The sequence below is a fragment of the Promicromonospora kroppenstedtii genome, assembly GCF_044389675.1.
Lineage (GTDB): Bacteria > Actinomycetota > Actinomycetes > Actinomycetales > Cellulomonadaceae > Promicromonospora > Promicromonospora kroppenstedtii.
The window spans coordinates 171387-226441 of sequence record NZ_JBIRYI010000007.1 but is presented as its reverse complement, the minus strand read 5'-3'; the positions used below and the strand labels follow the sequence as shown (position 1 = coordinate 226441).

Here is a 55055-nt window from a genome sequence, read left to right as displayed (position 1 = left end):
GACGGCCTTGATCACCAGGGGCTTGCCGCCCAGGTACTCGGGCCGGTCGGGCTTGATGTTGTGCAGCACCTCGACGTCGTACCCCGCTGCGCGCGCCTGGTCCTCGGTCAGCCCGGTCTGGGCCACGCCGAGGTCGAACACGCGCACGATCGAGGTGCCGAGGATGCCGCGATGCTCCAGCGTGCCGCCCGTGATCGCGTCACCGGTGATGCGGCCCATCTTGTTCGCCGTGGAACCAAGCGGCACCCAGGCGGGTTCGCCCGTGATCAGGTTGAACGACTCGGCGACGTCCCCGACCGCCCACACGTGCGGCACGTCCGTGCGTCCCTGCCGGTCGACGGCGATCGCGTGCGTCGGGCCGATCGTCACCCCGGCCTGCGTCGCGAGCTCCAGGTTGGGCCGCACACCCACGGACATGATCACCAGATCGGCCGCGACGGTCTCGCCGTCCTCGGGCGAGCCCACACGCACACCCGTGACGCCGTCGTGGTCGCCCTCGATCGCGGACACGCGCGTGGCCAGGCGCAGGTCGACGTCGTTGCGGCGCAGCTCGGCGTCCACGCGCGCGGACATGTCCGCGTCCATGCGGGGCATGGCGTGCTCCAGCGCCTCGACCACCGTCACCGCGATGCCGCGCTCGGTGAGCTGCTCGGTCATCTCGAGTCCGATGTACCCGGCGCCGACCACGACGGCACGGCGTGCCTTGCGCTGCTCGATCCAGCCTCGGATCGCGCGGGCGTCGGACGGGCTGCGGACGGTGAACACCCCCGGCAGGTCCACCCCGGCCAACGGTGGGACGACGCTGCGCACACCGGTCGCCAGGACCAGCTCGTCGTAGGGGTCCTCGAACGTGCTGCCGGTCGCCAGGTCCCGCACGGTCACGGTGCGGGTGGTGACATCCACGTCGGTGACCTCGTGGCCGGTGCGGACCTCGACGTCGTACCGGGCCTTGAACCACGCGGCGTCGCGCGGCGTCAGCTCGTCGATGGTCTCGACCTCCCCGCCCACGAAGTACGGCAGTCCGCAGCCGGAGTAGGAGATGTCGTGGTCGCGTTCGTACACCGTGATGCGGGCGGACTCGTCGTTGCGGCGAGCCTTCGCGGCGGCCGAGGTGCCCGCCGCGACGGATCCGACGACGACGATCTTCAGGGACGGCGAGGTGCTCATGGTGCTTCCTTCGGTCGGTACAGAGCCGCAGTGATCAGCACGCCCAGCACGCCGCCGACCACCTGGGCGGCGACGAACGGCAGGACGGAGCCGGGTGAGATCCCGGCGAACGTGTCGGTGAACATGCGCCCGACGGTCACGGCCGGGTTGGCGAACGACGTCGAGGAGGTGAACCAGTAGGCCGCGCCGATGTAGGCACCCACGGCGGCCGGGACCCAGCCGGACCGCCCGGACCGCAGCAGTCCCAGGATCACCAGGACGAGCCCGGCGGTCGCGACGACCTCGGCCAGCAGGTGCGGGCCGGTCGCACGCTGGGTGCCGGACAGGCCGGCCGGGACACCGAACATCGCGTTGGCCAGCACGGCCCCACCGATGGCGCCGCCGACCTGTGCCCCCAGGTAGGCGCCGCCCTCGCCGGCGCGTATCCCGGAACCATCGCGTCGGCCCGTGAACCAGTCGACGGCCGTGACCACCGGGTTGAGGTGCGCGCCACTGACCGGACCCAGCACCGCGATCAGGACCGCGAGCCCCAGCGTCGTGGCCAGGCTGTTCTCCAGGAGCTGCAGCCCGAGGTCGTCCGGTGAGAGCCTCTGCGCGGCCACACCGGAACCGACGACGACCGCCACCAGCAGCCCGGTGCCCAGGGCTTCGGCGAAGGCCCGCCGCCACAGGGCCGGCCGTGACGCTCGGTCCGTCGCCGGACGTTCTGGTTCGGTCCGCTGCACGTCGAGCGTCGGGGCGTCCCGGGTCACGCGACCGGTTCCACGCCGAGCTCGGTCAGCAGACCACGCACGCGCCGCTCGATCTCGTCGCGGATGGGACGCACCGCCTCGATGCCCTGGCCGGCCGGGTCCTCCAGCTCCCAGTCCTGGTAGTTCTTGCCCGGGTAGTACGGGCACGCGTCGCCGCACCCCATCGTGATCACGGCATCCGACGCCTCGACGGCCTCGACGGTCAGGATCTTCGGCTGCTCGGCGCGGATGTCGATGCCCTTCTCCAGCATGGCCTCGACGGCGGTGGGGTTGATCATCTCGGCGGGCATCGACCCGGCCGAGCGGACGTCGACGGCCCCGCCGGACAGCTCCCGCAGGAACCCGGCGGCCATCTGGGAGCGGCCCGCGTTGTGCACGCAGACGAACAAGGCGGACGGCTTGGGCTCGGTAGTGGTCATGGTGCGCTCCAGTTCTTCGTGCGGTGCGTGGTCGGGTCGACCGGATCAGGCTGCTTCGGGGAGGAGCTCGGCCAGCAGGGTGCGGACGCGCTCGTCCAGCTCGTCGCGGATCGCGGCCACGCCCGCCGGAGAGGCGAGGGCGGGATCGCCCACCAGCCAGTCCTCGTACCGTGTGCCGGGCAGCACCGGGCAGACGTCGCCGCAGCCCATCGTCACCACGACGTCGGCCGCGCGGACCGCGTCGTCGGTCAGGGGCTTGGGGTAGAACCGCGTCATGTCGTCCACCTCGTCGGCCGCGGCGGCATCACCCATCTCCTCCAGGAGCAGACGGATGTTCGCGTGCACGTCGGACGCCGGTGCCGAACCCGCCGAGCGGACCACCACGCGGTCTCCCGCGTAGTGCCGCATCAGAGCGGCGGCGAGCTGTGACCGCCCGGCGTTGGCCACGCACACGAACAGCACCTGCGGTCGAGGACGTTCCGCCTCGAGCGCTCGGGCGCGCTCGGCGTCCATGATCCGCTGACGCGCGAAGTGCTCGGTGAGCGGGACCAGGTGGGTGGGCTCGCCACCGCGACGGGCCAGGGCCGTGTACGACTCGCGGACCACCCGCACGCACTCGCTGGGAGGCGTGGCCGGGAACCGTTCGGCCAGGGATGCGGCCAGGTGGTCCAGGGCGGGCTCGACGTTCGTCAGCCCGGTCAGGTGCGGCGCCGCCACCGCGCCGATCGCGGCCGGGGCGAACCGGTCCAGCAACGTGTTCAGCGCGCCGCGACAGCTCGGCTCGATGTGGTACCAGACCGAGGTCCCGCGCCGATCGGCAGCCAGCAGGCCGCTCTCGCGCAGCACCCGGAGGTGATGGGACACCGTGGGCTGGGACACCTCGGTCAGCGTCGCCAGCTCACCGACGGTCACCTCCGCCGCCGGGCTGGTCGCGATGGCGGACAGCATCCGCAGCCGCAGCGGGTCGGCGAGAGCCTTGAGCGTTGCTGCCACGGCGGTCGCCGCGTCCATGCCGATGGCGTGCGACTCCAGCCCGCGCGTGCTCGACGGCGTGAGAGCGGTCATCCCGACCTCCGACTGTATCGACATCCGTCTATGTTGATATCCATCAATATAGCCCAGCGGGACTCGGCAGGTCACCAGCGATGGTGCGAGGCCGCCGGGCCGCGCGGATGCCGTTGAGGATGACCACGACCTCGGCGACCTCGTGCACCAGCACGACGCCGGCCAGGCCGAGCACGCCGAACAGTGCGAGCGGCAGCAGCACCACGATGATCGCGAGCGACAGCCCGATGTTTCCGGTCATGATCGCCCGGCCCCGGCGGGCGTGGAGCATGGCCCGGGGGATGAGGCGCAGGTCCGTGCCGGTGAACGCGACCGACGCGGACTCGATGGCGGCGTCGGACCCGGTCACGCCCATCGCGATGCCGACGTCGGCCGCGGCCAGGGCGGGGGCGTCGTTGATGCCGTCGCCGATCATCGCGGTGGGGCGGCGTGTGCCGTAGGCCTCGATCGCGCTCGCCTTGTCGGCGGGCAGGAGCTCGGCGCGCACGTCCGTGATGCCGGCCTGGGCGGCCAGGGCTCGTGCCGTGCGCTTGTTGTCGCCGGTGAGCATGACAATCTCGAAGCCCGCGGCGGCGAGGTCGCGGACGGCCTCGGCCGCCTCGGGCCTGAGCTCGTCCCGGATGCCGATGACGCCGGCGGGCGCACCGTCGAACTCGACGACCGCGACGGTCATGCCCTGGGTCTCCAGGTCACGTGCCGCCTCGTCCAGGGGGCCGGGCGGGACCCAGCGGGGTGAGCCGACCCGGACCGGGCGGGCGCGGGACGTCCCGGCGCTCGCGGGCGTGCCCGCGTCGTCGCCCAGGAACCCGGTGATGCCCTGGCCGGGGTGCTCGGTGACCTCGGTGAGCCGGGCGGCCTCGGGCGCGGCGGCGACGATCGCGGCGGCCAGAGGGTGGGTGCTGTGCGCCTCCAGGCCGGCGGCCACGGCGAGCACCTGATCCCGGTCGTGCTCCCCGGTCGTCTCGACCGCGACGACCTCGGGCTTGCCGCGCGTCAAGGTTCCGGTCTTGTCGAAGGCGACGGTCCGGACCGTGCCGAGCTGCTCGAAGGCCTGCCCGGACCTGATGACCACGCCGAACCGGCTGGCCGACCCGATCGCCGAGATCACGGTGACCGGTACCGCGATGGCCAGCGCGCACGGCGAGGCGGCCACGAGCACGACGAGCGCACGTTCGGTCCACAGTGCGGGGTCGCCCACGATGAACCCGAAGATGACGACCAGTGCCGCGAGCACGAGGACGGCCGGGACGAGCGGCCTGGCGATCCGGTCGGCCAGGCGGGCGCGCTCGCCCTTGCGGGCGTGGGCCTGCTCGACCAGGTGGACGATGGTGGTCAGCGAGTTGTCCCGGCCGGCCGCCGTGGCCTCGATCTGCAGTGCGCCGCGCCCGTTGATCGAACCGGCGGGGACGACGTCCCCCGGACCGACCTCGACCGGGATGGACTCGCCGGTGATCGCGGAGGTGTCGATGCTGCTCGTTCCGGTCACGACCACGCCGTCGGTCGCGACCCGCTCGCCGGGCCGCACCACCAGGATGTCCAGCTCCTGCAGGTCGGCGGCGGGGATGGTCTTCTCCCCGGACAGCCGGGAGATGGTCGCCGTCTGCGGGATCAGGGACAGCAGCGCCCGCAGCCCGTCGCGGGCGCGGTCCATCGCCCGGTCCTCCAAGGCCTCGGCGATGGAGAACAGGAAGGCCAGTGCGGCGGCCTCACCGACATGCCCGAGCAGCACCGCGCCGACGGCGGCGATCGTCATCAGCAGGCTCACGCCGAGGCGCCCGCGCACCAGCCGCAGGATCGCCCCGGGGACGAAGGTCCAGGCCCCGGCCAGCAGGGACAGGGCGAGCACGACGACGGAGGCGGTCGTGACGCCGGCCCGCTCCAGGGTGTAGCCCACCGCAAGGAACACGCCGGAGGCGATCGGGAGCAGCATGCCCGGGTCACGCCACCAGGGGCCTGCGTCCTCGTCGCCGTGCCCGTGGTCGTCGTGCTCGTCATGGTGCTCGTCGTCGCCCGGGCCGGGCCGGCCGGAGACGTCGCGGACGGGGAGCGCGGGCCCGTGCTGCCGAGGAGTCTCCTGGGGATCGGGGCCACAGCAGATGTCGTTCACCGCAGCACCTCCCGGGCCTCGCGCCCGAGCTCGGCCGCAGCCTCGGCAGCAGCGTCAGGCACGGTCTCCGCCCCCGGCCCGCAGCACAGCGGGACGTCGCAGTTCTCGTCCGCGCACGGGGCGCCGTCGTCGACCGCGAGGACGGTCTTGACCAGCTCGCCGATCGCGCGGGTCAGGTGCGGGTCGGCGATCTCGTACCGGGTCTGGCGACCCTCCGGCGTGGCGACGACGATGCCGCACCCGCGCAGGCACGCCAGGTGGTTCGACACGTTCGAGCGGGTCAGACCCAGGTCGCGGGAGAGCTGCGCCGGGTACCCGGGTGCGTCCAGGAGGGAGAGCAGGATGCGGGAACGGGTCGGGTCGGCCATCGCGCGGCCCAGTCGGTTCAGCACGTCCAGGCGCGAGGCTATGGTCAGCATGGGCTGACCATACAGTGTGTGCTGACCATTCGGGAGCCTCTGGGGCTGGGTCGGCACCCTGCCAGACTGCCCGGATGTCGTACAGCAGGATCTCCCTCGACGGTCGCCTCACGGTGATCGCCGGCCCGCAGCCGCCGTCGGACGACGGCTTCCGCTCCGATCGGATCCAGGTCCTGCACTGGCGCGTCGACGAGCCCTTCAGTGACGACGGGACCCACCTTCACCGGACGAGTGACGAGGTCTACGTCGTGATCGAGGGCGCCATCGAGCTGGAGGTCGCCGGATCGCGGGTCACGGTGGCGGCCGGTGAGGCGGTCACCGTCGGCGCGGGCGTTTCCCATGCCCTCGTCGCCGTTCAGTACCCGGCCCGGGGCCTGACCATCCGTGGTCCCGCGGTCGACGACAAGGTGGTCACCGACCGCTAGTGCGTCGCCAGCCGCTCCAGCAGAGCCGCGCTCCGGGCCAGTACCGCCTGCTCCTCGTCCGTGAGCTCGGCCTCGATGGCCTGCGCCAGCCAGCCCGCCCTGCGGCCGCGCTCCGCCTCGAGTGCGGCGCGGCCGGCGTCGGTCAGCTCGGCCAGTGACTTGCGGCCGTCCGTCGGGTGCGCCCGGCGGGTGATCAGGCCTTGCTCCATCAGCAGTCCGACGACGCGGGCCATCGACTGCGGGCGTACACGCTGGTCGGCGGCGAGGTCGCTGGTGGTCATGGCGCCGTCGCGATCGAGCGCGCCGAGCACCGCGATCTGGCCGAGCGGGATGCGGTCCTCGTGCTTGACGCGCCGGGTGAGCTTGCCCATCGCGGTACGCAGCTCGGCGGCGGTGGCGGCTGACTCCGGGGTGGGCACAGGTCAGTTTACCTTTTCGGTCCCCAGGAGAACTGTGCACCTAACCTGTACACCTAAACTGCACAGTCTTGCTGTATGGTTTGGCGCTGTCGGGCTCAGCGCCAGCGTCGTCGCAGCCGTGCCCGGCACACGACAACGGGAAGGACTCCCATGTCCGCAACAACAGCCGGAACCGTCAGCGCCGCGATCGAGACGGTGCGAGCCCGTCGGGTCCTCGACAGCCGGGGCAACCCGACGGTCGAGGTCGACGTCGTGCTGACGGATGGATCCCTGGGGCGCGCGATGGTTCCCTCGGGCGCCTCGACCGGTGCCCGGGAGGCCCTGGAGCTGCGCGACGGCGACCCCGCGCGCTGGCACGGGAAGGGCGTGGACCGCGCCGTCGGCCACGTCAACGGCGAGATCGCGGCAGCGGTGCGCGGCCGGGACGCGGCGGACCAGGCCGGCCTCGACGCCGCCCTGATCGAGCTCGACGGCACGGCCACGAAGTCGCGGCTCGGTGCCAACGCCATCCTCGGCGTCTCGCTGGCCACCGCCAAGGCCGCCGCCGTGGCCCACGGCCAGCCCCTCTACCGCTACCTCGGCGGGGACGCCGCACACCTGCTGCCGCTGCCGATGATGAACATCGTCAACGGCGGCGCCCACGCCGACAACCCGCTGGACTTCCAGGAGTTCATGATCGCGCCGCTGGGCGCGGACACCTTCGCCGAGGCGGTCCGCATGGGCAGCGAGGTCTTCCACACCCTGCGCCGCGACCTGCTGGCGGCCGGCCACTCCACGGGCGTCGGCGACGAGGGCGGGTTCGCCCCCGCGCTGCGGACCGCCGAGGAGGCCCTCGACTTCGTGGTGGCCGCGATCGAGCGCACCGGCTACCGGCCCGGCGTGGACGTCGGGCTGGTCATGGACCCGGCGTCGTCGGAGTTCTTCCGCGACGGGGTGTACGACTACGCGGGCGAGGGCGTGCACCGTACGCCCGCCGAGCACGCCGACTACCTGGCTGGGCTCATCGACGCCTACCCGGTGGTGTCCGTCGAGGACCCCATGGCCGAGAACGACCTGGACGGCTGGCGCGCGCTCACGGCCCGCGTCGGGGACCGCTGCCAGCTCACCGGCGACGACGTCTTCTGCACGAACGAGGCGCTGGTCCGCGAGGGCATCCGGACCGGCGTCGCCAACTCGGTCCTGGTCAAGGTGAACCAGATCGGCACGCTGACCGAGGCGCTCGCGACGGTGACCACCACGCACGAGGCCGGCTGGACGGTCGTCATGTCGCACCGGTCGGGCGAGACCGAGGACACGACCATCGCGGACCTGGCGGTGGCAACCGGCTGCGGTCAGATCAAGACCGGCTCGCTGTCACGGTCGGACCGGACGGCGAAGTACAACCAGCTGATCCGGATCGAGGAGGAGCTGGGGGAGTCGGGCCGTTTCGCGGGTCGTTCGGCGCTGGCGCGGGCGTAACCACGCCCGGGGCGCTCGATCGAGACGGTGTACCTCATCGCGAGTCGTCCGTCACCGCAGCCTTCCGACGCCGCCGCGCCCCCGCCGACCGCGGCGGCGTCTTCCGCATGTGGTCGCGCGCGCGCCCGAGGATGTCGGCGAGCGTCTCGACGTCGGCGCGGGACAGCGGGGCGAACAGCAGGTCGTCGAGCAGGCCGACGTGGCCTGGGAAGACCTCCGCGAGCACGGCGCGCCCGTCGTCGGTGATGGTGACGGTGACGCCGCGCTCGTCGTCCGCGGACTGCGAGCGGGTCACGAGGCCCCGCTTCTCGAGCGCCTGGGCCTGGTAGGTCAGCCCGCTGCGGCTGTAGACGACGCCGTCGGCGAGGTCGGTCATCCGCCGGCTGCCCGTCGGGGCGTCCCCGAGGGTCGCCAGGAGCTGGAACTGGACGTAGCTGAGGTCCCCGGCCTCGCGCAGCTGCTGCTCGACGGAGTGCTTCAGCAGGCTGCTCGCCTCGATCAGCGCGAAGTACGCGCCCAGCTGCGTCGCATCGAGGGGCGGTGGTGTCGAGGTCACGTCGCCAGCCTAGCCAGCGCGTCCGATGCTTCCAACTCGAAGTACTTGCTTCCAATTTGAAGCAGTGCTAGCGTGCTCGACAGTTGCTTCGAATCCGAAGCACATGACCGAAGGGAACGGCATCATGAAGGCAGTTCGGTTCCACGAGACGGGCGGCTCCGAGGTTCTGCGCTACGAGGACGTCGACCGGCCGGTTCCCGGCGCCGGCGAGGTGCTCGTCCGCGTCGCCGGTTCGGCGTTCAACCCGGCCGACGGCGGCATGCGCGGCGGATTCCTGCCGATCCCGATCGCGCTGCCGCATGTCCCGGGCTACGACGTCTCCGGCACGGTCGACGCGCTCGGTGACGGGGTGGACGGCCTCGCCGTGGGGCAGGATGTCGTCGGGTTCCTCCCGATGACGGCCGACGGCTCGGCGGCCCAGTACGTCGTCGCGCCGGCCGACGCCCTGGTCGCGGCCCCGACGCGGATCCCGCTGGCCGACGCCGCCGGGCTGCCGTCGGTGGGGCTCACCGCCTGGCAGGCACTGTTCGAGGCCGGCGAGCTCCGGGCCGGTCAGCGCCTGCTGGTCAACGGCGCCGGTGGCCCGGTGGGCGGCTACGCCGTGCAGCTCGCAAAGCATGCCGGCGCGTACGTCATCGCGACGGCCAGCCCGCGCAGTGCCGAGATCGTCCAGGCGGCCGGGGCGGACGAGATCGTCGACCACACGGCGGGCCCGGTGCTCGACGCGGTGACCGAGCCCGTCGACGTGCTGCTCAACCTGGCCCCGATCACCCCCGAGGGGTTCACGGCCCTGGCTGCCCGGGTCCGCGACGGCGGCGTCGTCGTCTCCACGACGCCGAGGGTGCAGACTCCTGGCGACGAGGGGCGGGGCGTGCGCGCGGCGACAGTATTCGTCCACCCCGACGCCGAGGTGCTCTTGGGCCTGGTCGCCCTGGTCGACAGCGGCGACCTGCGCGTCGAGATCGCCCGGCGCGTGCCGCTGGACGAGCTGCCCGCGATCCACGATCAGGCCGACGCGGGGCAGGTCCACGGCAAGGTCGTGGTGGTCCCGCCCGCCGTCTGACGGGACAGCCCACATCCGGCCTTCGTTACTATTTCGTGACATCTTTGCCAGAGCGGGGTACATTCGTTGCGGCCCGCAGCACCGCGGGACGTCCCGGCGGGCGCCGAGCCCTGTCACCGCCGGGGGTACCGACGAACCACATGACAGGGACGGGGGACCCACTTTTGGACACCTAGGTGTCCTCGGGGTGGAGTCGTGCGGTTTCGGCCGCCGGCCGGGTCAGTCTCCGACCCGAACCCGACAGCTAACCTCGCAGGCGCCGGGAGATGCTCCATGCCATCGACTTTCCCCGGGCGCGCACGCGTCCCCGGTCAGCCAGTCCTGCCGTGCCGCGCCCGATCCCGGGGAACCCGATGAGGCACGGGCGCGAGCGGTCCCTGCCGGAGCCCACGGGGCGTGCGGCGCGACGGGCCGGCGGGCGCCACAGCAAGGGCCGGCACGCCGCCGCCCCGGTGCGGCACCCGCGCCCGTCGGTCCGGGGCCGGCTGCCGCTGAAGATCGGTGTCGGCCTCGCGCTGGCCTCGACGACGTCGTTCACCGCCGTCTCCTTCGGGGCGCCGACCACGGGCGAGATCGCCCTCGGGGGCGACGCCGCCGCGGCGGCCGACGGGCAGGGCACGCAGAGCGCGGCAGCGGCCGCGCTGGCCGACCGGCAGAGCGGCGCCTCACGGAGCCAGGAGCGCTCGTCGCTCGGGGCGTCCGCCGGCGTGACCGTTCCCCGGGACGCGGTGCTCCCGGCCGAGGAGGCTTCCGCGGTGGAGGTCGACGCCCCGCCGGTGCTGCCCGGCTGCGACGGCGTGGCCACGGGCGCGGGCACGAACGGCCAGATCCCGGCCAGCGAGCTGTGCGACCTGTGGGACGGGTACCCCGCCATCCGCGCGGACGCGGCCGTGGCCCTGGCCCGCCTGAACCAGGCGTACACCGAGCAGTTCGGCGAGGCGATCTGCATCACCGACGGCTACCGCAGCTACGCGGCGCAGGTGACGGCCAAGGCCGCCAAGCCCACGCTGACGGCGACCCCGGGCACGTCCAACCACGGCTGGGGCCTCGCGATCGACATCTGCGCCGACGGCTACGCCGGCGACCGCTGGGACTGGCTCAAGGCCAACGCGCCGGAGTTCGGCTGGGACAACCCGGGCTGGGCGCAGGCGGGCGGCGTCGGCCCGTACGAGCCGTGGCACTGGGAGTTCACCGCCGCGGTCGCGCAGAAGGGTCAGTGAGGCGCGGCGCTCACCGCGCGCCCGCCTGAACAGTGTGGTCGGCAGGATGTCAGGTGGTCGGCAACCCGGGTTGCCGACCACCTGACATGCTGCCGACCAGCCGACCACCCCGCAGCCCACGCGCGCAGCGCCACCTCAGCCGAGCGCGTCCCGCAGCCGCGCGGCGTAGGCCCGGCGCCGCTCGACCGGGAGCCAGTCCGGCTCCGGGAGCGTGCCGTAGAGGTCGTCGCCGGGGTAGCGCGGGAAGAGGTGCTGATGGAAGTGCCAGACGTCCTGGTTGCCGGCGGGCTCGTTGTGCTGCCGGGTCGAGACGCCCGCGCAGTCGTAGGCGGTGCGCATCACCCGGGCGAGCAGCCGGGTCGCGTCGAAGACCGCGTGACCGTCCGCGGTCGGCAGGTCGTAGAGGTTCTCGTGGTGCGCCACCGGGATGATCAGCACGTGGCCGGGGTTTCGCGGCCACCATCGGGGCGCGATGATCGCGAAGACGCGGTCGTTCCGGTAGACCACCTCGGCCTCGCGCTCCGCGGTGAAGTCGCAGAACGGGCAGTCGTAGCCAGCGGGTTCGTGGTTGTGCAGGACGTGCCTCCCGGCAGTCGAGTGCGCGGCGGACGACGTCGGCGGACGCCTCCTGTCCGCGCTGGGCTCGCCAGCGTACTGCGGGCCGTTTCACCCGGGCGCGAGCCGGGCGCCGCACCCGTACCGTGGGCGGCATGACCGATGATGCGGCGCTGATCTGGTTCCGGCGCGACCTGCGCGTCGCCGACCAGCCGACCTTCCTCGCCGCGGGCCAGGGCACCCCCGCGCTCGCCCTGTTCGTGCTCGACCCGCGCCTGCTCGGGCCGGCCGGGGACGCGCGCCTGTGGTTCCTGTACGGGTGCCTGCGCGACCTGGACGAGAGCCTGGGTGGCCGGCTCCTGGTCGTCAAGGGCGACCCCGTCGAGGTCGTGCCCCGCGTCGCGGAGCAGGTCGGCGCGGGGACGGTGCACGTCGCCGCCGATTTCGGCCCCTACGGCCAGGCCCGGGACAACGACGTCGAGCAGGCGCTCGCGAAGGCCGACCGCGAGCTGGTGCGCACCGGCTCGCCCTACGCCGTCGCGCCCGGGCGGGTGCTGTCCGGGGACGGCGGCCGTTACCGGGTGTTCACCCCGTTCAGCCGGGCCTGGGCCGACCACGGCTGGCGCGCCCCCGCGGACACCGACGCCGGCTACCTGGACTGGATCGACCCGGCGACGGTCCACGTCCGGTCCACGAAGATCCCCGACCAGCCCGCAGTCGACGCCGACCTGCCCGAACCGGGGGAGGCGGCGGCGCACCGGCGGTGGGACGAGTTCGTGCGTGACCACCTGCAGGAGTACGCGGACGGCCGGGACCGGCCCGACCAGCCCGGCACCTCCCGCATGTCGGTCTACCTCAAGTACGGCTGCGTGCACCCGCGCAGCCTGCTCGCCGACATCGCGGCCAAGCGGTCGAACGGTGCCCAGTCGTTCCGCAACGAGCTCGCCTGGCGCGACTTCTACGCCGACGTGCTCGACCAGCGCCCGGACTCCGCCCGGCACAACTACGACCGTGCGTTCGACGCCCTGGCCACCGACAGCGGTCCCGAGGCCGACCGGCTGTTCGACGCGTGGCGTGAGGGCCGCACCGGCTACCCCGTCGTCGACGCCGGCATGCGCCAGCTCCTGGCCGAGGGCTGGATGCACAACCGGGTGCGGATGATCACGGCGTCGTTCCTGGTCAAGGACCTGCACCTGCCGTGGTGGTGGGGGGCTCGGCACTTCATGGGCCGGCTGGTCGACGGCGATCTCGCGTCCAACCAGCACGGCTGGCAGTGGGTGGCGGGCAGCGGCACCGACGCCGCCCCGTACTTCCGGGTGTTCAACCCGGTGCTGCAGGGCGAGCGGTTCGACCCGGACGGCGCCTACGTGCGTAAGTACGTGCCCGAGCTCGCGGACGTGCCCGGCAAGGCCGCCCACCAGCCCTGGAAGCTGCCGGGTGGTGTGCCGGCCGGGTACCCCGACCGCGTCGTCGACCACAAGGACGAGCGGGCCGTGGCCCTGGACCGCTACGAGGCCGTCAAGGAGGCCAAGCGCGCGGGTTCGTGACGGCCCCGCGGGGCGTGGGGCGCGGCCCGGGGATATCCTCGCAAGAGGTCCATCCCGTGGAGCGGCGATGACGCACTCACCTGGTCCGGGCGTACCGCATGACCGTCAGCCCGCGCCCGGTACCCCACCTGGTCCCCTGGCGACGGTCTACCAGGCCAAGCTGCGGCCTGCGGTCAACCCCGAGCACATCGTGCGCCGGCCCCGGCTCATCGAGCTGCTCGACACCGCCGTCGAGTCGCCGCTCACGCTCGTGGTCGCGCCGGCCGGCTCGGGCAAGACCTCCCTCCTGCGGGACTGGGTGGGCTGGACCGACCTGCCGCACGCCTGGCTGTCCGTGGACGAGTCGGACCGCGACCCCGCCCAGCTCTGGCTGAGCATCCTCGCCGCGCTCGACGGGATCGCCCCGGGGTGCGCCGAAGCGGCCGCCGACCTGATCCGGCGCCGGCGCGCGCTGCTCGACGCCGTCGGAACCCTGCTCGACGACCTGGAGTCACGCAGCTACGACCCGCGCGTGCTGGTGATCGACGACCTGGAGGTGGTCGACGAGGCGGTGGCCTCCGGGGCACTGACGATGTTCGTGCAGCACCTGCCGCGGTGGCTGCGCGTGGTCCTGGTCAGCCGGCACGCCCCGCACCTGCCCGTGGACCGGCTGCGCGCCCGCGGCATGCTCGGCGAGGTGCGGTTCCCCGAGCTCCGGTTCTCGTTCGACGAGGCGACCGAGATGCTCGCCCGGCTCGCGCCCACGCTGCCGCCGAACCGCGTCGCCAAGGCCGCCCGGCACGCGGGCGGCTGGGCCGCCAGCATCCAGCTCGCCGCCCTGGCGGCCCGCGCCGCCGACGCCCGGGCCTCCGCCGGCGCGCCGGGGCAGGACGACGTCGGCCGCTACCTCGGCGACTACGTGTGGCACGAGGTGCTGAGCGGCGAGCCCGCCGACGTCGTCGACGTGCTGATCGCCGTGTCCGTCGTGGACCGGGCCGAGCCCGACCTCGCACGGGCGCTCGCGGGCCGGTTCGACGCACCCCGCCTGCTGGAGCGGGCCGAGGAGCGGGGACTGTTCGCGGCACGCATCGAGCCCTCGGGGGCCTACGAGACGCACGCCCTGGTCCGGGACGCGCTCCTGGTCGAGCTGCGCCGGCGCGACCCCGAGCGCCTGGCCGAGCTGCACCAGCGCGCCGCGCGCTGGTTCGAGGACACCGGGCAGCCGGTGGCCGCCCTCGAGCACCTGCTGCGCGCCGAGGAGGGGCGCGAAGCCCTGCGACTGCTCGCGTCGTGCGTGCCGCAGCTCTACGACAGCGGCCGCGAGGCCACGGTGCGGCGCATGCTCGCCGAGATCCCGGCCGGCGCCGCGGCGTCCGACACGACCGCGGCCATCGACCTCGCGTGGTGCCAGCTCTTCGCCGACCGGAGCGCGTTCGTGCAGACCGTGCACGCCGTCGTGGCCCAGGCGGACAAGGACGACGGGCTGGAGCCGAAGCTGGTCGCGCGGCTGGAGATGCTGCGCGCGGCGTCGGCGGCGGTCTCGGGCGACTGGACCGCCGGGGCGCGGTCGGCCCGGTGGTCCCTGGCCGCGATCGGGGACGGGTGGCAGGCCGACCCGCTGTGCCGGTTCGGCTGGAACCTGCTGGCCCGCGAGGTCGCCCTCACCGAACGCTGGGACGACGCCGCGCCCGAGGTGCGCCAGGTGGCCCGCACCATCAGCACCGCCCCCGAACGGCGGATCGCGTTCGAGGCCACCCGGGCCCTGGGTGTGGCCCTCGCGGGCCGCGCGGTCGAGGCGCTGCGCCTGGTCTACGGCACGCGGCAGGTCTCGGAGACGACCAGCCAGACGACGGCGCGCACGGAGCTGGCGCTCGCCGAGGCGCTGGCCAACCGCGAGATCGGCGAGCAGTCCGCGGCGCTGCCCGTGCTGACGCATCTGGTCGAGACGGCGTGCGACCCGGTACCGCACTGCCGGCTGCTCGCGAGCCTGGAGCTGACGCGGGCCGCCGTCGACTCGGGGGATGCGGCCGCGGCCGAGCGGGCGTTCGGCGAGGCCACCGAGATGGTGGACACCCAGCTCCCGGGGCCCGGCAGCCGCACTCTGCTCGCCCGCACGGGCGCACTGCTCGCCCTGGCAGAGGACCGGCCCGACGACGCCCGGCGCTGGGCCACCGAGGTGGACGACCCGTTCTGGGGCGGGGTCGAGACCGCGCGCGTGCTCATCGCCACCGGCGACGTCGGCGCGGCGGACACGGCGCTGCGCGGGACCGCGCCGCGCTGCGTGCGCCACCACGTGCTCCTGGACCTGCTGCTGAGCCGCACCACCCAGGACGCGGACGAGGCCGAGGCGGCCCTGACGCGGGCGGTGCGGCTCGGGGCCGCGCACGGCCTGGTGCAGACCCTCGCGTCGGAGGGGACCGGTGTCGTCGAGTCGATCGAGCGGCTGGCCTGGCGGGTGCCGCAGCCCTGGCTCGACCGGCTCCGCCGGGTGCCGCTGTCGGGCGCCTCCCCACCCGGGACCGCCGTCGTCGAGCTCGTCGAGGCACTGACCGACCGGCAGCTCGGCATCCTGCGGATGCTGCCGAGCCGGCTGAGCCTGCGCGAGATCGCCGACGAGCTGTTCATCTCCGTGAACACCCTCAAGTTCCATCTCAAGGTGATCTACCGGAAGCTGGGCTGCGGCTCCCGCGCCGAGGCGGCCGACCTCGCCCGGGCGCTGATGAACCGGCACCGGCGCGGTCAGCCAGAGGGTGCCTGGCGGCGCTGAGCCTGGCGGCGCCGCGCCCGGCTCACCCTGCGCCGGGCGCCGTCAGCGCGGCGAGCGCCGCCTTGGTCTTGGTCTCCTGCGGGGCGCTCAGGTCGAGGCCCTTGCCCGCGAGGATGGCCTTGGTCTCCACGGCGGCCTGGAAGGCGGCGACCGGCGGAGCCTTGGTGGACAGTTCCAGGATCCGCTTGCCGTCGGGCATGGCCCACAGCTCGGCGACCATGCGCCGCGGGTACCCCTTGGCGCGGAACCGGCACTTGATCAGGTTGACCGGGCCGAGTACGACGAGGTCGTCGGGCGCGACGCCCTCGGGCATGCGCTCGCGCAGCAGGGCCCGCTGGTCGTCGTCGAGCATGCCGTGGATGCCGCGGGCGCCGGTCATCATCCTGCGTACCTTGCGGTCGGGCGCCTGGACGGTGAGCGAGCACGAGCAGGTGTAGCCGGCAGGTGAGGCGTCCACCTCGACCTTGAAGCCGTCGTGGCCGCGGTAGCCCTCGGGCACGTCCTCCGGCATCGCAGGCCGGAGCTTGACCGTCAGGTCGCCGGGCTTGCGCTGGGTGCGCCGGGCGCGCAGCACCACACCGGCGTCCGAGAGCCGCAGGTCGGGGGTGTCGACGAACGCGACCTGGCGCACGACGGCGTCGAGCGGGTCGATGCCGAGGACCCGCACGACGGAGCGCTGGAAGTCGTCGGGGACGGTGAGCTTGAGCTCGACCGAGTCGACGTCGGGCAGGAGCGCGAGGATGCCGGCGAGCTGGTCGGCGTCGTACGTAGGGATGGCGGACATGGGGGCCTCCGGGGGTCTGTCCCGTGATCATGGCGCGCGCCCGGGTGGCGCAGGTCCACCCCGGTCCGGGTGGGCCGCGACCACCCGGGGTGGTGTCAGGGTCGTGCCGGAAGCGTTGTACCCGCCCGCCACCACAGGAGGCCCGGAGATGACCGAGCTGGACGTCGGACCCATCGACTACCTTGCGCTGGAGTTCCCGCAGAGCAGGCTGAACGGCCAGGGTCTGGCGGCCCTGCTGGACCTGGTCGAACGAGGGATCATCCGGATCCTCGACCTGCGGGTCGCGCGCCGGACCGAGGAGGGTGACGTCGTCGCCGTCGAGCTGCGCGACCTCGACCACGACGGCGAGCTGGACCTCACCGTGTTCGAGGGCGTGGGCTCGGGCCTGCTCGACGACGACGACCTGAACCAGGGCGTCGAGCTGATCGCCCCCGGGAACGCCGTCGGCCTGATCGTGTACGAGAACACGTGGGCCGGCCCGTTCGTGACGGCCATGCGCGCCGCCGGTGCGGAGGTGATCGCCAGCGGCCGGATCCCGGTCGAGGACGTGGCCGCGGCGCTGGACGCCCTGGAGGCGGAGCAGACCTCGCCGAGCACGACGCCGGCGCAGACCCAGGGAGGGGAAGACTGATGGGACTCATCGGAGGCATGGCGCGAACAGCGGTCGTGGCCGGCACGGCCACGGCGGTGTCCAACCGGGTCTCGCGGCGGCAGGCGAACCGCTGGGCGACGCAGGAGAGCTACGCGCAGCCGCAGCAGCAGGCCCCGCAGCAGGTCTACGTGGCGCCGCCGCCCCAGCCCGCGTCGTCCGGGTCGGAGGACGTGATCGCCCAGCTCGAACGGCTCGGCAAGCTGCGGGACGAGGGCGTCCTGACCGACGCCGAGTTCAGCGCGCAGAAGGCCAGGATCCTGGCCGGCTGAGGGGTTTCCGCCGGCGGCGCCGTCCGCCGGCTCACGCGTACCGCGAGGACCGGAGGCTGCTCACGAGCGCCATGGACTCACCGCCCTCGAGGAGGCCTACGGCCGGCCGATGGCGAGGCTCGGCCAGGGCTCGCCGCCATCCACGCTCCCAACGAGAGCGTGGACCCCCCGCGAGATCGAGTCGATGGCCCACGCCACGGCCCGCTTCCTCCAGCTCTACGCGGATTCTGCCGCCCGCTGACCGGCAGAAAGCCCGCACCGGAATGTGTGTGCGCATGCTTTCGATCTCGAAAGCATGCGCACACACATTCTTGGCGCGGACTCTTGCGCGCTCTCCACCGCCTTCGCTAGTGTCCCGTTCATCGACACAGCAGTCCCGATCAGTGGGACGGCACACAACGAGGTGAAGACGTGGAGATGAGTACGCTCACGCGCCGCACGGTCCTGCGGGCCATCGGCGTCGCCGGGTTCGCCGGCGTCGCGGCGGCCGTCGCCGGCTGCGCGCCGACGATCGGCACGGCGCGGATGCCGCGGGTACCCGCGGCCTACGACGGGCCGCCGGTCACGCTGAAGTTCTGGAACGGGCTGACGGGCGGCGACGGCCCGGTCATGCGGACGCTGATCGAGGAGTTCACGCGGGAGCACCCGAACATCGGCATCGACATGTACGCCCTGCCGTGGGGCGACTTCTACCAGAAGTTCCCGGCGGCGGTCACGAGCGGCCTGGCGCCCGACTTCGCGCTCATGCACAACTTTCAGGTGGCGACCAACGCCGCGCGCCGGGTGATCATGCCCGTCGACGAGATCCTCGACACCGTGGGGCTCGCCGAGGCCGACTACCTCCCCGTGGTCTGGGGCTCCGGCGTCTACCGGGACCAGCGCTGGTCGCTGCCCCTGGACATGTGGCCCGACTCCCTGTTCTACAACCGCCGGGTGCTGGAGCAGGCCGGGCTCGACCCGGACGCACCGCCGACGGGCCGGGCCGCGTACGAGCACGCGCTCGACGCGCTGGCCTCGGCCGGCATCAGCGGCCACTGGCTGCCCGCCGTCGACCCGCAGGGCGTGGGGCGCGGGTTCGACTCCCTGCTCTGGCAGTTCGGGGGCGAGCACTACGACGACGCCGGCACCGCCGCCACGTTCGGCAGCCGGGCCGGGATCGATGCGCTGACCTGGCAGCAGACCCTGATCCGCGAGGGCTGGAGCCCGCGGAACGTCAGCGGCTCGGACGCCTCGACGGCGTTCAAGAACGACCAGAACGCCTTCCTGTGGGGCGGGCCCGGGGCCCTGATCAACGACCTCGGCTCGGTCGACGGCCTCGACTGGGACGTCGCCCCGCTGCCGCAGATCGGCGAGCGGCGCGCGGCGTTCTCGGGCTCGCACCAGTTCGTCGTCGCCCGCCAGCCGCGGTTCGACGCCGACCGGCTGGCCGCCGTCGTGACGTTCCTGGGCTGGATCCTGGCCAACTCGATCGGCTGGGCCACCGCGGGGCCCGTCCCTGCCCGCCTGCCGATCCTCGACTCGCCCGAGCTGGCCGAGCTGACAGCGCAGTCACACGTGGCCGAGGGCGTGGAGCACATCCGTTTCTACCCGCTGGTGCCGGGCATCGCGGAGGTGCAGACCACGATCCTGTACCCCGCGATCGGGGACGCCCTGCTCTCGCTCGGCGACCCGGGCGCGGCGCTGGAGACCGCGACGACCCAGGCGTCCTTCCTGCTGCAGGAGAACGCCGAGAAGTACGGGAGGGCCTGAGATGACCGCCACCACCCTGCCGGGCCGCCCCGCCGACGACGTCGCGCGCCGCCCCACCGAGCCGGCCCGCCGCAGCGCGGGGCCGCCGCACCGGCCCCGGCCCTGGACGCCGTACCTGTTCCTCGCGCCGTTCCTGCTGATCTTCGGCACGTTCGTGCTGGTCCCCGCCGTGTCCGGGCTCTGGATGAGCCTGCACAACTGGGACTTCTTCCTGCCCGACCGGCCGTTCGTCGGCCTGCAGAACTACGTCGACCTGTTCACCCCGGACGCGCTGGTGGCGCAGCAGTTCTGGGAGAGCATGCGGGCCACGGGCCTGTTCGTGGTGCTCTCGGTGCCGCTGCTCATGGCGATCCCGCTGGGCCTGGCGCTCCTGCTCAACCAGCGGTTCCGCGGGCGCACCTTCTTCCGCGCCGTGTTCTTCGCGCCCTACGTGCTGGGCGTCAGCGTGATCGGTCTGCTGTGGCAGTACCTGCTCAACGGCAACACGGGCCTGATCAACGGGTACCTCGCCGAGCTCGGCGTCACCGAGGCCGTGCCCTGGCTGACGGCGACCCCCTGGGTCTGGGTCTCCCTGGTGGGCGTCACCGTCTGGTGGACCATGGGCTTCAACTCCGTGGTCTACCTCGCGGGTCTGCAGAACGTGGACGACGCGCTCTACGACGCCGCCAAGGTGGACGGCGCGAGCCGCTGGCAGCAGTTCGTGCACGTGACGATCCCGCAGCTGCGCCCCGTGCTCCTCTTCGTGCTGACCATGACCGTGCTGGCCTCGGCCAACATGTTCGGCCAGTCCTACCTGCTCACGGCGGGCAACCCGTCCAACGAGACGCGCACCGCCATCATGTTCATCGCCGAGGTGGGCCTGGAGCAGTTCCGCATGGGCCTGGCCGCAGCCATGAGCTACCTGCTCGCGCTGCTGCTGATCGTCGTGAGCGCCCTGAACTTCCTGTTCCTGCGACAGAAGGAGAGCTGACGTGGCGACCACCGTCGTTCCCCCCGGCAGCACCACCCCGCCCGCGGCCCCGCGGCGGCCCGTAGCCCGAGCCCGGCGCGACGAGGCGACCGGCCGCGGCGTCGTCGGCACCCTGCTGCTGTACGCGGCACTGCTGATCCTGTCGGTGATCATCATGGCCCCGCTGCTGTGGATGCTCTCGACGTCGTTCAAGACCACCGGCGACGCCACCGCGCTGCCGCCCGCGTGGGTCCCGCCCACCCCGACCATGGAGGGCTACACCAAGCTCTTCGCCGACGCGCAGGCCCCGCTGCTGCGCTGGCTCGGCAACTCGGTGCTCGTGGGCGTGCTGCACACGGTGCTGGTGCTGGCCACCGCCTCGGCGGCCGCCTACCCGCTGGCCCGCATGCGGTTCCCGGGCCGGCGCATCGTGTTCGCGCTGATCATCGGCACCCTGTTCGTGCCGGGGTTCGTCTTCCTCATGCCGAACTACCTGATCGCCGACGGGCTCGGCTGGCTCGACACCATGTGGGCGCTCGTCATCCCGGGCGCCGCGAGCGCGTTCGGCGTGTTCTTCCTGGTCCAGTTCTTCCAGAGCCTCCCGGCGGAGCTGGAGGAGGCGGCGCTGATCGACGGTGCCAACCGCTGGCAGATCTTCGTGCGCGTGGTGCTGCCACTGTCCCGGGCGCCGCTCGCGACGCTCGGTCTGCTGTCGTTCCTGGGGAGCTGGAACGACTTCCTCTGGCCGTTGTACGTGCTGTTCAACCCGGAGCAGCTCACGCTTCCCGCGGGCCTGGCGACCCTGCGCGGCGCCTATGCCACCGACTATCCGGCGGTCATGGCGGGCGCGGCGATCGCGAGCATCCCGGTGCTGATCCTGTTCGCGTTCGTGCAGCGCTTCGTGATCGCCGGCGTGGCCCGTTCGGGTCTCAAGGGATGAGCCGGCCCCGTGGAGAATGGCAGCGTGAATGACTCCACCGGCACCCTCGCACGCGGCCTGGACATCATCGAACGGCTCGCCGCGACGCCGGGCGCGACCGTTCAGCGCCTGGCCACCGACCTCGACCTCAGCCGCAGCGCCGCCTACCGCATCGTCGGCACGCTGCGGGAGCGCGGCTACGTCGTGGGCGAGACCGAGCTGCGCCTCGGTCCCGTCGTCATGCGGCTCGGCCTGCAGGCGCTGGACGGCCTCGACATCCACGCCGTCGGGCCCGAGCACCTGCGGGAGCTGGTCGCGGAGACGGAGGAGACGGCGTTCATCGCGATCTTCGACGACGACCAGATGTGCTACGTGATGCAGGAGGAGGGGCCGCAGGTGGTGAAGGTGGTGTCCAAGCTCGGCAGCCGGGCGCCGCTGCACGCGTCGGGCCTGGGCAAGGCCTACCTGTCGGCGCTGCCCGCCGCCGAGGCCGAGGCGGTCGTGGGCCGCATCCCGCTCACGGGCTACACGGACACCACCTTCACCACCCCGCCCGCGCTGCACGCCGAGCTCGCCCGCATCCGCGAGCTCGGCTGGGCCCTCGACGACGCCGAGCGCGAGCCCGGCGTGCGCTGCGTGGCCGCGCCGATCCGCGGCGCGGGCGACCTGCCCGTCGCGGCGATCAGCGTGGCCGGGCCGCGCGACCGCATCGTCGCGGCCCAGCCCGCCATCGTGACGGCGGTGCGCCGCACCGCCGCTCGCCTGTCCGTCGCGCTCGGCGCGGCACGCCCACCCGACCTGCCCTGATTGGATCCCATGGCCTCCGCAGACCCCCGTATCAGCTCCGTCCGGCTCGCCTCGCTGGAGACCCGCTACCCCCGGACCGTGGGCCGCAACGCCCGGCTCGGCAGCCACGGCTCCGGCCCCGACTCCCACGTCGCGGTGCTGGTCACCGAGGACGGCCGGACCGGCTGGGGACTGTTCGAGGGGTCGCCGGGCGACGTCGCCCGGGTCGAGGGGCGCCTGCTCTCGGAGCTGATCGACCCCGCCACCGGCATCCGCGACGACGCGGAGCACTGGCTGGACATCGCCCTGCACGACCTCCTCGGCGTGGTGCTCGACGTGCCTGTGCACGCGCTGCTCGGCGGGAGCGGCTCGCCCGACGTCGCCGTCTACGACGGAGCCGTCTACTTCGACGACCTCGACCCGGACGACGCGCCGCGCGGCGTCGGCGTGCTGGTCGAGGAGTGCCGGGCCGACGCCGCCCTGGGCTTCCGGGACTTCAAGCTCAAGATCGGCCGCGGCAACAAGTGGCTGCCGCGGGAGGCCGGCGACGCCCGCGACATCGAGGTGACCCGCGCCGTCCGCGACGCGTTCCCCGACGCCCGCATCCTGGTGGACGCCAACGACGGCTACGCCCGCGACGGGTTCATCACCTACCTGGAGGCCGTCGCCGACGTCGGCCTGTTCTGGGTCGAGGAGCCGTTCCTCGACGATGCCGACGATCTCAAGGCGCTCCGCTCCTGGCTCGACGCCCACTCGCCGGAGACGCGCATCGCGGAGGGCGAGACCTCGCCCGACGTCGCCGCGCTGCGGCCGGTCGCCGCCGCCGGGTCGATCGACGTGCTGCTCATGGACGTCATGTCGTACGGCCTCACCGCGTGGCGGCGCCTGATGCCCGAGCTCGTGGTGGACGGCGTGCACGGCTCCCCGCACGCCTGGGGCCGGCCGCTCAAGACGCGGTACGCCGCACACCTCGCCGCCGGGCTCGGCAACGTCGAGATCGTCGAGGGCGTGCCCGGCACCGTGGCCGGCGTCGACCCGCGGCTGCTCGGCCCGGTCGACGGCGTGCTGCGGCTGGGCGACGCCCCGGGCTTCGGCATCCCGGTGCCCGAGGACGCGCACCTGCGGCCGATCGGCTGACCCGGCATCAACGTCGGCTGCCGGCGTCGGACACGGAACGAGGGCCGGGGCGTCGCTCGCGCGACGCCCCGGCCCTCGTCCTCCCGTGCCGCCTACCTCTGCGCGGTGCCCAGGTCCGCGACCTCTCGGATCGCGTCACCGATCGCGTGGTAGTCCTTGCTGAGGATCGCCCCGTGGTTGCTGGCGACCTTCGCGCTGATCCTGATGTTCGGGTTGTCGGCGGTCGCCGCCTCCAGCCCGGCCCGGATCTGCTCCTGCTCGTCGCCCTTGCTGCCCAGGGACGTGCCCGAGGCCACGACGTACCGGACCGGGACGCGGATGTCGTTCAGCACCGGCGCCAGGGCCGCCTCCCGGGACAGCTTGCCGAGCTCGATGTTGCTCTCGGCCTGCTGCGCCGCCGACATCCGGGGGGTGATGCCGGTGATCCGCAGCGGGACCGTGAACCAGCTCATCCGGCGGAAGAGCTTGCGGATCCGCACCTCCATCGCGTCGTCGAGCCAGTCGTGCGGGAAGGCACCGTCGACCAGGACCGCACCCAGGGTGCGCTCCGGGTTGCGCTGCGCCCAGTGGGCGGCGACCACGGCCCCGTAGGACCAGCCCACCACCAGGGCCTTCTCCACGCCGCGCGCCGCGAGGACGGCGTCCACGTCGCGGACGGCGGCCTCGAAGGAGTAGTCGGACGAGGTGCCGGACTTCTTGCCGCGGGCCCGCTCGTCGAAGGTGATGTGCCGGTAGCCGCTGCCCAGGTCGGCGAGGGTCTTCCGCCAGTAGCCCTGCGTGGCGAACTGGCCGTTCAGGAAGACGACCGGGAGGCCCGGGCCGCCGGTGTCGGTCACGGCCAGCGCGGTGTCGTCGACCGGCACCAGGCCGGACCACGCGGTGCTGGTCGAGGAAGCGCTGTCGTTCGTCATGTTCTCCACCTGTCGGTTCGTGGTGCGGGAAGTGGTGCTGGTCGGTGCGCGGTGCGCGGGTGATGCCTGGTCCGGGCCCTGCGGCCCGGACCGGTCGGATCAGAGGCTGCTGGCGGTGATGTCGCCGTGGGCGGTCGTCGCGCGGATGTCGAGCACGGCGGCGCCGTCGTTCTTGAGGGTGTTGCTGATGCGGCCGAGGGTCGTACCGGCGTCGAGCGCGGCCGAGACGCCGGCGCTCGCGGCGACCGTGATGTCACCGGACTGGGTGCTGAGCACGACCGAACCGCGTGTCGCCTCGGCGATGCGGATGTCACCGCGGGCGGTGCTGATCTCGGCGGCGCCGGTGAGCCGGCCCACCTCGACGTCGCCGTCGATCGCGGTGAGGCGGAGCGTCGCCGCCTCGTCGACCTTGATCTGCTGGTACGCGCCGTCGAAGACGACGTCGCCCAGGCGGCCGACGGCGCGCAGCTCGGCGGCGTCGGACCTGCCCTCGAGACCCGACCCGGCGGGGAGCTGGACGGTGACCTCCACGGAACCCGCGTGGCCGACGAGCTTGTTGCGCGGCTCGGCGGTGCGGATCTCCAGCACGCCGTCGGTGAAGGTGACGGTGGTCTGCTCAGCGGTCTGGACGTCGCGGTTCTTGGCGGGGTTGGTGGGCCGGACCTCGACGGTGGTGTCGGTGCGGTCGGCGGCGATGAGCTGGACCCGTCCGGCGGGGATCTCGACGACGGCGGAGATCGCGGCGGGGGTGGCGAAGTTCTGCATGGTGATCGACTCCTGTGCTGGTGGCTGCCCTGTGTTTCTGACATCGCAAACGCTACGTTGCTTTCCAGAACCAGGCAACATACTTGTTGCGTTGTTCTTCTGTTTACGCAGGTCAGGAGCACAAAACTGTTGCAACAGATCAGAAAGTAACGCAACGCAACGCTCGACCGCATTGCAATGGAGTGGAAGTGAACGCTATGGTGGGCAGGCAGGGACCACCCCGAGAGTTCACCGGAGGAGACCGTCATGCCGGGAGGCCGACTCACCAGGCAGGAGCGCCAGCAGATCGCGCTGGGGCTGGCCGACGACCTGTCCTACGCCGAGATCGCCCGGCGCCTGGACCGCCCGACCTCCACGGTCACGCGCGAGGTGCTGCGCAACGGCGGCCCCACCGGCTACCGCGCCGAGGTGGCGCACCGCGCCACGGAGCGCCGGGCCCACCGCAGCCGGCAGGCCACGCCCCGGGACGCTCAGCCGGCCCCGCAGGCCCACGGGCGCGACGCGGCGGCGGTGGCCGACTTCGAGGAGTCGCTCACCGGCGTGCTGATGGCCTCGGGTCTGCCCAGGATGACCGCGCGCGTGCTGACCTGCTTGTTCACGACCGACGCCGGGAGCGTCACGGCGGCCGAGCTGGTTCAGCGCCTCCAGGTGAGCCCGGCCTCCGTGTCGAAGGCGATCACCTTTCTCGAGAGCCAGGGCCTCGTGCGCCGGGAGCGCGACGAGGGCGGCCGGCGCGAGCGGTACGTGGCGGACAACGACGTCTGGTACCAGTCGACGATCGCCAGCGCCCGGGCCAACGACCAGCTCGCCGCCACCGCCCGCGAGGGCGTCGTCGTGCTCGGGGCGAGCACACCCGCCGCCGCGCGGCTGGAGAACATCGCCCGGTTCCTCGACTTCATCAGCGAGAGCATCGTCCGGGCCGCCGAGCAGGCGCGCGAGGTGCTGCACACGGGGCCCGCCACCGCGACCTCCGCTCCGCCCGACGACGGGAGCGACGTCGCCGGACCCGACGGCCGCACCGGCTAGTGCAGGGCCAGCTTGAGCCCGATCATCGCGACGCCCAGCAGACCCGCGACCAGGGTGGAGCCGAGGCGCCTGCGGCCCGTCAGCCCGCCGTCCGTGCTCATGCGCCAGCCCACGAGCAGCAGCAGCGCGAGGTTGACCAGGAGCGCGATGTCGACGGCGAGGTTCGGCGGCACCCGCAGCACCGCCTCGATCAGCAGCACGACGACGGGCGCGGTGCACGCCGCGACGAGCGGCAGGCCCTCGCCGAGCACGTGCCGGCGCTCATCGGGGTACAGGGGGCGGCGGGCCACGGAGCGCGCGGCGATCAGGTGGGCGTACGACTCGGCGCACCAGTAGACCAGCAGCGTGCCGCCCAGCAGGATGGCGACCCGGACGAGCCCGAGCTCCGAGGGGGCTGACGCGAGCACGGACCCGGTGATGACCAGCCCGTACAGGTACGCCGCCCGCTCCTTGAGCGACTCGCCCCGCTCGCCGGCGGCGGGGCCCGCGGCGGCGTGGCGTGGTCGCGGATCCTCGGCGCGCACGGCGGACCCGCCTACTGCCGGGCCATCGCGACCCGGAGCCGCTCTTCGGGGCTGATGTAGTGGTCGTGGTCGTCGGTGCCGACGTCGAGCTGCACCCAGCTGATCCGCCCGGCGAACCGGCTGGAGGCCGGGGTGTAGGCGCCGGAGACGCTGGTCCCGGACTCGTAGCCGATGTCGGTGGTCTCGTCGGCCGAGAAGACCAGCGGCTGGGTGGCGTCCACCCGGCCGCTGCCCACCGGCGACCCGTCGTGGAAGAGGGTGACCGTGCCGCCCTTGCCCAGCCCGCCGCCGTCATAGGCGAGCTCCGCGCGCAGCTGGTGCTTGCCGCCGGGCACCGGCTCGCCGGCCGTGACGTCGTACCGGCGGATGCCGAGCACGTTGTACGTGAAGTTCAGCCGTCCGTCCACGACGTGCACGCACCAGCCGCCGAACCGGCCGCCCTGCGCGATGAGCACGCCGGAGGCCGTGCCCGGCGGGACATCGACCTCGGCCGTCACGGAGAACGACCGGTTCTTCACGCTGACGATGCTGTTCTCGGACAGCCGCCCCATGCCGGGGAAGAAGAGCTGCGAGCCGCCGTGGATGAGGGTGGGCCGGCCGGCGAGCTCGGGCACGAGCCGTTCGGCGGTGCGGTCGTCCATGGGCAGCACGTTGTACTTCGTGGCCTCGATGAGCCACAGCCGCTGGAGCCGGGCCAGCATCTCGGGGCGCTCGGCGGCCAGGTCGTGCGCCTGGCTGAAGTCGGTCCGGCCGTCGTACAGCTCCCAGACGTCGTCGTCGAACGCGGGCGGCTCCGCGCCGGTGAGCGCCCACGGGGTGCGGTGCTTCGTGACCGCGCTCCACCCGCGGTCGTAGATCCCGCGGTTGGCGAACATCTCGAAGTACTGCAGGTCGTGCCGCTCCGGCATCGTGGCGTCGTCGAACGTGTAGAGCATTGAGGTGCCCTCGATGGGCGACTGCAGCACACCGTTCACGGTGGTCGGCTCGGGCAGCCCGGCTGCCTCCAGGATCGTGGGGGCCACGTCGATGACGTGCGTGAACTGCGAGCGGAGGCCGCCGTGCTCGGCGATGCGGTCCGGCCAGTGCACGATCGTGCCGGTGCGGGTGCCGCCCCAGTGCGAGGCGACCTGCTTGGTCCACTGGTACGGGGTGTCCATGGCCCATGCCCAGCCCACGGCGTAGTGGTTGTACGAGCTGGGGGAGCCGAGCTCGTCCATCTTGGAGCGCAGGAACTCGGGCGTCTCCAGTGCGGCCATGCCGTTGAAGTTCGCCATCTCGTTGAAGGCGCCGTTGACCGTGCCCTCGGCCGAGGCCCCGTTGTCGCCGATGATGTAGTAGACGATCGTCTCGTCGAGTACGTCCAGGTCCTCCAGGGTGTCGATCAGCCGCCCGACCTGCACGTCCGTGTGTTCCAGGAAGCCCGCGTAGGTCTCCATCTGGCGCGCGAGCACGGGCCTGAGCTCGTCCGGCATGTCGGCCCAGGCTGGGATCTCGTCGTGCCGCTCGGTCAGGTCGGCCTCGGGCGGCACCACGCCGAGCTCCTTCTGCCGGGCGAAGGTGCGCTCGCGCTGCACGTCCCACCCGTCGTCGAACGTGCCGCGGTACTTCTCGATCCACTCCCGCGGCACGTGGTGCGGGGCGTGCGTCGCGCCGGGGGCGAGGTAGACGAAGAACGGCTTGTCGGGCATCAGCGCCTTCTGCTGCCGTACCCAGGAGCACGCGTGGTCCACCAGGTCCTCGGTGAGGTGGTAGCCCTCCTCGGCCGTGGCCGGAGGCTCGACCGGAGTGGTCCCGCTGTACAGCGCGGGGGCCCACTGGTTGTTCTCGCCGCCGATGAACCCGTAGAACGTCTCGAAGCCCCCGCCGCCGGTCGGCCACGCGTCGAACGGGCCCATCGGCGACGACTGCCACACCGGCACCTCGTGGCACTTGCCGAACTGCGCCGTCGAGTACCCGTTCAGCCGCAGCGTCTCGGCCAGCGGAGCCTTGGTGTTCGGACGAAGCGAGCTGTTCCCAGGGGCCGACGTCGCCGTCTCGGTGATGCTTCCCATGCCCACGGAGTGGTGGTTGCGGCCCGTCAGGAGCGCCTGACGCGTCGGTGCGCACAGGGCGGTGGTGTGGAACCGGTTGAACCGCAGGCCGCCGGCGGCGAGCCGTTCCGCCGTCGGCGTCCGGCAGGGGCCGCCGAACGCGCTCGCCGCGCCGAAGCCGACGTCGTCGAGCAGCACGATCAGCACGTTGGGGGCGCCCGGCGGGGGCAGCAGCGGCTCGATCGGCGGGTACGAGGTGGCGGGATCCTTGGCGTCGTACGTCGTCAGGCCCGGTGTCGGCCGGTCCGGGATGGGAAGCATCGTGCGGGCGTGCGTGTCGGGACGCATGGGGGCTCCGCTTCGTCACGGGGGAGGACGGGCCCCTCTCACGCTAGGCCGGTGTCCCGGGGGCGCATCCCACAAAAGAGGTGAGTTGCCCTGTGGTCTCAGCCGGCGTCGAGCGCGTCCAGGACCGTCGTGGGCGGCACGAAGAACGTGGTGCCCGTCGCCGGGGTCGAGAAGTCGAGGAGCCGGTCGTGCAGGCCGGGCGGGTCGCCGACGAACATGCGCTCCAGCATCCGCTCGATGACCCACAGGCGGCGCGAGTAGCCGATGAAGTAGGTACCGAACTCGCCGTGCCCGGGCCGGCCGAACGGCATGTTGTCGCGCAGGATGTCGTGCTCGCCGTCCTCGTCGGTGATCGTGGCGAGCGTCTTGTGCGCCTTCTGCCCCTCGGCCGCGTCGTCGAGCTCGACGCCGTCGGCCTTGGTGCGGCCGATGATCTGCTCCTGCTGCTCGGTGGTGAGCGCCTGCCAGGCGGTCAGCGAGTGCAGGTACTTCTGCACGACGACGTAGCTGCCCCCGGCGAACCGGGGGTCCTCGTCGCCCACGAGGGTGGACTCCGGGAGGTCCCGGCCAACCGGGTTGGCTGTGCCGTCCACGAACCCGAGCAGGTCGCGGGTGTCGAAGTAGCGGAACCCCGAGACCTCGTCGGCGGTCGTGACGGCGGTGCCGAGCGCGTCGAGCAGCAGGCGCTCCAGCTCGAAGCACAGGTCCTGCCGATCCGACCAGATGTGGAACAGCAGGTCACCCGGGGTGGAGACGGCGGTGTGCGCGGCACCGGCGATCTCGCGGAACGGGTGCAGCTCGGCGGGCCGCTCCTGGCCGGTCAGGTCCGTCCAGATGCGGCTGCCGATGCCGACGGTGCACGAGACCGGGTTCGCCAGGTCGCGGAAGCCGACCGTCTTGACCAGCCCGCCCAGGTCGGCGAGCACCTCGCGGACGGTGGCCATCGCCTCGTCGCCGTCGGCCACGACCAGCGTGAGGAAGACGGCGGACCGGCGCAGCGGGGCGTCCACGCCCTGGGGCGAGACGGGTGCGCCGTAGGCCGCGGGGGCGGTCCGGCCGTTGTCTGGTCTGCTCACGCTCTCCGGCATGCCGGAAGATTACAGCGCGGCCCGCCAGGCCTCGGCCAGCGCCGCGACCGAGGGCCAGCGGGCGTCCCGTCCGGGGCGCACCGCACGCTCGGCGACGGCCAGCTGCGCCGCCGAGCCGGCCCAGTCCGCGGGCGACCGTGTCGCGTCGTCGCCCAGGAAGGTGTGGGCGAGCGTGCCGAGCGCGAAGACGTTCGTGACCTCGTCGAGCTGCGCGCCGAGCTCGTACTCCTCGGGCGACATGAAGCGGGACGACCCCCACATCCGGCCCATGCGGTTGACCAGGGGAGCGCGCTCGTAGAAGTCCAGGTCGCACAGCACGACGCGGCCGGACGCCGGCTCGATCATCACCGAGCCGTCGTACAGGTCGACGGCCACCCAGCCGAGCGCCGCCGCGTGCGCGTGGAAGTCGTAGACCTGCCGCACCGCGTCGACGCGCGCCGCCAGGCTCATCGACCGCACCACGTGCGTCCGCTCGTACTGGCGGCCCACCGGCGTCGCGTCGGTCCAGTCGAACACCAGGGCGTGCCCGGCCCCGACGTCCACGGCCTCGCGCAGGGTGACGAGCGTGGGGTGGGCGAGCGCCCGGTACACCTCGGCCGCGCGGCGCGCGCGGGCGACAGCGGTGTCGACGTCGCCGTCGTACCGCACCGTGGGCGCGCCCGCGTACTTGACGAACACGCGGCCCGCCGGTCCCTCGACGCCCAGGCAGAGGTTTCCGGAGTCCTGCTGGTCGAGCACGGCGAACACCGTGCCCCAGCGGGCCGTGAACGACAGGTCGTGGGGTGCGCGCAGACGTACGGGCAGGCCGTCGAGCTCGGTCACGATCACCCGACGGAGGCTAGCCGGTGGGGAGCGGCGCCCCGTCCGTGAGGTCGGCAGTTGGCTTCGAGATCGGCTCAGGCCTGTGCCGACCTCGATGCCAACTGCCGAAAGAAGCAGGTCAGGAGGCGGCGAGGAGCTGGGCGTGCAGGTCGTTCAGGTCCGTCGCGTAGAGGTCGAACGTGTCGTCGGGGCCGGGCGCGTCGCCGTCGGGTCGAGGTACGTACGCCGTACGCAGCCCGGCGGCCGCCGCGCCGCGCAGGTCCCAGGCGTGCGCGGCCACCATGAACGGTCTGCCCGACGTCGCCGGTACGCTCCGTAGCGCCAGCTCGTAGAGCTCGCGGGCGGGCTTGTACGTGCCGGCGTCCTCGGCCGACAGCACCTGGTGCCACCGCAGCCCGGCGCCTGCGGCGAGCCCGGCGAGCGAGCGGCGGCTCGCGTTGGAGAGGCCCAGCACCGCGACGTCGGCCGACAGCTTGTCGAGGCCCGCCACGGTGTCGGGCCAGGGGTCCAGCCGCTCGCCGGAGTCGGCCAGTGCGCCCACCGCATCGGCGGTGATCACACCTTGCCGAGCCAGCGCGTCCAGGGCCTCTCGGTCGAGCTCGTGGCTGGGGGCGAATGACCGGCGCCGCTCGACGACTGCACGCTCCTGCTCCGCGACGTGGCCGAGCCAGCGGGCGACGACGTCCGCCGCGGCGCCGTCGTCGGACCCCGTGACGGCGGCGACCTGCCGACGTAGGCTCCCGGCCTGGTCGACGAGGGTGCCGAGCACGTCGAAGACGACGGTCGGCCGGGCTGTCCGCATCTCCGCAGGCTGCATGCGCTCCACGTTAGCCGCCGCTGATTCGGCAGTCTGCCCTTGGCGTCGGCAGTTGGCATCGAGATCGGCTCAGGCCTGGACCGATCTCGATGCCAACTGCCGAAAGCTGGGTGCCAACTCACGCGTCCGCGTGCAGCCCCCGCAGGGTGTGCTCGAAGCTGCGGATGAAGCCCTCGCGGTGCTGCGGCTCGCAGGCGCGGGCGATGATGCCGCGCTCCCAGATCAGCACGTACACGTCGGCCGCGCTCAGGTCCGCCCGGATCGCGCCGGTGGCTTGGGCATCGGCGAGGAACCCGCCGGCGACCTCGTTGGCGCGCTCGCACAGCGCGGTCAGCGCCCCGGAACCGGGCTGGGTGCGCAGCAGCACGTCGTTGGCGGCGGGCTCGTCGAACGCGACCAGCCAGATGCGGCGCAGGTAGCCCTCGAACCGCTCGACGGGATCCTCGATGGCAGCGACCTCGCTGATGATCCCCGCGATCCGCTCGGCGAACAGCTCCTCGACCACCGCGTCGATCAGGCCCTGCCGGCCCCCGAAGCGGTGATAGATCGTGCCCTTGCTGACCCCCGCGGCCCGCGCCACCTCGTCCAGCGGACTGTTCAGCCCGCCCGCGCGGAACACGTCGAGGGCAGCCAGCCGGATGCCCTCGACGTTGCGCCGCGCGTCGGCGCGGAGCCGTGGCGGGTCAGTGGTCACCGATCGGCTCCGGCTCCGGCGACCGCGGGGGCGCCGATCGTCTCGTTCCAGCTCGTCTCCAGCGTCCGCAGGAACGACTCCACCGGCTGCGCCCCGGAGACCGCGTACTTGCCGGCGAACACGAAGAACGGCACGCCCGTGATGCCGTACTGCCGGGCCTGCCGGATGTCGGCCTCGACGGCGTCGGCGAACTCCTCCGACGCGAGAGCCGCGAGCGCGGCGTCGCGGTCCAGGCCGACCTCGGCGGCCAGGTCGCCCAGGACCTGGTGGTCCGCGACGTTCAGGCCCTCGGTGAAGTAGGCCTTGAACAGCCGCTGGACCATCTCGTGCTGCTTGCCGTGGCCGGCCGCGAAGTGGCTGAGCTGGTGCGCGGTGCGTGTGCCCACGGCCTTGGCCTGCTCGAACCGGTAGTCCAGCCCGAGCTGGCGGCCGCGCTCCGAGATCTGCTCGTGCATGGCCTCGGCCTGCTCGCGTGGGAAGCCTCGCTCGGCCGCCAGCAGGTCCATGAGGTCGATCGGTACGTCGCTGGTGAGCTGCGGCATCAGCAGGAAGCTGTGGTAGCGCACCTCGACCTGTGCGGAGTGCGGGAACTGCCCCAGCGCCTGCTCCAGGAGCGCGTCGCCCATGTAGCAGAACGGGCACATCACGTCGCTCCACACGTCGATCACGAGCTTGTCGGCCGCCCGGCCGAACGCACCGGCCATCAGGAGCACACCCCGTCCACGGAGCAGACGCCGAACGCCTCGCCCGCGGGCAGGATCTCGAACGGGGAGGAACTGACCGAGGCGCCGTCGGCGACGCCGGAGGTCGCCTCCGTCGGGGTCTCGACCACCGGGGTCGCCTCCGCGACCGTGTCACTCGTCTTCATGGTCAAGGACGGTAGGTCTAACTTGAACCGCCCGTCAACTTGGCTGCGGTCGCCGCCGGGCAGCTCGAGCCGGGCGGACCCGGATGCCGGCCCCGCGGCATGTCCCGGGGAGCGAGCGGCTCAGCGGCCCGCGGTCACGGCATGGGTCACGGGCGCCCAGGACAGCGCGCGCAGGCAGCCGGACCGGATGTCGTCGAGGTGCGCGGCGAGCTTCGCCGGTGCGTCGCTGTTCAGCCCCTGCCGCACGGCGGTCAGGCCGGGGCCCAGGCGCAGGTGCAGTCCCCACGTGAGGTGGGCGACGGCGTAGCCGAGGGCCGCGGGCGCCCGCAGGTTGGTACCGGCCAGGGTGCTGAGGGTCTCGGCGTAGGCCTCGAGGACGGCCGGCTCGTCCAGCTCGCCGTGGCCACCGAACGCCCGGTACATCGAGACGAACGTGCCGAGGTCGTAGCCCACCGGTCCCACGCCGACGTGCTCCCAGTCGATGAGCACGAGCCCGCCGTCGGCGTCCAGGCCCGCGTTGCGGGGCGTGAGGTCGCCGTGGACCAGCGTGGTCGGGATCTCGGCGGCACGTGCCGCGAGGTGGGGCGCGGCCTCCAGGCCGGCGTGCAGCGCGTCGACCTGCTCGGGGGTGAACAGCGTCCGCAGGCGCGGGTCGGCGGCCAGCGCCTCCAGGTTGTCGTGCGCGGCCGGCACGTGGTGCGCGTAGGCGGCGTAACCCGCCCGCTCCAGCCAGGGCGCGTCGAGCAGGCCGGGCTCGCCGTCCGCCGGCAGGTGCAGCAGCGCGACGCGCTCGGCTGCCGTGATCGCGTTGGCCGGGGTCCACCTCTGCTGCAGCACGGCGTCGACGTCGCGCATGATGATCCAGTCGAGGCCGTTGTGGCCGACCACGGTCACGTGCGGCGGCGCCGTCGTCCCTCGGGGGAGCAGGCCCGCCACGCCGCTCCGGAAGAAGTGGGCCTCGCGGTGGTCGAGCTGCTCGTCGCGCGACTCGAGCAGGGACTGCTGGCCCCAGCCGGGAACCTTGACGATCCACACCGACGGCTCCGTGTGCGGTACCGCGACGCAGACCCGCAGGACCGCCGCCCGGCTCAGCCCCTGGGACAGGTCGCGCACCGAGAGCACCCGCACCCCGCGGCCCCACGCGCCCCCTTGGGACGCGAGGACGGTCTCGATCGTCTCGGCATCCGGCAGGCGCTGATCGGTCATCGTCTTCCCTCGGTGTCGAGAACGGGGTCGCGGCTCCGTCCCAGGGATACCAGCAGCCACCCGGGCCGCGCGAATGCATGGAGTGATACCGATGGAACCGCACGAGATCGCCGAGGTCCTGGACCGCCCGCTCAGTCAGGAGATGCTCGCCCGCGACATCACGCGGCTGGCCTACGTGGCCACCGACGGGACGCCCCGCAACGTGCCGATCGGGTTCTCCTGGAACGGCGCCGAGATCGTGATGTGCACGCCCACGAACGCGCCGAAGCTCGCCGCCCTGCGGGTGAACCCGGCGGTCGCCCTGACGATCGACACCGAGGTGCACCCGCCGACGATCCTGCTGATCCGGGGCCGGGCGGAGCTCGACCTGGTCGACGGCATCCCGGACGAGTACCTGGAGGCGAACAGCAGCTACGAGATGACCCCGGAGCAACGGGTCGAGTGGGAGGCCGGGGTGCGGTCGCTCTATGACGCGATGTACCGGATCGTGGTGACGCCGACCTGGGCCAAGCTCATCGACTTCGAGACGACGCTGCCCACCCCGGTCGAGGAGTTGCTCCGGAAGCAGGCGGAGCGGCCGGGGGCCTGAGCGGCTCGCGGGCCTCGTCACCCGGCGAACAGCACCTCGACGCCCTGCCTCGTGACCTGCTCGACGACGGCGTCGTCCGGGGCGGCGTCGGTGATCACGCCGCTGACCTCCGCCCAGGGCAGCACGCGGTAGCGCGAGGCCGTCCCGATCTTCTCCGCGGAGGCCAGGACGTAGGTGTCCGCGGCGCGCGCGGCCAGCGCCCGCTTCATCGCGGCCTCCTCGGCGTCGCCGGTGGTCAGGCCCGCCTCGGGGTGGACGCCGGTGACGCCGATCAGGCAGACCTCGGCGGAGACGTTCTGCGCGGCCTCGACGGCCGCTGCCCCGTAGGCGACCGCCGAGTGCTTGAAGACCCTGCCGCCGAGCAGGAAGACCTCGGCCGTCGGATGGTCCAGCAGGGCCACGGCGATGGTCGGGCTGTGCGTGATCACGGTGCACTCGAGGTCCGGCGGGAGGGCCTGTGCCACGGCGAGGGCCGTGGTCCCGCCGTCGAGGATGAGCGCGCTGCCCGGGCGCACCAGCCCGGCGGCCACCGCGGCCACCCTGCGCTTGCTGTCCGGGGCGACGGTCTGTCGTGCCGCGTAGTCGACCACCGCCGGCGAGACCGGGAGCGCGCCGCCGTAGACCCGCTGGACCAGTCCCTCGGCCGCGAGGTCGCGGAGGTCGCGCCGCACGCTGTCCTCGGAGATCCCCAGGGCGGCGGCGACGTCCTTGGCGACGATCTTGCCCTCGCGAGCGAGTAGTCCGAGCAGGTGGTCCCGCCGTTCCGCAGCCAGCATCTCTTGATCTCTCCCGTTGTTGCACGTTTCTGCATGTAATGTAGCAGCCGTGAACGACGAACCCCAGATGATCCTGATCGCCGGCCCCTACCGCTCCGGCACCGACGGCGACCCGAGCGCCATGGCCGCCAACCTCGCCCGCCTCGAGGCCGCCGCCTGGCCGGTCTTCGCCGCCGGACACATCCCGATGATCGGCGAGTGGGTGGCGCTGCCCGTCCTGCGCGCCGCCGGCGCGGGGCCCACCGACCCCCTCGCCGACGAGGTCCTCTACCCGGCGGCCGAGCGCCTCCTCGCCCGCTGCGACGCCGTCCTCCGCCTGCCCGGCGACTCCGCCGGTGCCGACCAGGACGTGGCCATCGCCCGTCGCCGGGGCCTGCCCGTCTACCACGACGTCGCCGAGATCCCCCGCCGCGAGACCCAGGTGAGCGCATGACGGCCCGCCCCGGCGTCGACGTCCCCGACCATCGCGGCCGCACCGGCCTCGACCAGGCGGGACGCGGTCTGGACCGCAACCCCGCGATCGTGGTCCGCGACGTCGAGCTCACCTCGCAGGGCTGGCACGTCCTGCGCCGCACCACGCTCGACCACCGCCGCCGCGACGGCCGCTGGGAGACCCAGCAGCGCGAGACCTACGACCGCGGCAACGGCGCGGTCGTCCTGCCCTACGACGTGGAACGCGGCGTCGTGCTGCTCACCCGCCAGTTCCGCTACCCGGCCTACGTCAACGACCACCCCGACGGGATGCTCGTCGAGGCGGCGGCCGGGCTCCTCGACCTCGACGACCCCGTCACGGCCGTCCGGCGCGAGAGCGCGGAGGAGCTCGGCGTCACGCTCGGGGAGCTGGTCCACGTCCTGGACGCCTACATGAGCCCGGGCTCCGTGACCGAGCGCCTGCACTTCTTCGCCGCCCCCTACACCCCCGCCGACCGGACCGGCGCCGGCGGGGGTCTCGAGGAGGACGGCGAGGACATCGAGGTGCTGGAGGTCCTGTTCGCGGAGGCTCTCGCCATGGTCCGGGACGGCCGGATCGTCGACGGCAAGACCATCCTGCTCCTGCACTGGGCCGCCCTGGACGGCCCCTTCGCGCCTAGGCAGGGTGAAACCGGCACAACAGGGGTGACCGCGGGGGAAAGTGGTGCATACGCTCGACGCACGTGAGCGATGAGGAGCGGCATGATCTCCGACGAATCAACCGTGATCGTCACCGGTGCGACGGGCGGCATCGGGCTCCAGACCGCCCGTGAGCTGGTGGGCCGGGTGCGGCACGTCATCGTCCAGGGGCCCGAGCCGGAGAACATGGTGCGCCCGGTGCTGCACGTCCTCACCGAGGGCGCTGCCAAGGTCGACTACGTGCCGTGCGACTTCGAGCGGCTCGACGACGTCGCCGCGGCGGCCCGCTCCATGGCCGAGATCGCGGGCGGCCCGGTCGACGCCCTGATCAACAACGCCGGCATACCGGGAGCGACCACCCGGCAGGTCACGCCGGACAAGCACGAACGCACGCTCCAGGTGAACTTCCTGGCGATGGTCCTCCTCACCGAGGAGCTTCTGCCGCGGCTCGCGGACGACGCGCGGGTGGTCAACCTCGCGTCGGCCACGCACGAGATGACCGACCTCGACCTGGCGGACATCGAGCTGGAGCGCAGCTACGACGCCGTCCGGGCCTACGCCCGGTCCAAGCTCGCGATCATCCTCTACACGCGCTGGCTGGCGGGCCGGACCGGAATCACGCCCGTGAGCCTGAGCCCCGGTGTCATCAGCACCCCGCTGCTGCACGCGATGTTCAACATCGGCGGGGTGTCGGTCCGGCGCGGGGCGGACAACGTCCTGGCCGCGCTCACCGGACCGGCCCGGCCGGGCGACTACTTCGACGAGGGCGTCCTGGCCGAGCCCAGCGCCCAGGCCCGGGACGCGCGGCTCGGCCGGGCGCTCATGGACTACGCCCTCGACGCGGTGCGGCCCCACCTGTCGTGACCGCCGCGGCGGCATAGCCTGGTGCGGAACCTGACGGAAGGAAGCACCATGTCCCGCGTTCTGATCATTGGCGGCCACGGAAAGATCGCGCTGCGCCTCGCGCCCCTGCTCGTCGAGCGGGGTGACGAGGTCACCAGCGTCTTCCGCAACCCCGACCACCAGCAGGAGGTCGCGGCCACCGGTGCGACGGCGGTCGTCGCCGACGTCGAGCAGCTCGACACGGCCGGCCTGGCCGACCTCGTGAAGGGACAGGACGCCGTGGTCTGGTCCGCCGGCGCGGGCGGCGGCAACCCCGCGCGCACCTACGCCGTCGACCGTGACGCGGCGATCCGGTCGATGGACGCCGCGCTGGCCGCCGGGGTGCACCGCTACGTGATGGTGTCCTACCTGGGTGCGGGCCCCGGCCACGGTGTGCCCGAGGACAACTCGTTCTTCGCCTACGCGGAGTCCAAGACGGCGGCCGACGAGCACCTGCGCGGCACCGGGCTCGACTACACGATCCTGGCGCCCGGCCCGCTCACGATGGACGAGCCCACCGGGCTCATCGCGGTGGCCGACCCGGGTGACGGGCGCGTCGCGCGCGCCGACGTGGCGGGCGTGATCGCTGCCGTCCTGCTGGACGACACCACCGTGGGCCGGACCATCGAGTTCGGCAACGGCGACACGCCGATCGCCGAGGCTGTCACGGGCTGACCCGCCGGGGTGGCCCGGGCTGTGCGCCGCTCTCTCCTTCGAGGCCTAAGTTTCTTCGCTTTGCGGCCGCGCAAAGCGAAGAAACTTAGGCCTCGAAGGGGAAGGGCGGACGGCGTCCGGCAGGTCCCGGCGATCCGTCGACGGGAGCCGCCTCGTTACGATCGGCGGATGCCTCAGCTGATCGTCGCCGCGCTCGTCGTCCTCACGCTCTCGGCCTGCCAGGGCGGCGCGACGGCGGACCCCGCGGCCGGCCCGGGTACGGCGTCGGCCACGGCCGGCTCCGGTTCGGAGGCCGGTGCCGGGTCGGACGCCGAGGTGACCCTCCCGCCGACGTCGGGCACGTTCGACTACCAGCTCGGCACGGCCTACGAGCCGGACGGCGGCCTCGACGTCGTCGTGCGGGACGCCACCGCGGAGCCCGCGGACGGCGCCTACGGCGTCTGCTACGTCAACGGGTTCCAGACCCAGCCCGACCAGGCAGACCTCTGGCTCGGTGACAACGAGGGCCTGCTGCTGCACGACGCCGCGGGAGAGCTCGTCGTGGACCCCGACTGGCCCGACGAGTACATCCTGGACCCGTCGACCGAGGACGACCGCGACCGCATCCTCGACCTGCTCGGCCCCGTGATCACCGGCTGCGCCGACGCGGGGTTCTCCGCCGTCGAGATCGACAACCTGGACACGTGGACGCGGTTCACGGACGCCGGCACCGGGCTGATCGAGAAGGACGCCGCGCTGGCGCTGGCGAGCGCGTACATCGATCTCGCGCACGGGGCGGGCCTCGCCATCGGGCAGAAGAACGCCGCGGAGGCCACGACGGACGGGCACGAGCTCGGGTTCGACTTCGCCGTCACCGAGGAGTGCGGGGCGTACGCCGAGTGCGGCGAGTACACCGGCGTCTACGGGCGGCACGTGCTGCAGATCGAGTACACCGACAACCTCCCGGACGGGTTCGCCGCCGTCTGCGCCGACCCGGACCGCGCGCCGCTGACGATCCTGCGCGACCGCGACCTGGTCGGCCCCGACGACGAGGCGTACGCGTACGAGCAGTGCTGAGGCCATCGGGGTCCGGACCTGCCCCGACGGTGCTTATCCTCGACGCATGACTTCCCCCTTCGTGCCGCCGTCGGACACCCGGGACACGGGCGCGACCGGCCGCAAGGGCCTGCTCACCGAGCACATCGCCCGCCAGCTCGAGCAGCGGATCCGCGCGGGCGAGTGGCCCGTCGGCGCCAAGCTGCCGTCCGAGCGCGAGCTCGCGGTGCAGTTCGGGGCGAGCCGGAACGTGATCCGCGAGGTGCTGCGCCGGCTGGAGGCCACCGACCTCATCGAGGTGGCGCCGGGCCGCGGGTCCTTCGTCGCCGAGCAGTCCTCCGCGCAGGCACGCGGCTACGACGCGCTCTACCGCACCGAGCGCCCGACGGTCCGCCAGCTCATCGAGGCGCGGATCCCGCTGGAGGTCGAGATCGCGGGGCTGGCGACGGAGCGGGCGACGGACGAGCAGATCGACGCGATAGTCCAGGCGCTCGACCGCGTCGAGTCGGCCGGCGACGTCGTCGACAAGGCGCGCGAGGACCTCCGGTTCCACGACACGATCGCCGCCGCCTGCGGCAATCCGGTGCTGCGGACCATGCTGGCGTCGATCGGCGGCATGATGTTCGAGATGATGCTGCGCTCCAACTCCGACCCGCGGATCGGGGAGCCCGGCGTGCCGCACCACCAGGAGATCGTCGAGGCCATCCGGGCCCGCGACGTCGGGCTCGCGCGGGAGCGCATGCGCGAGCACCTCGCGCTCGGCCTGCGGACCTACGGCCCGGACCTCGACGTGGGCCTGGACCTGATGGCGTCCCGCCACATCGAGACCTTGCTGGGGCGGTAGCCCGGCAGCCCAGTCGGGTACACCCTGCACCTTTGGAACCACCCCGTGCACCGTGCTAGCGTCCAACTGGTCCTACCAGTTGGACCACTTGCGAATCTTGCTCGTGCACACATGGAGGTGTGACGGAATCCCATGACTCAAGCCATCAGGCCCAGGCGCGCCCTCGAGCTGAGCCGACGGTCGTTCGGCGTGCTCGCCGCGGCGTCCGTGCTGGCCGCCTGCTCGCGCGGCCCGCAGACGGCGAGCCCGAACGCCCCGCTGCGCGTGCTCGCGATCAACCACGTCTGGACGCAGGCGATCAGCCGCTACCTGCCCGAGCTCGAGGAGCGCATCGGCCGCAGGGTGACCATGCGGATGCTCACCGCCGACCAGCTCACCTCCAGCTTCAACGTCAAGCTCAACGCGTCGGCAACCGACATCGACGTCATGACGATCCGGCCGCTGCAGGACCAGATGTTGTTCGCCCGCAACGGCTGGATCGCGGACCTGACGGACCGGGTCGAGGGCGACGCCGACTACCGCTGGACCGACTTCCAGGACGCCCCGCGCGAGCGATCGGTGACCGCGGGCGCCGCCGTCAGCGTCCCCGTCGTCACCGAGCGTCCGGCGCTCTACTACCGCAAGGACCTGCTCGAGGACTTCGGTGGGGCGCCGGCGACCCTGGACGACATGCTCGACATCGCCCTGGAGCTCCAGCGGCGCACCGAGGGGTTCTTCGGGTTCGTCGGCCGCGGCCAGCGCAGCGGCGCCGTGACGCAGTGGTCCAGCTTCCTCTACTCGTTCGGTGGCGACTTCACGGTCGACGGCCGGTCGGGCATCGGCAGTCCCGAGGCGGTCGCGGCGTACCAGTACTACGGCCGCCTGCTGCACGACGCCGGCCCGCCCGGCGCCACGAACATGAGCCTCGAGCAGGCCATGCCGATCTTCGCGCAGGGCAAGGCGGCGATGTACGTCGACGCCGACGCGATCTACAGCAACTTCCTCGACGACTCGATCTCCACGGTGACCGACACCGTGGGCTTCGCGCCCTTCCCCGCTGGTCAGGCGGGTTCCGTGCCGCACAACATCCCGTCGTGGAGCCTGGCGGTCAACGAGTTCTCGCTGCTGCGCGACGACTCCTGGGAGTTCGTCCGCTGGGCCTCCAGCCCGGAGATGGTCGCCCGCCTGCAGTCCGAGGGCATCCCGGGCGCGCGCCAGTCGGTCTGGGACGATCCGGCCACGCTCGCGTCGTTCCCGGCCGACCTCGCCGAGGCGATGCGCGTCAACGCCGCCAACGGCGTGGGTCACGACCGCCCCGAGGTGATGCAGGTGGGCCGTGCCCGCGACATCGTCGGCCGCCCCCTGGTCTCCGGGATCGTCGGCGAGGACGTGGCCTCCGTGGCCGCGGACGCCGACGCCGAGTTCAACGACTTCCTCGTCCGCGACAACCGTCAGCAGGAGTTCTGATGACGACGACGACCACCACCCGCGCCGCCGCCGGCTCCGGCTCCGGCAAGAGCGCCCGCCGCGCAGCGCCGTCCGGCAAGCAGTTCGTGACGTTCGAGCAGGCCAACCGCCGCCTCAAGTGGGCCCTGCTCACACCGGCCCTCGGCTTCGTGGGCCTGATGATCGCGTTCCCGTTGGCGTTCACGATCAACCTCAGCCTCACCGACGCGTTCGGCGCCGTGAACGCGGGCAGCTCCTACGTGGGCCTGCAGAACTTCACGGACGCCCTGACGGACATGCGCCGGTTCTGGCCCGCCGTCGGGCGCACCGTGGCGTTCACGCTCGGCGCCGTCGTGCTGGAGACCGTGCTCGGCCTGGCCCTGGCGATGCTGATGCGCAAGGCGTTCCGCGGCATGGAGATCGTCCGCACCATCCTGATGGTGCCGTTGCTGGCCACACCGGTCGCGATCGGCATCCTGTGGATGCTCATCCTCGACCCGACCAACGGCATCGCCAACCACCTGCTCGGCTTCGTGGGCATCCCGCCGCAGGAGTTCCTCGGCTCGGTGTCGCAGTCGCTGCCCACCCTGATGCTCATCGACGTGTGGCAGTGGACCCCGATGATGACGGTGCTGCTGCTCGCGGGCCTGACCACGCTGCCGGAGGAGCCGGAGGAGGCCGCCCGCGTCGACGGCGCCAACGCCTGGCAGCGGTTCGTGCACATCATCCTGCCGATGCTGCGCACCACCATCCTGACGGCTCTCGTGCTCCGCGGCGTCGATGCCCTGAAGACGTTCGACCTGATCTACGCGACCAAGGGGCCCGGCGGCGGCTCGGACTTCGAGGCCGAGACGCTGAACGTCTACGCCTACGGCCTCACCTTCGACTACCAGGAGTACGGCCTGGCTTCCGCGGTGCTGGTCCTGTTCACGCTGTTCATCGTCGCGGTCGTGGTCGTGCTGCGGCGCCGCACCGAGAGGAGCGCCTCGTGAGCGCCACCACCACCTTCCGCGTCCTGCGCGGTGTGCTGATCACCGTCGTGTGCGCGGTGATCTCGCTGCCGATCATCTGGATGATCGCGGCCGCCTTCAAGACGAACGTGCAGGTCACCGACCCGACGGTCGGCCTGGTCTTCTCGCCCACCTGGGACAACTTCCGCAATGTCCTGGCCGACGGCGCTCTCGTGCACTCGTTCGGCAACTCCATGCTGATCGGTGTCGTCTCGACGGCGCTCAGCGTGGTCGTCGCGGTGCCGGCCGCCTGGGCGGTGGGCCGGTTCCGGATGCGCCGCACGGGCTCGATCGTGCTCGTGGCCCGCATCATCCCGGCGATCTCGCTGCTCGTGCCCTGGTACTACATGTTCGCGCAGCTCGGCCTGGTGGGCAGCCACCTGGTACTGATCCTGAGCCACATGTTCGTCTCGGTGCCGCTGATCCTGTGGATCATGATCGGGTTCTTCGAGAGCCTTCCGGTCGAGCTGGAGGACGCCGCCCGGACCGACGGCCTGTCCGCCTTCGGGGCGTTCCTGCGGATCGCGCTGCCGCTCGCGGCGCCGGGCACGGCGTCCGCCGCGGTGCTGGCGTTCATCTTCAGCTGGAACAACTTCATCTTCGCGCTGATCCTCGCGGACGAGCGCACCATGACGATGCCCGTGCTGCTGTTCAACTTCATGTCCTACGCCAGCACCGACTGGGGCGGGCTCATGGCCGCCGCGACCCTGATGACCGTGCCGGTGCTGCTGGCCGCGATCTTCGGGCAGCGTTTCCTCGTGGCCGGCCTCACCGCCGGCGCCACCAAGGGCTGACACCGTCCAGGGCCGACGCCCGTACCAATTCCTCCCCGCCCGACCGACAGAAGGTTTCCGCATGAAGATCGTCGACGCGAAGGTCGTCGTCACCTCGCCCGGCCGCAACTTCGTCACGCTCCAGATCACCACGGACGACGGGGTGACCGGGCTCGGCGACGCCACCCTGAACGGCCGCGAGCTCGCCGTCGTCAGCTACCTGCGCGACCACGTGGTGCCGCTCCTGATCGGGCGCGACCCGCACCGCATCGAGGACACCTGGCAGTACCTGTACCGGGGCGCCTACTGGCGCCGCGGCCCGGTGACGATGGCGGCGATCGCCGCCGTCGACGTCGCGCTGTGGGACATCAAGGCCAAGGTGGCCGGCCTGCCGCTGTACCAGCTCCTGGGCGGCGCGAGCCGCGACCGGATCCGCGCCTACGGGCACGCGAACGGCTCCAGCCTGCCCGAGATCTTCGACTCGGTGCGGGCGCTCCAGGAGCGCGGCTACCAGAGCATCCGCATCCAGAGCGGCGTGCCGGGCCTCACGTCGGTCTACGGCGTGCACACCACGACGTCGGACGACGGCTCGGCGCCGGACGTGCTCGCCCGGCCCGCCGTCGAGGACTGGGACACCGCCGCCTACCTGCGGTACATCCCGAAGGTCTTCGAGGCCGTGCGCAACGAGTTCGGCCCGGACCTGCCGCTGCTGCACGACGCGCACCACCGGTTGTCCCCGATCGAGGCGGCCCGCCTCGGCAAGGACCTGGAGCCCTACGACCTGTTCTGGCTGGAGGACTGCACGCCCGCCGAGGACCAGGAGGCCCTGCGCCTGGTGCGGCAGCACACGACCACCCCGCTGGCGATCGGCGAGGTGTTCAACACGGTGTTCGACTACCAGACCCTGATCGACGACCGGCTGATCGACTACGTGCGCTCCGCCGTCACGCACTTCGGCGGCGTCAGCCCCATGAAGAAGCTGTTCGACTACGCGGGGCAGCGCGGGATCAAGAGCGCGATCCACGGGCCCGAGGACATCTCGCCGGTGGGCATGGCGGCGGCGATCCACCTCGACCTGGCGATCCACAACTTCGGCATCCAGGAGTACTCCGGCCACACCGACCTGACCAACCAGGTCTTCCGGCACGCGTACACGTTCGAGGACGGTCACCTGCACCCGGGCGAGGCCCCCGGCATCGGCGTGGAGCTGGACGAGGAGCTGGCGGCCGCGCACCCGTACGAGCCCGGCTACCTGCCGGTCAACCGGCTGCATGACGGGTCCGTGCACGACTGGTGACGCGGGTCACCCCGGCCTCACCCCATCCGGGACCGGCTCGGCGCCGAACCTTCTGAGCAGGGCCGTCCGGCGCTGCGCAGGATGCGTGCGGAGCGCCGGAGGGTGGTGAGGACCGCATGGCCATCGTGCTGGACCAGCCGTTCGTACCGACCTCCATGTCGCCGACCAGACGAAGGGTGTTCGTGAGGCAGACTGGGGCAGTGGCTTCCCCACCTACCCGGACCTCGTCGCACGATGCCGTCGACGCGCTGCTCGCCGCGTGCGCGGGCAGCGACCCGGCGTCCTTCGCGCCCGTGTACGACGCACTGGGACCGGTAGCCTACGGCGCGGCGCTCGGGGTCCTGCGTGACCCCGATCATGCGGCCGAGGTGACCCAGGAGGTGATGGTGGAGGTGTGGCAGACGGCCTCGCGGTTCGACGCCGCTCGCGGCTCCGCCCGCACCTGGGTGGCGACGCTCGCGCGCCGGCGCGCGGTCGACCGCGTCCGCTCGGAGCAGGCGCACCGCGACCGGGACCAGCGTGACACCGACCTGCGCACCAACGAGACGGCGCGGGACGTGGTGGTCGAGGACGTCGAGCGGCGCCTGGAGGGTTCTGCCGTGCGCCGGTGCATCGAGGGGCTCACCCCGACGCAGCGTGAGGCGGTGGTGGTCGCGTACTACGGCGGCCTGACCTACCGCGAGGTCGCCGAGAAGCTCGACAAGGCCCTGCCCACCGTCAAGAGCCGGATCCGCGACGGTCTCAACCGGCTCCGTGACTGCCTGGGGGTGCGTCATGTCTGACCAGACGACTGCGACCGGCCCGGGCGGCATGCCCGACGACGTGTGGGACCTGCTGCCCGGGTACGCCATGGAAGCGCTCGACGACGCCGAGCGTCAGGCGGTCGAGCAGCTCCTGGCGTCCGACGCCGACGCGCGCCGGGCGCTGGACGAGTACCGCGACGTGCTGGCGGCGTTCGTGGTCGAGGCCGAGCCGCCCGCCGCGCTGCGGTCGAGCGTGCTCGCCCAGGTGCAGGGCACCTCGCAGCTCCACGACCGGACCGCGGGCACGCCCGTCCCGGCCCCCGCGCCCGGCGGCGGTTCGCCGTCGTCCGGCGGATCGACGGCGGCGGCGAGCGGTTCGCCGTCAGGCGCCGTCGTCGTCGACCTCGATGCCCGCAGGCGGCGTCGCCGGCGCTGGGGCACGGCCGTGGCCGCGGTCGCCGCGGCGGCCGCCATCGCCGTACCGACGACGATCGCCGTGCAGGTGACCGCCGAGCGCGACCGGCTGCGTGAGCAGGCCCAGGTGGTCTCCGAGATGCTGGCCGATCCGGACAGCTCGGTGCTGCGGGCCTCCGTCGAGGGTGGCGGCGAGGCGTCCGTGCTGGTCTCGGGCGACGACATGTTCTTCCACGCCGAGGGGCTCCCTGAGCTCGACCCGGACAAGGCGTACCAGCTCTGGGTGGTGGAGGGTGACGGCAGCGTCTCCTCGGCGGGCCTGCTCGCGCTGCGGGGCGACCAGGCGACCGCTCTCGTCCAGGGAGAGCACGGCGTGGGCATGGCCGTGTCGGTCGAGCCGGAGTCGGGTTCCGAGGAGCCCACGACCGCGCCGATCGTGGTGCTGGGGGCCTGACCCCGCCCGTCCGGAACGACGAGCGAGAACCGAGAACGACGAGCACGCACGAGAGAGGGCGCCCGTCCGGCTGGACGGGCGCCCTCTCTCGTTATCGCCGGCGGATCACATCGGGGGCATGAGCACCGAGTCGATCAGGTAGACGGTCGCGTTCTGCGTCATCACGCCACCGCAGATCACGTTCGCGTCGTTCACCTTGAGCTCGTCGCCGCTGCCGGAGACCTCGACGGTCTCACCCTGCACGGTGGTCTGCTCGCCGACCACCTGGTCGGGCGTGAGCTGGCCGGGCACCACGTGGTACGTGAGGATCGAGCTCAGCAGGTCGGCGTCCGTGGACAGGGTGTCCATGGTCTCGGCGTCGATCGCCTTGAAGGCATCGTCGACCGGGGCGAACACGGTGAACTCGTCACCGTTCAGCGTGTCCACGAGGTTCACGTCGGGGTTGACCTCACCGCTGACGGCCGACACCAGCGTGGTCAGCAGCGGGTTGTTGGAGGCTGCGACGGCCACCGGGTCGGTGGACATGCCGGTGACCGAGCCGGGGCCGTCCGGCACCTGCTCGGCGTAGTCGGCGCAGCCCGGGCCCACGAGGTTCGCGGCCGGGTCGGCCATGGCGTCGTCCTCGGCGGTCTCCTCGTCCATGGGCTCGGTGGTCTCTTCGGACGCCGTCGTCTCTTCCGATCCGGTGTCCCCGCCCGACGAGTCCATGCTGCAGGCCGAGAGGCCGAGCATGGCCAGCGTGGCGATACCGGCGACGGCGTAGGACGTGCGGGTTCGAGCGTTCATCGGTCTCTCCTCGGTGTGGCGTCACCCCGCGTCTCACGGGGCGTCTTGACCGGGGTTCGGAGCCGTCGGCTCCCCGGATGGGGGTCGCGGCGCACGAGTTTTCTCCGGTGCCCGGTCTGCGGCCCGCACCCATCCGGAACGGTCCGCGTGCCGAACCCGCCACATGGGAACCCTCATCGTCATCGGCCTTCTCGGCGGCCTGATCACAGGCATCTCGCCATGCATCCTCCCCATGCTCCCGGCCATCTTCTTCGCGGGCGGGGTGCAGGGGGCGCGTGACCGGCGCGGCGTCGCCGCCCGGTCCACGGGGTCCTCGGAACCGGGCGAGGGCGGGGTCGCCACCGCGACGCCGGACACCGCCGTCCGCACCCGGCCGTCCCTGCGTCCCTACATCGTGATCGCGGGTCTGGTCCTGAGCTTCAGCTTCTTCACACTGCTGGGCTCCCTGCTCCTGTCCGCGCTGGGGCTGCCGCAGGACCTGCTGCGCTGGGCGGGGATCATCCTGCTCGTGCTGCTGGGCATCGGCATGATCGTGCCCCGGTTCGAGATGATCCTGGAACGGCCCTTCCAACGGATCGCCGCGTTCGGGGCCAAGCGCGGGGCAGCGCGGCAGGACCGGGGCGCGTTCATCCTCGGTCTCGGCCTCGGCGTGCTCTACGTGCCGTGCGCCGGCCCGGTGCTCGCGGCGATCACGGTCGCCGGCGCGACGGGCAACATCGGGGTCGACACGGTGGCGCTGACCGTGTCGTTCGCCGTCGGCGCCGCGCTCCCGCTGCTCCTGTTCGCCCTGGCCGGACGCCGGGTCGCCGAGCGCGTGCAGGCCTTCCAGCGGCACACCAAGGCCATCCGCACCGGAGGCGGCATCGTCGTCATCCTCCTGGCGATCGCCCTGGCGTTCAACGTGCCCGCCGCCATCCAGCGGCTGCTGCCCGACTACACGGGCGCGCTCCAGCAGCGCATCGACTCGTCGGAGACGGTGCGCGAGGCGCTCGACCTCGGCGGCCTCGTGACCGACGAGAACCGCGAGCTGTCCAACTGCTCGAACGGCGCCCCGGAGCTGGAGGACTGCGGCACCGCGCCAGAGATCCGCGGCATCGACAAGTGGCTGAACACGCCGGACGGCAAGGCGCTCCAGCTCGAGGCGATGCGCGGCGAGGTCGTGCTCGTCGACTTCTGGACCTACTCCTGCATCAACTGCCAGCGGTCCATCCCGCACATCAATGCCTGGTACGACAGGTACGCCGACGTCGGCAACGGCTTCGAGGTGATCGGCGTGCACACGCCGGAGTTCGCCTTCGAGCGCGAGACCCGCAACGTGATCGAGGGCGCCAAGGACCTCGGCGTGACGTACCCGGTCGCCCAGGACAACTCGTACGCGACCTGGACCGCGTACCGGAACCGCTACTGGCCCGCGCAGTACCTGATCGACGCCGACGGCACCGTGCGGCACATCCGCCTGGGCGAGGGCGGGTACCAGGACACCGAGAACCTGATCCGCGAGCTGCTCGCCGACGCCAACCCCGGCGTCGACCTGCCCGGCGCGACCACGGTCCAGGACGCGACACCGCTCGACGAGATCACGCCCGAGACCTACTTCTCCATCAAGCGCGTCATCAACTACGCCGGCGAGCCGCGGTACGCGGCGGGCCGCAAGGAGTTCACGCTCGCCGGCGAGCAGAAGCAGGACACGTTCTCGCTGGGCGGCACGTGGAACGTCGACTTCGAGGGCGCGGAGGCCGTGTCCGACGACGCCCGCGTGCGTCTCGCCTACCGATCGACCGACGTCTTCGTGGTGCTCGGGGGCGAGGGGACCGTCGAGGCGACGGTCACCGTCGACGGCCAGGAGCAGACGCGGAGCATCGACGTCTCCGGGAACCCGCGGCTCTACCCGGTCCTGGAGGGCGCCGAGGCCACCGAGGGACTGGTCGACCTGAAGGTTCCGGCCGGCGTGCAGGTGTTCACGATGACGTTCGGCTGACCTACGTCGTCGGGACGGTCCTGCCGGACCGGGCGAGCGCAGGGGGCTCGCCCGGTCCGGTGCCGTGGTGCCAGGCGGAGCCCGCGCCCGCGGTACCTGAGCGGTGGCCGGCCGCTCCCGCCGCGCTCAGTCGCCCGGGGGCGCGTCCAGCTCGAAGACGGCCGGGCCCGTGGCGACGCCGTTGACCTGGAGCGTCACCGCATGCGGCCCCGGGTAGTAGCGGCGTGTGGTGATGGGCCGGAACGAGTGCTCCCGGCTGAGCTCCACCTGTTCGCCGGCGGCCAGTGTCCGGGTGGTCAGCTTGAAGGTCTTGGCAGTCTGCGAGCCGTTGGCCTTCTGGTGGTGCACCACGTAGTCGATCGCCAGCCGCGCCTCGTCGGCGCCGACGTTGCGCACCGCCGCCGTGAACCTGACGGTGCCGCCGAACGGCACGCGGGCGACGTCAAGCAGCGGCCCGTCGATCTCCAGGGTCGCCGGGCCGAACCCGAGCAGCGCGAGCGCGCCCGGGTCGCCGCGCTTGACCAGCGTGCGCAGGGCGTGCCGGACCAGGCCCGGCGTCGTCGGCGTGGGGTCGTCGAGCCAGCGCGCCGCCGTGGCGACCACCAGCTCCTGGTGGTCCCGGCTGAGGTCGTTCAGGTGGTTGGCGACCGACCGGCGCACGTACTCGCTCTCGTCCCGGTACAGGGCGTCGAGCACCGGAACCGTCACCCCGGGCCGGGCCAAGATCTCCGGCACCCGGACCGACCAGGGCAGGTACGGGCGGGTGCCCTCGCTGGCCAGGCGGCGCACGTCGACGTCGTCCGAACCCGCCCAGGCCGTCGCCGTGGCGAGGGCGCGGTCCAGGTCGTGCCGCAGCAGGGTGCGGACGGCGAACTCCGCGGTGAGCCGGCCGGTCAGCTCGGCCAGCAGCGCCATCGCGTCGTCGAAGGCCGCGTCCGTGCCCTCGTCGACGGCGCGTGTCGCGACGGCGCTCGTGACCGGCCAGACGAGCCAGCCCCCGAACGGCTCCGCGCCGTCACGTGCGGCGCGCACCACCCGGGCGAGGCGCGCGTAGTCGCCTGGCAGGTCGGTGAGCAGGGCGTCGCGCAGCAGGTCCGCGCGCTCGCGCAGCGACAGGTCGCCGAGCCGGCCGGCGGCCTCGGGCAGCGCCCGCAGCTCGGCGTCCGGCGCCGCCGCGCCGATCGCGCGGGTCAGGACGTGCGCGGTGCGGTCACTGATGAGCTCGTCGGCGAACGGCATGTGGCTCCTTCTCTTCCCGGCAGATGTCAGACGCTCAGGTCACCATGGTGACCTGAGCGTCTGACACTCCTGGCGGGTGGGCGGCTCCGCTTCGGGCAGGTGCCTCGTGCCTCGGCCCCTACCCTCCGCTGCGCCTACGGCTCAGTCGACGGTCGCGTCGACCGTGACCTCGATGTTGCCCCGGGTCGCGTTCGAGTACGGGCAGACCGCGTGGGCGGCCTCGACCAGCTCGTCCGCGGTGGCCTGGTCCACGCCGGAGAGCTCGACGTGCAGCGCCGCGCTCAGGGTGAACGCGCCGCCGTCGGCCGGGTGGATGCTGACCTCCGCGACCACGGCGGAGTCGCTGACCGCGACCTTTCGCGCGGCGGCGACGGCCTTGAGCGCGCTGTGGAAGCACGAGGCCCAGCCGGCGGCGAAGAGCTGCTCGGGGTTGGTGGCCCCGCCCGGGCCGCCCATGTCGGTGGGGATCGCCAGCTTGAGGTCCAGCAGGCCGTCGTCGCTCACCGTGCGGCCTCCGGCGCGGCCGTCACCGGTGGACGTCGCGACCGCGGTGTAGATGCTGTCAGCCATGGATGCGCTCCTTCTCGAGCCCGGCGCTCGACCGGTCGATGTAGACGAACTAGTACGTCTACATTAGCCACACCGGACGCGCGGGCACAAGCCGGGCAGCGTGAGAGCCCGCCGTCACGGTGTGTGACGACGGGCTCGGGCGAACCTGGGCGGGTGCTGCTACCCGCGCGAACCGGCCGGCCGGCCGGCGTCGACGACGGCGAAGATCGCGCGGTCCAGGGCGCTGCCGACGCGCGCGGGGTCGTCGAGGTAGCCGGCGAGCATGGCGCCGTCGCGCAGCATCATCAGCTCGTCGGACGCCTGCTGGGGGTCGGTCACGCCGAGCTGATCCGCCATCTCGGCGAAGGTCTGCCGGTACCACGCGCGGTGCTCGGCGACCACGGCGCGGACCGGACTGCCGGGCTCGGCGTACTCAGCGGCTGCGTTGATGAAGGAGCAGCCGCGGAAGCCCGGCTTGCACGCCTCGGTGCCGACGCTCGCCGCGAACCGGTGCAGTGCCTCGGCGTCGCCGACGGAGGCGCGCAGGCTGTCGAGCGCCCCGCGCTCCCAGGCTGCCTGCCGCTCCAGGTAGGCCACCACGAGGGTGTCCTTGGTGCGAAAGTGCCGGTAGAACGTCACCTTGGTGATGCCGGCGCGGTCGATGATCTTGTCGGCGCTCACCGCGCGGATCCCGTGCGCGTAGAACAGCTCGGTGGCCGCGTCGAGGATGCGGTCCCGGGTGGAAGGGGCCGTCGTGGTGCCCATGTGCGCACCTGCCTCCGTACTCGTTCGAGGATCTGAAAGAGACGAGTCTACTCGTGGTGTACTGACGGGTTCGTCTACCGGCCCGGGGTTTCCAGTTCACCGCCCGGTGGGGGAGAATGGCATCCGTGGTTATCCGGAACGCCCGATTCGTCCCACGCCACCGATCTGCCTCCGCCGCGGCACTGCTCGCGGCCGCCGCCCTCGTCCTCACCGGCTGCACGGTGCCGACGGCCGAGGGCGACGATGGCAAGACCGGGGAGAAGTTCCAGGTCAGGGAGCCCTCCGCGCCCGCCCTGGTGCTCGACTCGACCGACCCCGCCGAGCTCGCGCTCACCGCGAGCCAGGCGTTCTTCCACGCCAGTCCGGTCGCCGTGATCGCCTCGGCCGACGACGCCGCCGCGCGCGCGACCGCGGCGGCCACCGGTGCTGCCGTCACCGCGCCGGTGCTCCTCACCGACGGCGGCGTCTCGGACACCAACGTCGTGGCCGAGCTGGAGCGGCTCGGGGCGGGCACGGTCGTGGTCATCGGCGACGAGCAGGCCGTGGCCGCCGTCGGACCTGCCGCGGGGGAGTCCGAGGTGGTCCGCTTCGACCCGGGCGCTCTGAACGCGGCCGCGGAGGCCGCGGCCGCCGCCGGGAAGGGTGGCGACGCGGACGACGACGACGAGGGCAAGGGCAAGGGCGACGGCAAGCGGGCGACCAAGGTCGAGCTGCCGAACGCCGAGCGGCTGCCCGCGGCCGAGCTCAGCAAGCTGCGTGCGGACATCCCCGACGTCACCGATCCCGAGCTGCTGCAGGAGACCATGGTCGTCGTCGACCCCGAGCTCGGCCAGGAGGCGGCCATCGGCACGGCCCTGGCTGCCGGCGCCGTCCCGGTCGAGGTGCCGGACGGCGACGTCGCGGCGGACGCCGGGACGGTCGACACCATCCGTGCGCTCAACCCGCTCGGTGTCGTCGGGATCGGCGGGAAGTTCGGCCGGGCCGAGGAACTGGGCTGGCAGGTGCCGGTGGTGACGTCGGGCGTGACGCTGCCGGGCGGCGCGCTGCAGCTCTTCCCGGGGCGCTACGTGTCGACGTCGTACACGGTGCCGGCCGGCGTGGCCGACCCGGCCGCGGACGCACTACGCGCCACGGAGGCGGCCGCCACGAACGGCACGACGCTGGGCGGGTCGCCGCTGGTCCTCGTGACGGCGAGCGTGCGATCCGGCGCGGCGGGCGAGGACGGCGACTACGTGGACGAGCAGCCGCTGGAGGTGCTCACCCCGGCGGTCGAGACCATCCGGAAGGCCGGGCAGGTCGTGCTGCTCGACGTCGCCCCGGGGGACCAGCCGCTGGCCGCACAGGTCGACGACCTCGAGCCGCTGCTGTCGAAGCCGGGCGTCGGCCTCTCGGTGCACCCGGAGTTCCGGCTTGCCGGCAACGGCGCGGCGGCCGGGACGGTCCCCGTGGCGGAGCTGCAGGAGGTCGTGGACCGCCTGGCGGCGCTGGCCACCGCCAAGGGTCTGCCGCAGATCATGCTGGAGGTGCACCAGTCGACGGCGGCGTCCGTGGTGGACCGGGCGGAGCTGCGGATCCCGTCGCAGGTCGCGGTGGTCTTCACCGCCGCAGGCCCCGCGGCGGGCCAGGCCACGGCCGACGGTGTCTGGGCCGATGTGGCCGGAAACCTGCCCGCCCGCGCGATCCTCGGTTGGTCCGCGCCGAGCGAGGTGCCCGCCGACGCGACGAGCATCCTGCCCACCGAACCGCTCCTGGGCCTGGTCTCTGCCAGCTGAACCTGCGAAACTGCGGGCATCCATCGGAGCGAAGGGGCCCTAACAATCGTGACCACCGTGAGCAGCGGCGCGGCCGTCGTCGCCGACGCCATCATCCCCGTACCTGTCGAGCTCCAACCGGGCGAGGGGGTGCTCGACCTCCGGACCGTCACGATCGGCGCGCCTGACGCCGTGACCGCGCGGCTCGCGGGTGAGCTGCTCACGAGCGCCGGCGCCGCCGTCGCGCCGGACGGCGGGGTGCCCGTCACCCTCACGTCCGACCCGGCTGCGGGCCCTGCGGGCTCCGCGAACCCCGAGCGCTACACGCTCACGGTGACCAGCGAGGGCGTGTCCGTCGCCGCCCCCGAACGCTCCGGCCTGCTGCACGGCGTGCGGACCCTGCGCCAGCTCGCCAACGCGGGCCGGTCCGGGCAGGACGCCGGGCCCGGGGCCCCGCTCGAGGTGCGCGCCGTCGTGGTGCGCGACGAGCCGCGGTACTCGTGGCGCGGCCTGTCGTTCGACGTGGTGCGGCACTGGTTCGGGCCGGCCGACCTGCGGGCGGTCGTGGACCTCGTGGGCTCCTACAAGATGAACCGGCTGCACCTGCACCTGTCCGACGACCAGGGCTGGCGCCTGGAGATCCCGTCCCGGCCGGCGCTGACCGAGAAGTCGTCGCAGGGCGCGGTGTCGGGCGCGACCGGTGGGTTCCTCACCGCCGACGAGTACCGCGAGCTGCAGGAGTACGCGGCCGAGCGCGAGATCGTGATCGTCCCCGAGATCGACGTCCCGGGGCACGTCAACGCGGCGACGCACGCCTACGGTGAGCTGATGCCGTCGGGCGAGGCCACCGACGCCTACGACGGGATCGAGGTGGGCTTCTCCAAGCTGCACTTCGACCTGCCGACCACGGAGCCGTTCCTGCGCGACGTGTTCACCGACGTCGCGCGCATGACGCTGGGGCCGTGGGTGCACTTCGGCGGTGACGAGGTGCTGGTGATGCAGCCCGACGAGTTCGGCCGGTTCGTGGTGCTGTGCCAGGAGATCATCACGGGCGCGGGCAAGACGCCGGTGGCCTGGCAGGAGGCCGCGGGTTCCGCGCACGGCGACCAGGCGGCCGTGGCCGCGCTGGCGGCCGACGGCGGCGCCCCGACGAGCGGGGCCGAAGCTGGTTCCGAAACCGGGGCGACGACCGGTGCCGACGCCGGGCACGGCGCCGGCGAGGCGCCCGTCCTGGTCGAGGCGGGCACGGTGCTGCAGTACTGGGACACGCGGCCCGACCCGGAGCCGTTCCTGCGGGCCGCGCAGGCCGGCGCGCGGTTCGTGATGTCCCCGGCCGACAAGGCCTACCTGGACATGAAGTACACGCCCGAGCACCCGCTGGGGCAGCAGTGGGCCGCGTTCGTGGAGCTGCACGACTCCTACGACTGGGACCCGGCGACGCTCATCGAGGGGCTGCCCGAGTCGGCGATCGAGGGCGTCTCGGCCGCCGTCTGGACCGAGACCCTGCTCAACCGCGACCACCTGTTCTCGATGCTGCTGCCGCGCCTGGCGGCGGTGGCCGAGGCCGCCTGGTCGCAGCCGGGCGCCAAGGACTGGGAGTCGTTCCGGGGCCGCATCGCGGTCGAGGCAGGCGCCTGGCGCCGCGACGGCGCCTCGTACCACCCGACGCCGCAGATCGACTGGTAGCCCCCGCAGGTG

At 72.7% G+C, this 55055-nt stretch carries 56 protein-coding genes and 1 riboswitch (1 of these 57 only partly in view); of the genes, 30 read left to right on the top strand and 26 right to left on the bottom strand.

Features of this window, described 5'->3' with window-relative positions; genetic code table 11:
- The 6 genes in view from ACH47X_RS13315 to cmtR are tightly spaced (at most 45 nt apart) and all read right to left on the bottom strand, a layout consistent with a single transcriptional unit that may run on beyond the window.
- Positions 1-1167: the 5' portion of an FAD-dependent oxidoreductase gene (locus ACH47X_RS13315; RefSeq protein WP_449582153.1), read on the bottom strand. Its footprint begins 534 nt before the window's first position; only the first 1167 of its 1701 coding nucleotides appear in the window; its start codon is at positions 1165-1167; its stop codon lies off the left edge, out of view.
- On the bottom strand, positions 1164-1892 hold the full coding sequence (locus ACH47X_RS13310; protein WP_397405140.1) for an aquaporin: 729 nt from the start codon (positions 1890-1892) through the stop codon (positions 1164-1166). The genes ACH47X_RS13315 and ACH47X_RS13310 overlap by 4 nt, the downstream gene beginning before the upstream one ends.
- A gap of 23 nt (positions 1893-1915) precedes the next feature.
- On the bottom strand, positions 1916-2338 hold the full coding sequence (locus tag ACH47X_RS13305) for an arsenate reductase ArsC (protein WP_397404975.1): 423 nt from the start codon (positions 2336-2338) through the stop codon (positions 1916-1918).
- Between the two features lie 45 nt (positions 2339-2383).
- A complete protein-coding gene (locus ACH47X_RS13300) occupies positions 2384-3403 on the bottom strand; it encodes a metalloregulator ArsR/SmtB family transcription factor (protein ID WP_397404973.1) in 1020 nt (339 codons plus the stop codon).
- A gap of 43 nt (positions 3404-3446) precedes the next feature.
- Complete coding sequence (locus tag ACH47X_RS13295; RefSeq protein WP_397404971.1) at positions 3447-5510, bottom strand: heavy metal translocating P-type ATPase; 2064 nt, start codon at positions 5508-5510, stop codon at positions 3447-3449.
- Entirely contained in the window at positions 5507-5929 is a 423-nt protein-coding gene (cmtR, locus tag ACH47X_RS13290; protein WP_397404969.1) for a Cd(II)/Pb(II)-sensing metalloregulatory transcriptional regulator CmtR, read from the bottom strand. The genes ACH47X_RS13295 and cmtR overlap by 4 nt, the downstream gene beginning before the upstream one ends.
- A 74-nt stretch (positions 5930-6003) precedes the next feature.
- Here cmtR and ACH47X_RS13285 point away from each other — a divergent pair, with 74 nt between their 5' ends.
- Positions 6004-6354, top strand: a complete 351-nt coding sequence (locus tag ACH47X_RS13285; RefSeq protein ID WP_397404967.1) for a cupin domain-containing protein — start codon at positions 6004-6006, stop codon at positions 6352-6354.
- On the opposite strand, the gene ACH47X_RS13280 is transcribed toward ACH47X_RS13285, so the two are convergent.
- Positions 6351-6773 (bottom strand): MarR family winged helix-turn-helix transcriptional regulator, encoded by a 423-nt coding sequence (locus ACH47X_RS13280; protein WP_397404965.1) that lies wholly within the window; start codon positions 6771-6773, stop codon positions 6351-6353. The genes ACH47X_RS13285 and ACH47X_RS13280 overlap by 4 nt on opposite strands.
- Before the next feature lie 150 nt (positions 6774-6923).
- On the opposite strand from ACH47X_RS13280, the gene eno reads away from it, so the two are divergent.
- Entirely contained in the window at positions 6924-8231 is a 1308-nt protein-coding gene (gene eno / locus ACH47X_RS13275; RefSeq protein WP_397404963.1) for a phosphopyruvate hydratase, read from the top strand.
- Positions 8232-8265: 34 nt separating this feature from the next.
- Here the strand turns inward: eno and ACH47X_RS13270 are convergent, their stop codons facing one another.
- Positions 8266-8787: a MarR family winged helix-turn-helix transcriptional regulator gene (locus ACH47X_RS13270; RefSeq protein ID WP_397404961.1), complete on the bottom strand. Its 522-nt coding sequence runs from the start codon at positions 8785-8787 to the stop codon at positions 8266-8268.
- Positions 8788-8911: 124 nt separating this feature from the next.
- Between ACH47X_RS13270 and ACH47X_RS13265 the strand changes: the two genes are divergently transcribed.
- A complete protein-coding gene (locus tag ACH47X_RS13265; RefSeq protein WP_397404959.1) occupies positions 8912-9850 on the top strand; it encodes an NADP-dependent oxidoreductase in 939 nt (312 codons plus the stop codon).
- Between the two features lie 119 nt (positions 9851-9969).
- Positions 9970-10121, top strand: a riboswitch (cyclic di-AMP (ydaO/yuaA leader).
- Positions 10122-10203: 82 nt separating this feature from the next.
- Positions 10204-11070 (top strand): M15 family metallopeptidase, encoded by an 867-nt coding sequence (locus ACH47X_RS13260; RefSeq protein WP_397404957.1) that lies wholly within the window; start codon positions 10204-10206, stop codon positions 11068-11070.
- A 135-nt stretch (positions 11071-11205) separates the two neighbouring features.
- Here the strand turns inward: ACH47X_RS13260 and ACH47X_RS13255 are convergent, their stop codons facing one another.
- Entirely contained in the window at positions 11206-11646 is a 441-nt protein-coding gene (locus ACH47X_RS13255; protein WP_397405138.1) for an HIT family protein, read from the bottom strand.
- 134 nt (positions 11647-11780) lie between these two features.
- Between ACH47X_RS13255 and ACH47X_RS13250 the strand changes: the two genes are divergently transcribed.
- Together ACH47X_RS13250 and ACH47X_RS13245 are read left to right on the top strand one after the other, a co-directional pair.
- The gene (locus tag ACH47X_RS13250) at positions 11781-13172 is read left to right on the top strand and encodes a cryptochrome/photolyase family protein (protein ID WP_397404955.1); all 1392 of its coding nucleotides are present in this window, start codon (positions 11781-11783) and stop codon (positions 13170-13172) included.
- A 67-nt stretch (positions 13173-13239) separates the two neighbouring features.
- Positions 13240-15918: a LuxR C-terminal-related transcriptional regulator gene (locus tag ACH47X_RS13245; protein ID WP_397404953.1), complete on the top strand. Its 2679-nt coding sequence runs from the start codon at positions 13240-13242 to the stop codon at positions 15916-15918.
- A 22-nt stretch (positions 15919-15940) separates the two neighbouring features.
- Here the strand turns inward: ACH47X_RS13245 and ACH47X_RS13240 are convergent, their stop codons facing one another.
- Complete coding sequence (locus tag ACH47X_RS13240; RefSeq protein WP_397404951.1) at positions 15941-16702, bottom strand: hypothetical protein; 762 nt, start codon at positions 16700-16702, stop codon at positions 15941-15943.
- A 148-nt stretch (positions 16703-16850) separates the two neighbouring features.
- Here ACH47X_RS13240 and ACH47X_RS13235 point away from each other — a divergent pair, with 148 nt between their 5' ends.
- From ACH47X_RS13235 to ACH47X_RS13205, 7 genes are all read left to right on the top strand, one after another.
- The gene (locus ACH47X_RS13235; protein ID WP_397404949.1) at positions 16851-17333 is read left to right on the top strand and encodes a DUF6325 family protein; all 483 of its coding nucleotides are present in this window, start codon (positions 16851-16853) and stop codon (positions 17331-17333) included.
- Positions 17333-17623, top strand: coding sequence for an SHOCT domain-containing protein (locus ACH47X_RS13230; RefSeq protein WP_397404948.1), 291 nt, complete (start codon positions 17333-17335; stop codon positions 17621-17623). Before ACH47X_RS13235 ends, ACH47X_RS13230 begins: the two co-directional genes overlap by 1 nt.
- Before the next feature lie 417 nt (positions 17624-18040).
- Entirely contained in the window at positions 18041-19372 is a 1332-nt protein-coding gene (locus ACH47X_RS13225; protein ID WP_397404946.1) for an ABC transporter substrate-binding protein, read from the top strand.
- A 1-nt stretch (position 19373) separates the two neighbouring features.
- Positions 19374-20342, top strand: a complete 969-nt coding sequence (locus ACH47X_RS13220; protein ID WP_397404944.1) for a carbohydrate ABC transporter permease — start codon at positions 19374-19376, stop codon at positions 20340-20342.
- A gap of 1 nt (position 20343) precedes the next feature.
- Positions 20344-21261, top strand: a complete 918-nt coding sequence (locus tag ACH47X_RS13215) for a carbohydrate ABC transporter permease (protein ID WP_397404942.1) — start codon at positions 20344-20346, stop codon at positions 21259-21261.
- A gap of 24 nt (positions 21262-21285) precedes the next feature.
- On the top strand, positions 21286-22047 hold the full coding sequence (locus ACH47X_RS13210; RefSeq protein ID WP_397404940.1) for an IclR family transcriptional regulator: 762 nt from the start codon (positions 21286-21288) through the stop codon (positions 22045-22047).
- 9 nt (positions 22048-22056) lie between these two features.
- Positions 22057-23163 (top strand): enolase C-terminal domain-like protein, encoded by a 1107-nt coding sequence (locus ACH47X_RS13205; RefSeq protein ID WP_397404938.1) that lies wholly within the window; start codon positions 22057-22059, stop codon positions 23161-23163.
- Between the two features lie 92 nt (positions 23164-23255).
- Here the strand turns inward: ACH47X_RS13205 and ACH47X_RS13200 are convergent, their stop codons facing one another.
- Together ACH47X_RS13200 and ACH47X_RS13195 are read right to left on the bottom strand one after the other, a co-directional pair.
- Positions 23256-24074 (bottom strand): alpha/beta fold hydrolase, encoded by an 819-nt coding sequence (locus ACH47X_RS13200; RefSeq protein ID WP_397404936.1) that lies wholly within the window; start codon positions 24072-24074, stop codon positions 23256-23258.
- A 99-nt stretch (positions 24075-24173) separates the two neighbouring features.
- On the bottom strand, positions 24174-24839 hold the full coding sequence (locus tag ACH47X_RS13195) for a DUF4097 family beta strand repeat-containing protein (protein ID WP_397404934.1): 666 nt from the start codon (positions 24837-24839) through the stop codon (positions 24174-24176).
- Between the two features lie 246 nt (positions 24840-25085).
- On the opposite strand from ACH47X_RS13195, the gene ACH47X_RS13190 reads away from it, so the two are divergent.
- A complete protein-coding gene (locus ACH47X_RS13190) occupies positions 25086-25865 on the top strand; it encodes a GbsR/MarR family transcriptional regulator (protein ID WP_397404932.1) in 780 nt (259 codons plus the stop codon).
- On the opposite strand, the gene ACH47X_RS13185 is transcribed toward ACH47X_RS13190, so the two are convergent.
- From ACH47X_RS13185 to ACH47X_RS13145, 9 genes are all read right to left on the bottom strand, one after another.
- Positions 25862-26389, bottom strand: coding sequence for a hypothetical protein (locus ACH47X_RS13185; protein WP_397404930.1), 528 nt, complete (start codon positions 26387-26389; stop codon positions 25862-25864). The two genes, ACH47X_RS13190 and ACH47X_RS13185, sit on opposite strands and share 4 nt — an antisense overlap.
- Before the next feature lie 11 nt (positions 26390-26400).
- Complete coding sequence (locus ACH47X_RS13180; RefSeq protein ID WP_397404928.1) at positions 26401-28767, bottom strand: arylsulfatase; 2367 nt, start codon at positions 28765-28767, stop codon at positions 26401-26403.
- Positions 28768-28865: 98 nt separating this feature from the next.
- Positions 28866-29855, bottom strand: a complete 990-nt coding sequence (locus ACH47X_RS13175) for a Dyp-type peroxidase (protein ID WP_397404926.1) — start codon at positions 29853-29855, stop codon at positions 28866-28868.
- A gap of 9 nt (positions 29856-29864) precedes the next feature.
- Positions 29865-30683 carry a hypothetical protein gene (locus ACH47X_RS13170; RefSeq protein WP_397404924.1) on the bottom strand — a complete coding sequence of 273 codons (819 nt, stop codon included), beginning with the start codon at positions 30681-30683 and terminating at the stop codon, positions 29865-29867.
- A gap of 112 nt (positions 30684-30795) precedes the next feature.
- Complete coding sequence (locus ACH47X_RS13165) at positions 30796-31494, bottom strand: haloacid dehalogenase type II (RefSeq protein WP_397404922.1); 699 nt, start codon at positions 31492-31494, stop codon at positions 30796-30798.
- Between the two features lie 118 nt (positions 31495-31612).
- Positions 31613-32188 (bottom strand): TetR/AcrR family transcriptional regulator, encoded by a 576-nt coding sequence (locus tag ACH47X_RS13160; RefSeq protein ID WP_397404920.1) that lies wholly within the window; start codon positions 32186-32188, stop codon positions 31613-31615.
- Complete coding sequence (locus ACH47X_RS13155; RefSeq protein ID WP_397404918.1) at positions 32185-32892, bottom strand: DsbA family oxidoreductase; 708 nt, start codon at positions 32890-32892, stop codon at positions 32185-32187. The genes ACH47X_RS13160 and ACH47X_RS13155 overlap by 4 nt, the downstream gene beginning before the upstream one ends.
- On the bottom strand, positions 32892-33056 hold the full coding sequence (locus tag ACH47X_RS13150; protein ID WP_397404916.1) for a hypothetical protein: 165 nt from the start codon (positions 33054-33056) through the stop codon (positions 32892-32894). Before ACH47X_RS13150 ends, ACH47X_RS13155 begins: the two co-directional genes overlap by 1 nt.
- A 120-nt stretch (positions 33057-33176) precedes the next feature.
- Positions 33177-34262, bottom strand: a complete 1086-nt coding sequence (locus tag ACH47X_RS13145) for a phosphotransferase family protein (RefSeq protein WP_397404914.1) — start codon at positions 34260-34262, stop codon at positions 33177-33179.
- Positions 34263-34353: 91 nt separating this feature from the next.
- Between ACH47X_RS13145 and ACH47X_RS13140 the strand changes: the two genes are divergently transcribed.
- A complete protein-coding gene (locus ACH47X_RS13140) occupies positions 34354-34851 on the top strand; it encodes a pyridoxamine 5'-phosphate oxidase family protein (protein WP_397404912.1) in 498 nt (165 codons plus the stop codon).
- 17 nt (positions 34852-34868) lie between these two features.
- On the opposite strand, the gene ACH47X_RS13135 is transcribed toward ACH47X_RS13140, so the two are convergent.
- A complete protein-coding gene (locus ACH47X_RS13135; RefSeq protein WP_397404910.1) occupies positions 34869-35627 on the bottom strand; it encodes a DeoR/GlpR family DNA-binding transcription regulator in 759 nt (252 codons plus the stop codon).
- Between the two features lie 49 nt (positions 35628-35676).
- On the opposite strand from ACH47X_RS13135, the gene ACH47X_RS13130 reads away from it, so the two are divergent.
- The 12 genes from ACH47X_RS13130 to ACH47X_RS13075 all read left to right on the top strand — a co-directional run bounded on the left by ACH47X_RS13130 (position 35677) and on the right by ACH47X_RS13075 (position 46289).
- Positions 35677-36060, top strand: a complete 384-nt coding sequence (locus ACH47X_RS13130; protein ID WP_397404908.1) for a DUF4406 domain-containing protein — start codon at positions 35677-35679, stop codon at positions 36058-36060.
- Positions 36057-36785: an NUDIX domain-containing protein gene (locus ACH47X_RS13125; protein ID WP_397404906.1), complete on the top strand. Its 729-nt coding sequence runs from the start codon at positions 36057-36059 to the stop codon at positions 36783-36785. Before ACH47X_RS13130 ends, ACH47X_RS13125 begins: the two co-directional genes overlap by 4 nt.
- 15 nt (positions 36786-36800) lie before the next feature.
- Positions 36801-37601, top strand: a complete 801-nt coding sequence (locus ACH47X_RS13120) for an SDR family NAD(P)-dependent oxidoreductase (protein WP_397404904.1) — start codon at positions 36801-36803, stop codon at positions 37599-37601.
- A gap of 48 nt (positions 37602-37649) precedes the next feature.
- On the top strand, positions 37650-38294 hold the full coding sequence (locus tag ACH47X_RS13115; protein WP_397404902.1) for an SDR family oxidoreductase: 645 nt from the start codon (positions 37650-37652) through the stop codon (positions 38292-38294).
- A 168-nt stretch (positions 38295-38462) separates the two neighbouring features.
- Positions 38463-39350 (top strand): endo alpha-1,4 polygalactosaminidase, encoded by an 888-nt coding sequence (locus ACH47X_RS13110; protein ID WP_397404900.1) that lies wholly within the window; start codon positions 38463-38465, stop codon positions 39348-39350.
- A gap of 46 nt (positions 39351-39396) precedes the next feature.
- Positions 39397-40173, top strand: a complete 777-nt coding sequence (locus ACH47X_RS13105) for a FadR/GntR family transcriptional regulator (RefSeq protein WP_397404898.1) — start codon at positions 39397-39399, stop codon at positions 40171-40173.
- Between the two features lie 132 nt (positions 40174-40305).
- A complete protein-coding gene (locus ACH47X_RS13100; RefSeq protein WP_397404896.1) occupies positions 40306-41619 on the top strand; it encodes an extracellular solute-binding protein in 1314 nt (437 codons plus the stop codon).
- The gene (locus ACH47X_RS13095) at positions 41619-42590 is read left to right on the top strand and encodes a carbohydrate ABC transporter permease (RefSeq protein WP_397404894.1); all 972 of its coding nucleotides are present in this window, start codon (positions 41619-41621) and stop codon (positions 42588-42590) included. Before ACH47X_RS13100 ends, ACH47X_RS13095 begins: the two co-directional genes overlap by 1 nt.
- On the top strand, positions 42587-43402 hold the full coding sequence (locus tag ACH47X_RS13090) for a carbohydrate ABC transporter permease (protein WP_397404892.1): 816 nt from the start codon (positions 42587-42589) through the stop codon (positions 43400-43402). Before ACH47X_RS13095 ends, ACH47X_RS13090 begins: the two co-directional genes overlap by 4 nt.
- Before the next feature lie 61 nt (positions 43403-43463).
- Positions 43464-44678: a D-mannonate dehydratase ManD gene (gene manD / locus ACH47X_RS13085; protein WP_397404890.1), complete on the top strand. Its 1215-nt coding sequence runs from the start codon at positions 43464-43466 to the stop codon at positions 44676-44678.
- A gap of 200 nt (positions 44679-44878) precedes the next feature.
- Positions 44879-45460, top strand: coding sequence for an ECF RNA polymerase sigma factor SigK (gene sigK / locus ACH47X_RS13080; protein ID WP_397404888.1), 582 nt, complete (start codon positions 44879-44881; stop codon positions 45458-45460).
- Positions 45453-46289: an anti-sigma factor gene (locus ACH47X_RS13075; RefSeq protein WP_397404886.1), complete on the top strand. Its 837-nt coding sequence runs from the start codon at positions 45453-45455 to the stop codon at positions 46287-46289. Before sigK ends, ACH47X_RS13075 begins: the two co-directional genes overlap by 8 nt.
- 105 nt (positions 46290-46394) lie before the next feature.
- Here ACH47X_RS13075 and ACH47X_RS13070 read toward each other — a convergent pair whose 3' ends face one another.
- Positions 46395-47075, bottom strand: a complete 681-nt coding sequence (locus ACH47X_RS13070; RefSeq protein WP_036971256.1) for a fasciclin domain-containing protein — start codon at positions 47073-47075, stop codon at positions 46395-46397.
- A 232-nt stretch (positions 47076-47307) separates the two neighbouring features.
- Here ACH47X_RS13070 and ACH47X_RS13065 point away from each other — a divergent pair, with 232 nt between their 5' ends.
- Positions 47308-49053 (top strand): redoxin domain-containing protein, encoded by a 1746-nt coding sequence (locus ACH47X_RS13065; RefSeq protein WP_397404884.1) that lies wholly within the window; start codon positions 47308-47310, stop codon positions 49051-49053.
- 126 nt (positions 49054-49179) lie between these two features.
- On the opposite strand, the gene ACH47X_RS13060 is transcribed toward ACH47X_RS13065, so the two are convergent.
- The 3 genes from ACH47X_RS13060 to ACH47X_RS13050 all read right to left on the bottom strand — a co-directional run bounded on the left by ACH47X_RS13060 (position 49180) and on the right by ACH47X_RS13050 (position 51606).
- Positions 49180-50292: a DNA alkylation repair protein gene (locus ACH47X_RS13060; protein ID WP_397404882.1), complete on the bottom strand. Its 1113-nt coding sequence runs from the start codon at positions 50290-50292 to the stop codon at positions 49180-49182.
- A 141-nt stretch (positions 50293-50433) separates the two neighbouring features.
- Entirely contained in the window at positions 50434-50862 is a 429-nt protein-coding gene (locus ACH47X_RS13055; protein ID WP_036965167.1) for an organic hydroperoxide resistance protein, read from the bottom strand.
- Positions 50863-51021: 159 nt separating this feature from the next.
- Positions 51022-51606: a TetR/AcrR family transcriptional regulator gene (locus ACH47X_RS13050; protein ID WP_397404880.1), complete on the bottom strand. Its 585-nt coding sequence runs from the start codon at positions 51604-51606 to the stop codon at positions 51022-51024.
- Positions 51607-51731: 125 nt separating this feature from the next.
- On the opposite strand from ACH47X_RS13050, the gene ACH47X_RS13045 reads away from it, so the two are divergent.
- Entirely contained in the window at positions 51732-53378 is a 1647-nt protein-coding gene (locus ACH47X_RS13045; RefSeq protein WP_397404878.1) for a hypothetical protein, read from the top strand.
- Positions 53379-53426: 48 nt separating this feature from the next.
- Positions 53427-55043, top strand: coding sequence for a family 20 glycosylhydrolase (locus ACH47X_RS13040; RefSeq protein ID WP_397404876.1), 1617 nt, complete (start codon positions 53427-53429; stop codon positions 55041-55043).
- The last annotated feature ends 12 nt before the right edge of the window (positions 55044-55055 follow it).

What these genes read in the sequence shown, in the direction of transcription:
- ACH47X_RS13105 (WP_397404898.1), top strand. Translation starts at nt 39,397, where the DNA reads ATGACTTCCCCCTTCGTGCCGCCGTCGGACACCCGGGACACGGGCGCG.
- ACH47X_RS13145 (WP_397404914.1), bottom strand. Translation starts at nt 34,262, where the DNA reads ATGACCGATCAGCGCCTGCCGGATGCCGAGACGATCGAGACCGTCCTC.
- ACH47X_RS13110 (WP_397404900.1), top strand. Translation starts at nt 38,463, where the DNA reads ATGCCTCAGCTGATCGTCGCCGCGCTCGTCGTCCTCACGCTCTCGGCC.
- ACH47X_RS13200 (WP_397404936.1), bottom strand. Translation starts at nt 24,074, where the DNA reads ATGACGAACGACAGCGCTTCCTCGACCAGCACCGCGTGGTCCGGCCTG.
- ACH47X_RS13220 (WP_397404944.1), top strand. Translation starts at nt 19,374, where the DNA reads ATGACCGCCACCACCCTGCCGGGCCGCCCCGCCGACGACGTCGCGCGC.
- ACH47X_RS13155 (WP_397404918.1), bottom strand. Translation starts at nt 32,892, where the DNA reads ATGGCCGGTGCGTTCGGCCGGGCGGCCGACAAGCTCGTGATCGACGTG.
- ACH47X_RS13135 (WP_397404910.1), bottom strand. Translation starts at nt 35,627, where the DNA reads ATGCTGGCTGCGGAACGGCGGGACCACCTGCTCGGACTACTCGCTCGC.
- ACH47X_RS13165 (WP_397404922.1), bottom strand. Translation starts at nt 31,494, where the DNA reads ATGCAGCCTGCGGAGATGCGGACAGCCCGGCCGACCGTCGTCTTCGAC.
- ACH47X_RS13050 (WP_397404880.1), bottom strand. Translation starts at nt 51,606, where the DNA reads ATGGGCACCACGACGGCCCCTTCCACCCGGGACCGCATCCTCGACGCG.
- ACH47X_RS13120 (WP_397404904.1), top strand. Translation starts at nt 36,801, where the DNA reads ATGATCTCCGACGAATCAACCGTGATCGTCACCGGTGCGACGGGCGGC.
- ACH47X_RS13055 (WP_036965167.1), bottom strand. Translation starts at nt 50,862, where the DNA reads ATGGCTGACAGCATCTACACCGCGGTCGCGACGTCCACCGGTGACGGC.
- ACH47X_RS13100 (WP_397404896.1), top strand. Translation starts at nt 40,306, where the DNA reads ATGACTCAAGCCATCAGGCCCAGGCGCGCCCTCGAGCTGAGCCGACGG.
- ACH47X_RS13240 (WP_397404951.1), bottom strand. Translation starts at nt 16,702, where the DNA reads ATGTCCGCCATCCCTACGTACGACGCCGACCAGCTCGCCGGCATCCTC.
- ACH47X_RS13205 (WP_397404938.1), top strand. Translation starts at nt 22,057, where the DNA reads ATGGCCTCCGCAGACCCCCGTATCAGCTCCGTCCGGCTCGCCTCGCTG.
- ACH47X_RS13190 (WP_397404932.1), top strand. Translation starts at nt 25,086, where the DNA reads ATGCCGGGAGGCCGACTCACCAGGCAGGAGCGCCAGCAGATCGCGCTG.
- ACH47X_RS13065 (WP_397404884.1), top strand. Translation starts at nt 47,308, where the DNA reads ATGCTCCCGGCCATCTTCTTCGCGGGCGGGGTGCAGGGGGCGCGTGAC.
- ACH47X_RS13175 (WP_397404926.1), bottom strand. Translation starts at nt 29,855, where the DNA reads ATGCCGGAGAGCGTGAGCAGACCAGACAACGGCCGGACCGCCCCCGCG.
- ACH47X_RS13245 (WP_397404953.1), top strand. Translation starts at nt 13,240, where the DNA reads ATGACGCACTCACCTGGTCCGGGCGTACCGCATGACCGTCAGCCCGCG.
- ACH47X_RS13150 (WP_397404916.1), bottom strand. Translation starts at nt 33,056, where the DNA reads ATGAAGACGAGTGACACGGTCGCGGAGGCGACCCCGGTGGTCGAGACC.
- ACH47X_RS13250 (WP_397404955.1), top strand. Translation starts at nt 11,781, where the DNA reads ATGACCGATGATGCGGCGCTGATCTGGTTCCGGCGCGACCTGCGCGTC.
- ACH47X_RS13140 (WP_397404912.1), top strand. Translation starts at nt 34,354, where the DNA reads ATGGAACCGCACGAGATCGCCGAGGTCCTGGACCGCCCGCTCAGTCAG.
- ACH47X_RS13195 (WP_397404934.1), bottom strand. Translation starts at nt 24,839, where the DNA reads ATGCAGAACTTCGCCACCCCCGCCGCGATCTCCGCCGTCGTCGAGATC.
- ACH47X_RS13070 (WP_036971256.1), bottom strand. Translation starts at nt 47,075, where the DNA reads ATGAACGCTCGAACCCGCACGTCCTACGCCGTCGCCGGTATCGCCACG.
- manD (WP_397404890.1), top strand. Translation starts at nt 43,464, where the DNA reads ATGAAGATCGTCGACGCGAAGGTCGTCGTCACCTCGCCCGGCCGCAAC.
- ACH47X_RS13225 (WP_397404946.1), top strand. Translation starts at nt 18,041, where the DNA reads ATGAGTACGCTCACGCGCCGCACGGTCCTGCGGGCCATCGGCGTCGCC.
- ACH47X_RS13230 (WP_397404948.1), top strand. Translation starts at nt 17,333, where the DNA reads ATGGGACTCATCGGAGGCATGGCGCGAACAGCGGTCGTGGCCGGCACG.
- ACH47X_RS13305 (WP_397404975.1), bottom strand. Translation starts at nt 2,338, where the DNA reads ATGACCACTACCGAGCCCAAGCCGTCCGCCTTGTTCGTCTGCGTGCAC.
- ACH47X_RS13125 (WP_397404906.1), top strand. Translation starts at nt 36,057, where the DNA reads ATGACGGCCCGCCCCGGCGTCGACGTCCCCGACCATCGCGGCCGCACC.
- ACH47X_RS13300 (WP_397404973.1), bottom strand. Translation starts at nt 3,403, where the DNA reads ATGACCGCTCTCACGCCGTCGAGCACGCGCGGGCTGGAGTCGCACGCC.
- ACH47X_RS13095 (WP_397404894.1), top strand. Translation starts at nt 41,619, where the DNA reads ATGACGACGACGACCACCACCCGCGCCGCCGCCGGCTCCGGCTCCGGC.
- ACH47X_RS13115 (WP_397404902.1), top strand. Translation starts at nt 37,650, where the DNA reads ATGTCCCGCGTTCTGATCATTGGCGGCCACGGAAAGATCGCGCTGCGC.
- eno (WP_397404963.1), top strand. Translation starts at nt 6,924, where the DNA reads ATGTCCGCAACAACAGCCGGAACCGTCAGCGCCGCGATCGAGACGGTG.
- ACH47X_RS13075 (WP_397404886.1), top strand. Translation starts at nt 45,453, where the DNA reads ATGTCTGACCAGACGACTGCGACCGGCCCGGGCGGCATGCCCGACGAC.
- ACH47X_RS13260 (WP_397404957.1), top strand. Translation starts at nt 10,204, where the DNA reads ATGAGGCACGGGCGCGAGCGGTCCCTGCCGGAGCCCACGGGGCGTGCG.
- ACH47X_RS13285 (WP_397404967.1), top strand. Translation starts at nt 6,004, where the DNA reads ATGTCGTACAGCAGGATCTCCCTCGACGGTCGCCTCACGGTGATCGCC.
- ACH47X_RS13060 (WP_397404882.1), bottom strand. Translation starts at nt 50,292, where the DNA reads ATGCCGTTCGCCGACGAGCTCATCAGTGACCGCACCGCGCACGTCCTG.
- ACH47X_RS13235 (WP_397404949.1), top strand. Translation starts at nt 16,851, where the DNA reads ATGACCGAGCTGGACGTCGGACCCATCGACTACCTTGCGCTGGAGTTC.
- cmtR (WP_397404969.1), bottom strand. Translation starts at nt 5,929, where the DNA reads ATGCTGACCATAGCCTCGCGCCTGGACGTGCTGAACCGACTGGGCCGC.
- ACH47X_RS13180 (WP_397404928.1), bottom strand. Translation starts at nt 28,767, where the DNA reads ATGCGTCCCGACACGCACGCCCGCACGATGCTTCCCATCCCGGACCGG.
- ACH47X_RS13265 (WP_397404959.1), top strand. Translation starts at nt 8,912, where the DNA reads ATGAAGGCAGTTCGGTTCCACGAGACGGGCGGCTCCGAGGTTCTGCGC.